This window comes from Roseovarius aestuarii (assembly GCF_019966515.1).
GTDB classification, from domain to species: Bacteria; Pseudomonadota; Alphaproteobacteria; order Rhodobacterales; family Rhodobacteraceae; genus Roseovarius; species Roseovarius aestuarii.
Window position 1 is genome coordinate 167,285 of the sequence record NZ_JAIMIB010000002.1, and the last position, 55,446, is coordinate 222,730.

Here is a 55,446-nt window from a genome sequence, read left to right on the forward strand (position 1 = left end):
CGTTGGGCAGGCGCGCACCCTGACCCTTGAGCAATTGCGAAATGGTGGATCGGTCCACGCCGACACGGCGTGCAAGCGCGCTCTGGTTGACGTTGCGTTCGCGCATCGCGTCACCCAGTCGGACGCGAAACAGATCTGCACGCAGGCGTTTGTCGGTTTTTTCTATCATATGGTGATTATTATCACCAATGCAGAAGAATGTTAACCAGAAACGGAATCCCCTGCTGTCAGTTTCTGTCGTAACAAAAATGTGAAGGGAACTATTGGGGAAATTATGGAAACGAAGCGGCGCACCCTGGTGAAGGCGGTGGTCTGGAACCTGATGGGACTGGCCACGATGAGCCTTGTCGGCCTTGCCATGACCGGATCGGCAGCGGTGGGCGGCGCGATTGCCGTGATCAACACGCTGATCGGGCTGAGTTGCTATTTCATCTACGAACGGGTCTGGACGCATGTTCGCTGGGGGCGGTTTCATGACTGAGACACGCAAAGCTGTTGAATGGCCCACCCTGGCGCTGCTGGCTTGCTGCTATGGCGGCTGGGGGCTGTCGCTTTTCTGGCTGTCGGCGCTCTGGCTGCCGATGGGCGTCGCGGCCGCAACCGTTCTGATCGCCCTGCATTCGTCGCTGACGCACGAGATGATCCATGGTCATCCGTTCCGCATATCGGCCCTGAATGAGGTGGTCGGTTTTCCCTGTCTTGGACTGTTCATCCCGTTTCGCCGCTTCAAGGATCTGCACCTGGCGCATCACCGGGACGAAATGTTGACCGATCCTTATGACGACCCGGAAAGCAATTATCTTGATCCGGCGGTATGGGATCATCAGCCGCGCTGGCGGCAGCGGCTTTTGATGTTCAATAACACGCTCATGGGACGCATGCTTGTTGGTCCGGCGATTGGCCTGCATGCGTTTTGGCGTGGGGATCTGGCGGCGTTGCGCGCGGGGCATCGTGCAGTGACGATCGCGTGGTTGCTGCAGGTGCCGTCGGTAGCTTTCGTGCTTTTCGTTGTCTGGCTGTCTCCAATGCCGCTTTGGGCTTATCTCGTGGCGGCTTATTTCGGCTACAGCATCATCAAGATACGTACCTATCTCGAACACCGCGCCCATGATCAGGCGGGTGGGCGCACGGCGATCGTCGAGGACAGCGGGTTGTTGGCCTTTCTTTTTCTCAACAATAACCTGCATGTGGTGCATCATATGCATCCCAGGGTCGCCTGGTACGATCTGCCTGCTCTCTACCGTGCCAATCGGGCTACATATCTTGAGCGTAATGACAGCTATGTCTACCGCTCTTACGGTCAGATATTCCGGCAACATTTCTGGCGCGCCAAGGATCCCGTGCCGCATCCTCTCTGGCCTCGGCAATAATTCCCGTGCATGACGGGCCGTATGGAGGCCTGGATTATCCTTTCCGTCGCAGCCGCCGCGTTCCAGACGCTGCGTTTCATGCTGCAAAAACATCTGAGCATGGGCGCACTCAGCACCGGCGGTGCAACCTTTGCGCGCTTTGCCTATTCCATGCCCTTCGTGGTGACGCTGGCGCTTGGATATCTGGCCTATAGCGGCGTGGCATGGCCGCATCTCGGCGGCGCGTTCTGGATCTATGCGTTCAGCGGAGGTCTGGCGCAGATTCTGGCGACCTGGTGCGTTGTGGCGCTGTTCGCGCAACGGAATTTCGCGGTGGGCATTACCTTCAAGAAAACCGAAGTGATTCAGACAGCGTTGATTGGCCTGATCGTGCTGGGGGACCGGATCAGCCTGACCGGGCTGGTGGCGATCGTGATCGGGTTGGTTGGTGTGCTGATCCTGTCGGACAACCGGATTGCAGGGCAGGGGGCGCGGCTATTCAATAGGGCGGCGGGGCTGGGGCTTGCCTCTGGCGCGCTCTTTGCCATCTCGGCGGTGGGCTATCGCGGGGCCACGCTTGAGATTGCCAGCGACGATCCGTTCCTGCGCGCAGTCGTGTCGCTGGCCATCGTGACAACAAGCCAGGCCTTTGGCATGGCGGCCTGGCTGGCCTGGCGCGAAAAAGGCGAGATTTCCCGTGTCATCGCTGCACGCCGCACCGCCGTATGGATGGGGATCACCGGGATGGGTGGCAGCCTGTGCTGGTTCACCGCCTTCACGCTGCAAAACGCGGCCTATGTCTTTGCCGTGGGCCAGATCGAGGTGATTTTCTCACTCATGGCCTCGGTCCTGTTTTTCCGCGAGAGAGTGGCGGTGCGCGAGTTACTGGGTATCGGGTTGTTGAGCGCCAGTATTCTGGGGCTCGTCCTGTTGGTGTGACGCGGCGAATGGTTTGTGGGTCTGATTGCGCAGCTTATATTTTGGCAGGTATCAGCGTTGACCCTACTCATCTGACCGTGGCGCATAGCCGCGCAGACGGATAAAAAGGCTTGCCTCGTCATCATTGCGGAAAAACGGCACCGAAGCGGGAGGGGTCGGATCATGGGCGCGGGCGGCGATTTCGGCTAGAACCACTTCGGTAATGAAAGGCAGGTCATATTCGTGGCGCGCCTTGTCCAACGGCACCCACTGCAAATGCGACAGCTCATCACTGGCGGCAGAGAAATCATCAGGATCGCCGACAAGGTCTGACGCATCAATCAGGAAAAACCGCGCATCAAACCGGCGCGGGCGTCCGGGCGGCGTAATGGCGCGAAACACAAATTGCAGCGCCTGGGCCGAGGGCACATGGCCGCGGTCGGCAAAGCCCTGCCAGTCCTCGGGCACCGGGCCGGACCACGCGCCGGGTGTGCCCAGGATCAGCCCGGTCTCCTCCCACAACTCACGAATGGCGGCAGCGGCAAGGGCATGGCGCAGATCCTGCGCGCTGTCTTCCAGCAGGCGTTCGGCACAGAGATCGGGTAGCGGCTGCGCCAGCGGCACATCCGCATCGGCCGCATCAACAGCACCACCGGGAAAGACAAATTTCGAAGGCATGAATGCCGCGGTCGCCCCGCGCTGCCCCATCAACACATGCGGATCGGTTATGCGATCCCGCAGGGCGATGACGGTCGCCGCGTTGCGGATGGCGGTTTTGTCGATGGTCATGCAGGCCCTTTCAGTTCGCGAAAGGGTCAGGCCTTGTTCCCGAACCCGTGCATCAGCCGGGCCCATTGAAACGCCACGATCGCCCCTTTCAGTCGGGGCAGAAGGTATAGCGACAAACCGACCGCGCCAATAGATAATACGGTGGCAAAAATCAAAGGCTCGGGCCGGAACGCGGTAAAGCCGATATGGATGAACGGTGCCATGATGTGACCGACGATCAGGATGGTCAGGTAAGCCGGGCCGTCATCGGCGCGGTGATGCGACAGATCCTCGCGACAGACCGTGCAGGTATCGCGCACCTTCAGATAGCTTTTCAGGATCGGCCCGCTGCCGCAGTTTGGGCATTTGCGGCGAAATCCCTTCCAGACCGCAGGCCAAAGCGCGCGCTCCTCGTGTTTTATCACATCGTCCATACTGTTACCTTTGATTCCCGTCGCGCCCCATATGGGATAGCTGATACCTACTATAAAGTGGTGAAGCGCGCCTTGCGTCGCGATGTCGCAAAAGGGCCGGATGACGCCACGGAAGCAAATAATTTTAAGGATTGGCGACGGAATTTCCCCGGTGCCGCGTGTAAGCTCTGTGATCCGGCGGCAAGATCGGATCGGGGCAGTTAACGCAAGTTGCAAATATGGAGAAACCCGAATGAAGAATATGGTTCTGATCACCTCGCTTGGCCTGGCAATCGCAGCAGGCGGCGCGGTTGCGTCCAATGGCAAGATGGGCGGCAAGCATCATCGTCCGCATCACAGCTTCGAAGAGCTTGATGCCAATGGCGACGGCAAGTTGATGCAGGAGGAACTGGCGACGCATATGCAGGCCCGGTTCGAGGGCGCGGATGCGGATGGTGATGGTGCGCTGTCGCAGGACGAGCTGCTGGCGCGCGTGACCGAAAGAATGACCCGGCGGGCCGAGAAATACGTGGCGCATATGATTGAGCGCCATGATGCGGATAATGATGGCGCGCTGAGCATGGCCGAGCTCAAATCCCGGAATAAGGGCGATATGTTCGCCCGGATGGACGCGGACGAGGACGGGGTTGTCACCCGCGAGGAATTCGAGGCCCGGCGGTCGGGCCACAAATCCCATAGGCATGGTGGTCATGGGCATAAGCATGACAATCGCGAACAGGCCGACTAAAGCGTGCTGAAGACGGTGGACGCTGATCGCGTCCGCCGTCTTGGTCCGACACGGGCAGGGGATATGCCACTGGATACGATGGGCGATGAAAGCGACGAGGCGTTGCTGATGCGATATGCGACGGGGGATCAGGCGGCAGCACAGGCGCTGACGCTGCGCCTCACGCCGCGGGTCTACGCACATGCCTGTCGGATGCTTGGCATTCCGGCCGAGGCCGAGGACGTGACGCAAGAGGCGCTGCTGCGCTTGTGGCGGATGGCGCCGGACTGGCGGCAGGGTGAGGCGCGGGTCACGACCTGGCTCTACCGGGTTGTCGCCAATCTCTGCACTGATCGCTTACGGCGGGCGCGGGGGGTCGCGTTGGATGCCGTGCCCGAGCCCGAAGACGAGGCGGCCAGTGCCGCCGACCGGATGCTGGAGAAATCGCGCGCCGCTGCATTGCAAGCCGCGTTGAACCTTCTGCCTGAGCGCCAGCGGCAGGCCGTGATCCTGCGCCATATCGAGGGTCTCTCAAACCCCGAGATTGCCGAGATCATGGAGACCAGCGCCGACGCTGTCGAGAGCCTGACGGCGCGGGGCAAACGGGCATTGAGTGCCGAGCTTTCCGGCAGGCGAGAAGAACTGGGGTTTTCAGATGATTGAAAAGAAGATGGATGACAATGAGTTAGAATCTGTTTTTGATGCGGCCAAAGAAACCGCTTCGTTGCCTTCTTCCGATTTGATGTCGCAGGTTATGCGCGATGCGATGGCGGTGCAGGCAGGGTTTGCCGTGCCGCCGGTCGAGGCGCGACCCCGGGGCATCTGGCAGGAATTATTCCGCGTATTGGGCGGCTGGCCCACAATGGCGGGGCTGGCGACCGCGGCAGTTGCGGGGGTCTGGATTGGTGCCTTTCCACCCGGTTTCCTACCCGATCTGCAAGCAGCATATCTGGGCGCGGATGACGCGGCCTATCTGATCGACACTGCCGCGGATGGTGGTTTTGATCTTGTCGAGGAGGCGATCTGATGGCAGCGGAAAGCAATGACAAAGGTGCGGGCGCGAAACGGTGGGTTCGGGTGCTGCTTGTTGTATCGCTGGCCCTTAACCTGCTGTTTATCGGCAGCATTGCCGGGGCCATGCTCACCCATTCAAAGTGGCGATCGCATCATCCACCGCGATTGGACATGGCCGCGGGGCCATTGACGCAAGCGCTCAGCCGTGAAGACCGGCGCGCCATCGGGCGCGAGATGCGCAAGGCCTACCGGTCAGCAGGTGCGAACCGCGCTGATCTTCAGGCCGGTTTCGAGGCATTGATTGCAGATCTGAAGCAGGAGCCCTTCGATTCGGAGGCTGTTGCGAAACATCTGGAACGTCACCGTGGGGTCTTTGATGAACGGCTTGCCCTGGGGCAGACTCTGCTGCTTGAAAGGTTGACGCAAATGCAACCCGACGAGCGCGCCGACTATGCCGCGCGCCTGCTTGATGCATTGCAACAGCGGAAACACTGGAAAGGTCACCGCGACTAATCAGCGGTCAGGCAGCTGTCCTGTTGCTCAAGGTGACCATGTTGCGGCCATCTGCCTTGGACCCGTAAAGCGCGCGATCCGCGTGATCCAGCAGGTTTTCTACAGTGGTGATCTGGTCGTGTGAGCCTTGCTGGGCCATCGCGACGCCGACGCTCATTGTGACATTGATCGGTGCGTTCTGGCCCGGCACATTGATCGGTGCCTGCTGTATGATCTGGCACAGCCTGCTGGCTGTCTGGAGCGCCTCTGCGCGGCTTGTATCCGGGGTAACGATCAGGAACTCTTCGCCTCCGATCCGGGCGACGAGATCTTCGTCGCGCAGATTGGCACGCAGGGTTTCGGCAACTCGCGACAACACCGCGTCGCCAGCGGCATGACCATAGCTGTCATTGACCTGTTTGAAATGATCAAGATCGGCGAGCATCACGGAAAAGCTTCGGCCTTCACGGCGTGAGGTCCGCAGCAGTCGCTCGACAAATGACAACGCGTATCGGCGATTATAAAGGCCGGTCAACGGATCAATGACGGCCGCCTGTAATCCGATATGCAATTGGTCGCGCATAAGATCGGCACTCTGCTTGTGGTCCAGTTGCATGGTGACACGCAGCGCCAGTTCCTGCGGGTCGACCGCTCCGCAGATCACGTCATTTGCCCCCATATCCAGAACCGTTGCGGCCAGATTGCGGGCTTCGCTGGGTAACAGCGCGATGATCGGACAATTGCGGGTGCGCGGCGCCGCGCGCAGTTCCGCCATCATGCGCAGCCCTTCGTCGCAGGCGGCTGCGTCAAACTTCAGCATAAAGATATCCGGGCCAGCGGTGTTGTCTGGTCTGCCCCCGGCGCTTTCATAGGGCATGGTCAGAAATTCGTGCCTTGCATCGGCAGAGAATGCCGACCGCAGCCGAGTTGCGTCGATTTTGTCGCGGGCGACAATGGCGATCCTGCCGGGCCGGACAAAGCTTTGCTGCGCTTCGGCAAAACCCAGAGCGCAGGCAGTGCCGGAATTAATATTCAGATCCTGGTCCATATGACGTTGCCGCAGCAGGCTTCGCAGCCGTGCCAGCAGCAGTGATTCATCGACAGGCTTGGCCATGACCTCACTGGCGCCGGCCCGCAACGCTGCGACCCGCGCTTCGGGTGTATTCTGCGTAAGAACAAGGACCACGGGGACGGGATCAATTTCCTCCGAGCCGCGTAGGGCACGTATAAATTCGCTGCTGCCGATATCTGACAGATCGGTGCTTGCCAGAATGAGATCGGGTTGATGTTTCGTGGCCAGCTTCAACGCTTCGCCGCCGGTTCCGGCTTGGAATACCTCATAAAAAGCCGCCGAAAGCTTGACCTTCAGTACGATGCGATTTGTCGCGAGCTCATCGACGATCAGAATTTTACCTGACATAGGGAATGTTGCCTTTCAGACTTGCCCCTTCCGTAGGGCGAATATCCATGTCAGAAGTTAAAAAAACCTTTCCGGAAATTAAGACCAATGAGCCATACGCAGGAATTCGCTGAAACCCTCGCATTGCAGTGTTTTGCCTGGCTTGCGGGACATGAGGAATTGCTGCCGATCTTCATGGGGGCATCGGGTGTGACCGAGGATGATTTGCGACAAGGGGCCGGAGATCCTGTTTTTCTTGGCTCTGTGCTGGATTTCGTGATGATGGACGATTCGTGGGTGATCGACTTCTGCGCGGCGCATGGCGTGGAAAATGATGCGCTGATGCGGGCCAGAATGGTCTTGCCCGGAGGTGAGCAGGTGAACTGGACGTAAACAAAAGGAAAACATATTGGCAACAAAGGTTGACGGCCTCCTCTTTGACAAGGACGGCACATTGTTCGATTTCCACGCGACTTGGAGCGTCTGGGCCGCCAGCATCATCGATGAGCTTGCCGCCGGTGACGCGGACAAGATCGCGCGTTTGGCGGCGGCGCTGGACTATGATCTCGACAAGCAGGAATTCGCCCCCACCAGTGTCGTGATTGCCGAGCCTACCCGGAAACTCGCCGAATCCATCGTGGTGGTTCTGGGCGAGGGATCGGTGTCCGAGATCGAGCATTTCCTGATGATGACCGCCTCGGAAGTACCGCAGACACAATCGCTGCCGCTGGCGCCCTTCCTGACGGATCTGGCATCCCGTGGTTTGGCGCTTGGCGTGATGACGAATGACAATGAATTCGCTGCGCGCGCTCATCTGAAATCTGTCGGAGTCGAAGATCATTTCAACTTCATCGCCGGGTTTGATTCTGGCTTCGGCGCGAAACCCGAACCGGGCCCGTTGCTGGCCTTTGCGAAGGCCACGGGCCTTGCGGCAGATCGCGTGGCAATGGTGGGCGACAGCACCCATGATCTGATTGCGGGCAGGGCGGCTGGCATGCAGACCATCGGTGTTCTGACCGGGCTGGCGCTCAGCGACGAACTGGCGCCTTACGCCGATATCATCCTGCCGGATATCGGCCATATCCCGGCCTGGCTGACCCGGTGACGTCTCATCCACGCTTCGGGATATGGCTGGCGTTTTTCGGAACGCTGGTACTGACCTTTGATGCCATGCTGATGCGTCTGTCAGAAATGAGCGGGTTGCAGATGACGGCCTGGCGGGGCCTCTGCATGGGGTCGGTCCTGATCATGCTCTGGCTTGTGCAAAGCCGGCACCACCGCTGCGACCTGCGCCATATTGCTACAAGGGCGGGGTTGCTGATCATCGTCTGCCAGTTTTTCAACTCATTGCTGTTTTGTCTGGCGATTGCCATCGCGCCGGTCGCTATTGTATTGTTGGGGCTGGCGGCGGTGCCGGTTTTTGCCGCGATTTTTGCCTGGGCGATCATGGGCGAGCGTACCCCCGCAGTCACATGGATTGCCATCGTGCTGGTGATCGGCGGTATCGGCGTCGCTGTTTCCGGCAAGGCCGACGGGGCAGTGGATTTTGACCTTGCCACCTTGAGCGGGGCCATTCTGGGCCTCGGGGTTGCGGTTGTGCTGGCGCTTAACTTCGTGACGCTGCGCGCCCGCCCGAAACTGCCCATTGCGCTGCTGATCGGCTGCGGTGCGCTGTGTTCCGGGGGCATGTCCACCCTGATCATCGGTCCGGACGCAATGAGGGAGGGCGTGATCCCGCCGATGGTCATGACAGGCGCGGTGGTATTGCCGGTATCATTCTATGCGCTCTCGCTGGCGTCGCGTTACACACTCGCCTCGAATGTCAGTCTGTTGATGCTGCTGGAAACAGTGCTGGGGCCGTTTTGGGTCTGGCTCGTAATCGGCGAAGCGCCGACCGCGCGTATGCTGGTTGGTGGGGCGATCGTGATTGCCAGTCTTGCGGGTTACCTGATCCTGACCGGCCGTCGCGGTGCCGCATCGATCTAAGAACCACCAAATTACAAAAGCGACAATTGGCGTCGCAAAGCGGCATACATGCCATTAAGGACGGGTGTTTCGTAAAGGGGCAGGTCAAGCGGAGGGCGTATGATGGCACGCGAAACAACACGCAGAAAGCGCAGCGGTGGACGCGCAGGCAGTGCTGAGAGGCGTGGCAGCGCTGCTATCGAGCAGATGCCCTGGTCCCCGCCGATCAACACGGATCGCCCGACTGAGCCGCTGGACGAGGCCGGTGTTCAGGCCATTCACGATGGCGCGATGCGTATCCTCGAAGAGATTGGGATTGAATTCCTGAACGAAGAGGCCATCAAGATTCTGCGCAGCTCGGGCGGCTGCACTATTGATGGCGAAAACGTTCGAATGGGTCGTGATTTCGTGATGGAGATGGTGGCCAAGGCTCCAAGCCAATGGGCCATCACGCCGCGCAACCCAGAGCGGCAGATCACCATCGGCGGGCGCCATCTGAACTTCGGCAACGTGTCCTCACCGCCTAGCTACTGGGATATGGAGATCGGCAAGAAGGTCACCGGTACACGAGAAATGTGCCAGAACTTGTTGAAGTTAAGTCAGTATTTCAACTGTATCCATTTTGTCGGTGGCTATCCTGTCGAGCCACAGGATGTCCATGCCAGCATTCGTCACCTGGACGTGCTTTATGACAAACTGACGCTCACCGACAAGGTGGCCCATGCCTATTGCCTGGGCAAGGAGCGGGTTGAGGACGTGATGGAGATGGTGCGCATCGCAGGCGGGCATACGGATGAAGAGTTCGAGGCCGGTCCCAAGATGTACACCAACATCAACTCGACCTCGCCCTTGAAGCATGACTACCCGATGCTCGACGGTTGGATGCGGCTGGCGCGGCGAAACCAAGGTCTTGTCGTTACACCCTTTACGCTGGCTGGTGCGATGGCTCCGGTCACCATGTCGGGCGCGGTGGCGCAGTCGCTGGCTGAGGGGCTGGTAGCGGTCGTTCTGGCCCAGATCATCCGTCCGGGCGCCTGTTGTGCGATCGGAACGTTTACTTCGAACGTGGATATGAAATCTGGCGCGCCGGCCTTCGGGACGCCGGAATATATGCGTGCCACCCAGATGACCGGGCAATTGGCGCGGTTCTATGATTTGCCGATGCGCGCCAGCGGCGTATGTGCCGCTAACGTGCCGGATGGACAATCCATGTGGGAGACCTCGAATAGCCTGTGGTCTGCCGTGCAGGCAGGCGCGCATATGGTCTACCACGCCGCCGGGTGGCTTGAAGGCGGGCTGATCGCCTCCCCCGAGAAATTCGTGATGGACTGCGAAATATTGCAGCAAATCCAGCGTTATATGGACCCGATGCTGACGGCAACCGGGCCGGACGAGATTGCGGTGGACGCTGTAAAAGAGGTGGGCGATCAGGGCCATTTCTTTGGCATTCAACATACTCAGGACCGTTATACCACGGCGTTCTATCAACCCTATCTCTCTGACTGGCGCAATTTCGAGGCCTGGGAAGCGGCGGGCGGCATCTGGACCGCACAGCGCGCGCATCAGACCTATAAGGACATTATTTCGAGCTACGAGGCGCCGCCTATGGACGAGACGATCTGTGAAGAACTGGCGGCCTTTGTCGCGCGTCGCAAATCCGAGGGCGGGGCGCCGACAGATTTCTGAAACAGGCCGGTTTTCGTGTGATCATGGAAGAATCGGGTTAACAGGCTGAATCATCAGGGAATTTCATAGCTGGTTTAAGTATGGCTTATGTATGGCTTTGGGCTGTACGCCGGGCCGGTCTGGCCTGACGCCGCCGTTTACCCACCAAGCGCTGAGCCGCGCATTGCCGGACCGCGGGCGGGCGATCCAACAATAGTGGAAAGCGCTTTATCCCTGCCAAACCCGAATGACCTCGATACGTCGTACAAACCCCTCCAAAACGCCGGCCCTTGCGGGCGGTCCGGCAATGCGCGGCGGCCTGCGGCCTTGATTCCGCGCGAGGCGCAACCCCAAACGTCCGCTCAAGGCCAAGATGGCCCGTGCCCTGTGGTCAAAACCACCCGCTGCTGTCATGATCCAAACGGTTGGAATGGGGGCGGGACAAGCTCAAATTTGAGCGACGAAAGCCGATATCCCTGAAATTGGTCATATTCTCTATCCAATTTTTTCTGTACTTATCGCGTTTGGCGACCTAGAAAATAATTTCGGGGTGGTGCTTACACCAAAAAAACTGCGGTTTCTGCGAATTGCCCGAAGGGTTCCCGAGCCCGACAAAGGCGATAGCTTCGTTTGTTGGCGGATGTTGTCCATGGCTCGCGTGAATCGCTGAAAAGCTAATGGGAGGAAACATGATAAAATCACTGAATCGCAGGAGGTTTCTGCGCGGCACGGCGCTTGTGGGTGCCGGTGCTCTGGCGGCCCCGGCAGTCCACGCGGCCGAGGGTGTGACACTGAAGATGCAGGCAGCCTGGGGCGGCGGTATTTTCCTTGAAAACGCACAATCCTATGTGAACCGCGTCAACGAGATGTCGGGCGGCGCCCTGACGATCGACCTGTTGCCGGTCAACTCGGTCGTCAAGACCAGCCAGATGCAGGATGCGGTGCATCGCGGCGTTCTGGACGCGGCCCACTACGTGCCCGCCTACTGGTATTCGAAATCGAAAGCGGCCTCGCTTTTCGGCACCGGCCCCTGTTTTGGCTGGTCCAGCCAGGAAGTGCTGGGCTGGGTCCATTACGGTGGCGGTCAGGAGTTGTTTGACGAGCTGATGGCCAGCCTTGGCCTGAACGTCGTGTCGTTCTTCAACTCACCCATGCCGGCGCAGCCGATGGGCTGGTTCAAGGAAGAAATCAAGGATGCCAGCCAGATGTCGGGCCTCAAGTACCGGACCGTTGGTCTGGCCGCCGACGTTCTGCTGGAAATGGGAATGTCGGTCGTGCAGCTTCCGGGCGGTGAAATTCAGCCCGCGATGAAATCTGGCCTGATCGACGCGGCCGAGTTCAACAACCCGACCTCGGACCGTGACTTTGGCATGCAGGACGTGTCCAAGCACTATCACCTGGCCTCGTTCCACCAGAGCCAGGAGTTCTTTGAATGCACGTTCAACAAGGACAAGTATAACGCATTGGCGCCGGAACTTCAGGCGATCCTGAAATATGCGTCCGAGGCCGAGAACTCGAACTTCTACTGGCACAATACCAAGCGCTACGCCGACGATCTGGTGACTTTGCGCGACGAACAGGGCGTCAATGTCTACCGGACGCCGGACAGCGTGATGGCCGAACAACTCAAGGCCTGGGATATCGTGGTCGACCGGATTTCGGGCGAGGACGAGTTCTTTGCCAAGGTTGTCGACAGCCAGAAGGCTTATGCCAAGAACGTCATGAACTACCTGAACCTGAACCAGCCGGATTACAAACTGGCTTACAAGCACTACTTTGGCTGATCAGGTTTGAAGTGTTAGGTTTAACCGGGGATCGCAATGCGCGGACCCCGGTTTACTGTCGCGTGTTCCTGGGGAGGGGGCCAAGGTGGTCAAATTCATCCATGCTATCGAGGGGCTTAGCCAATGGGTCGGGAAGGCCTTTGGCTGGTGTATCCTGATCCTGACCCTGTCTGTCAGTTATGAGGTTTTTGTCCGATATGTCCTGAACGCCCCTACGGTCTGGGCCTTTGACATGATGGTGCAGATGTATGGCGCGCTCTTCCTGATGGCTGGGCCCTATGCCTTGGCGCAGGACGCGCATGTGCGTGGCGATGTGCTGTATCGCTTGTTTCCGGTGCGCTGGCAGGCGCGGGTGGACTTCGTTCTCTACATCCTCTTCTTCTTCCCCGGCATGATGGCGCTCTTTTGGTATGGCTGGGAGATTGCGTCGGATAGCTGGCGCTACAAAGAGGTCAGCTGGAACAGCCCGGCGCGCATCCAGATCTATTTCTTCAAGACGCTGATCCCCGTCGCGGGCTTCCTGCTGATGCTGCAGGGCGTGGCCGAAATGATGCGCTGCTGGTTGGCGATGCGCTCGGGTCGGTGGCTGGAGCGGCTGGATGACGTGCGTGAAACCGAAGACATGCTGATGCATATGGAGGCCAGCCAGATACCCGGCCTCACCCCCGGCAATGACAAGTAAGTCGGCTCTGCCCGAACCCAGACAAGAATGAGGCTCTGCCGATGACCGACCCCCAAATAGCAATCATGATGCTGAGCCTCTTCATCGTATTGGTGTTGCTCGGCTTTCCGATCGCCTTCACCCTGCTCGCGATGGGCGTGGGCTTTGGCTATTACGCCTATTATCAGGGCCTGCCCGACAGCTTCGCGGGCATCTTTGATAACAACATCTTTTATCTGCTGAACCAGAACACCTATTCGGTGATGGAGAACGATACGCTGGTGGCGATCCCGCTCTTCCTGTTCATGGGCTATGTGGTCGAGCGCGCCAATATCGTCGACCGGCTGTTTTTCTCACTCTACATGGCGGCACGCAACCTGCCCGGATCGCTGGCCATCGCGGCGCTGCTGACCTGCGCGGTCTTCTCGACCGCATCGGGCATCGTCGGCGCTGTGGTCACGCTGATGGGGTTGCTGGCCTATCCCGCCATGGCCAATGCCAATTATGACAAGAGCTTTGCCTCGGGCGTGATCTGCGCGGGCGGCACATTGGGCATTCTCATTCCGCCCTCGATCATGCTGATCGTCTATGCCGCGATTGCCGAATTGTCCCCGCTGCGCCTTTACGCGGCGGCGGTCTTTCCGGGGCTGCTGCTGGCCGGTCTCTATATCGTTTACGTGATGATCCGCGCGATGCTGAACCCTTCGATTGCGCCCAAACCGCGTCAGGAAGACATCCCGCCGCCCTCTAAAATCTACCTTGATCTGCTGATCAGTTTCGTACCGCTGACAATTCTGATCATGCTCGTGCTGGGGTCAATTCTCGGCGGTCTGGCCACCCCGGCCGAAGCGGCCGCGATGGGGGCCTTGGGCGGGCTGGTGTTGGCGGCGATCTATCGTTCGCTCACCTGGCAGAAGGTCAAGGAAAGCGTGTTCCTGACCGCCAAGGCCACTGCGATGGTTTGCTGGCTGTTCGTCGGTTCATGGACTTTCGCATCGGTCTTCAGCTTTCTGGGCGGGCATGATGTGATCGAACACTGGTTCCTGGCGATGAACCTGGAACCCTGGCAATTCCTGATCTTGGCGCAGCTGATCATCTTCCTGCTGGGCTGGCCGCTTGAGTGGTCGGAAATCCTGATCATCTTCGTCCCGATCTTCCTGCCGATGCTCGATACCTTCGGCGTTAACCCTTATTTCTTTGCCATGCTGGTGGCACTGAACCTGCAGACCTCGTTCCTGACGCCGCCGATGGCGATGTCGGCCTATTATCTCAAGGGCGTGCTCAAGAACAAAATCGAACTGATGGAGATCTTCCGCGGCCTGATGCCGTATCTTGGCATTGTGATTTTCTGCATGGTGCTCATGTACCAGTTCCCCGGTATTGCGCTCTGGTTCCCTGATTATCTGTTTGGTGAGTATATCCCCTGATGAAAGGTGAACTGTACAAGCTAAGCGCGGTCGATGCGGCGCAAGCCATCCGCGACGGGCGTCTGTCGTCCGAGGCGTTGGTACAGTCCTGCCTTGATCAGATCGCCGCAACGAACGGGGTGATAAAGGCGTGGGCCTGTCTTGATCCTGAACTGGCGCTGGTGCAGGCGCGCGAAATGGACCGTATTCGCAGATCTGGTAAGGCCACGGGGGCCCTGCATGGCGTGCCAGTTGGTCTAAAGGACATTATCGACACTCGATTCATGCCGACCGAATGCGGCTCAGAGATTTTTGCGGGCCGTGTACCGGAGGGTGATGCCTCGATCGTCAACCGGTTGCGAGAGGCGGGGGCGGTGATCATGGGCAAGCTCTCGACCGCCGAGTTCGCCTATCTGCATCCGACCGACACGACCAACCCGCATAATGCGGCGCATACGCCGGGCGGGTCGTCCAGCGGGTCGGCGGCGGCGGTGGCGGCGCATCACGTGCCGCTTGCCGTGGGCACACAGACCGGCGGTTCGATAATCCGGCCCGCCTCGTTCTGCGGCACTTACGGGGCCAAGCCCACCCGCGGACTAATCCCGCGCACCGGTCTGTTTCGCACCTCGGCCACGCTGGATCAGGTCGGTGGTTTCGCTAACACGCTCGAAGATCTGGCGCTGTTGATTGACGTGTTGGGGTGTTATGACCCAGCGGATTCCGACAGTTTTGCCCGCCCGCGACCTTCGCTGTTGGATGGCGCGCGCGCGCAAGCACCGGTCGAGCCGGATATCGCGTGGTTCGATCTGCCCTTCCATGACCGGCTGAGCCCGGATGCTGCGGCAGGTCTGGAGGTGGTGATCGAGGCGCTTGGCCCCCGGGTCGAACGGTTTCCCACAGCCCCCCAGCTTGCTGAATTGGTGAGTGTGCACAAGACGATCTACGATTACGAGATTGCCCGGCAGATGACCCCGATCGCTACCGAACATGGCGACCGGATCAGCAGCGAGATGCGCGAGGCGATCACCCGGGGGTACGCGATCAGCGACGATCAGTATCAGGATGCGCTTGGGGTCAAGGCCTCGGCCAACGCGTTTTTCACCGACCATTTCAACGATTTTGATGCTATCATGGCCCCCTCGGCCAGTGGCGAGGCGCTGCCTTTGTCGGCTGGAAATACCGGTGACGCGGTTTATTGCACGATCTGGACGCTGGCGGGTCTGCCGTGCCTGACCTTACCGATGCTTGTGGGCGAGGCCGGGCTTCCGATAGGCGTGCAACTGATCGGCGCTGTCGAGGAAGACGATCGTCTGACGCGCACCGCCGCCTGGGTTCAGCGCGCGCTGGCTGATGACGCAGAATAAGAAAGGAACGCCCATGTCCCGCATGACCACGATCATTGTCGCCCTCATTGGCACCGGCCTGATGATGACCTTTGTCATCGGTCTGTCGCATTCGATCTCGACCGGGTTTGCCGGGCTCAAGGGCGGTTTGCCCTTCATGATAATCGCGATCTTCGTGATTGCCCTTGCGCTTTACGATTTCTGGGAAGAAGCGGTCAGGAAAGACGACTAGATGGCGCGCAAGGTTCTCTGGATTCCGCGTCGCCTGTCAGACGCAACGCTGGAACGCGCGCAAGCCGATTACGAGTGCATCATCAACTGGGAAGATGGCCTGAGCAGCGCCGATGAGATCGTCGCGATGAGTGCTGAGGTGGATGCGATTATCCCCTGTCATTCCGAGCTTTTTACCGCAGAGGTCGCAGCGCGTCTTGATCCGCGTCTCAAGATCATCGCCAACCATTCGGTCGGTGTGGATCATTGCGACCTGCCGGCACTGAAGGCGCGCGGCATTGCGGTGACCAATACGCCTGACGTGCTATCCGATGCCACTGCCGAGATTGCGATGCTGCTGATGCTGGGCGCTGCGCGCCGCGCGGTCGAAGGCGACAGGCTGGTGCGAACCGGCGCATGGAATGTCTGGTCGCCCAGTTTCATGGTCGGCAAACAGGTGTCCGGCGCGCGGCTTGGCATCATAGGCATGGGCCGTGTAGGCCGGGCCTTCGCCGAAAAGGCGCGTGGTTTCGGGATGGAGATCCATTACTACAACCGCACCCGGCTTGATCCTGAACTGGAGCAGGGCGCGACCTTCTGCGACATGATCGAAAGCCTGCTGGCGGTGTCCGATTTCCTGTCGCTGCATTGCCCGGCCACGCCGGACACCACCGGGCTAATGAATGCCGAGCGTTTCGCGATGCTGCCGGACGGGGCGGTTCTGGTGAATACGGCGCGCGGGGCGCTTGTAGACGAGGCAGCTTTGCTGGTCGCGCTTTCCAGCGGTAAACTGTCTGCCGCCGGTCTGGATTGCTTTGTCACCGAACCCGGTGGCAACCCTGATTTTGCGGCACATGAGAATGTTTTTATGCTGCCCCATATCGGCAGCGCCACGGTGCAGACCCGCGATGCGATGGGGTTCCGCGCGCTTGATAATCTGGATGCGTTTTTCCGGGGCGATGCACCCAAAGACCTGCTGTAACGGCGCTATGCCACCGGCTTTCCGGCCAACCAGACCTGACGGATGGCGCGGTCGTCGCCCATCATGATGGTGGGAAAAACCGCTTCCCACAGGTCGCTGGCCTGAGCGTGACGTTGCGCAATTGCGGGGGTAGAGGCCAGATCAATCGCGATCACATCTGCTTCGGCACCGGGGGTGACGTTGCCGATAATGCCGCCCATATGCAGGGTTTCCGCCGAACCAACCGTGGCCAGCCACAAAAGCTGTGCGGGATGCAGGGCGGTCCCGGTCAGTTGCCCGATCTCGTAGGCCGCGGCCATGGTGCGCAGCATCGAAAAGCTGGACCCGCCGCCGGTATCGGTGGCAAGACCCACGCGCTGGCCTTCGGCGATACGCGCGGCAGTATTAAAAAGGCCCGAGCCGATGAAAGTGTTCGAGGTGGGGCAATGAATGAGTGCCCCGCCCACCTCGCGCAGGCGGTCGCGCTCACGCTCCTCAAGATAGATCGCATGACCATATAGCCCGCGTGCGCCCAAAAGGCCGTGAGTTTCGTAGGTATCAAGATAATCCCGCGCTTCCGGATAGAGCGATTTAACCCAGTCGATCTCGTCGGTCTGCTCGCTCAGATGGGTCTGCATCAGGCAGTCGGGATGCTCGGCCCACAGCGCGCCCATCGCCTCAAGCTGTTCTGGCGTTGATGTTGGCGAAAACCGCGGTGTGATCACATAAGAGAGGCGATCTACGCCGTGCCACTTTTCCAAAAGCGCTTTGCTGTCATCATAGCCCGATTGCGCCGTGTCGCGCAGCCCTTCGGGGGCATTGCGATCCATGCAAGTCTTGCCCGCGAAAACCCGCTGATTGCGGGTCTGGGCAGCGGCGAAGAAGGCATCGACACTTGTCGCATGGATGGTGCAATAGCTGCAGACCGAGGTGGTGCCATTTGATAACGTCAGATCAAGGTATCTACCTGCAATATCAGCAGCATATGTTGCTTCTTTAAACCGCATCTCCTCGGGAAACGTGTAACTGTTCAGCCAGTCGATCAGGCGTTTGCCCCAACTGGCGATCATCGCTGTCTGCGGATAGTGCACATGGGCATCGACGAACCCCGCCATGATCAGCGCGTCGCCCTGGCCCTGCACCTGCGCGCTCGGTGCGATTGCCTGCATCTCGGTCAGCGTGCCCGTCGCGGTGATGCGCCCGCACTGCATCAACACCGCTTCGGATAACCGGGCGGAGCCTGTCGGGTCGCCTTGAAACGGCGAGCCGGTGAAAGTAAGGACCTGCCCGGTCAGGATGGTATCTGGGTGGTTCATGGTGCCACGTGTTCCTGGTTGATTGCCGCCCGACAGGATACGCGCCGCTCATCCTCAGGTAAATCTGCCTATTTTCATTGTTTTCCCGAAGCTGCTTCTTTAATCCTCAAGGCAATCGCGAAGAGGAGGGGGCGCATGGCCGACGAACTTGACCAACACGACCCCGAAAAGAACCGCCCCGAGGACAATCACGAAGACACGCGCGAGGACGACCGCGAAGAAGACGTCTATCTGCTGAATCCTCAGGCGGTGGCGCGGATCATTCAGGCGGTTGATCTTGGCGATCAGCAATTGCTCTGGGACGAGATGGAGCCGCTGCACGCGGCCGATATCGCCGATCTTCTGGAGCAGATCAGCGCCTTTGACCGCCGTCGGCTGGTGGAACTTTACGGCGAGGAGTTCGACGGCGATCTGCTGACCGAGCTTGATGACTCGATCCGTGAGGAAGTGATCGGCATCCTGCATCCCGAGGTGCTGGCCGAAGCGGTGCGCGAGCTGGACTCCGACGATGTGGTCGATCTGGTCGAGGATCTGGAGGATGAGCAGCAAAACGCTATCCTCGAAGTGCTGGAAGACAGCGACCGGGTGGCGGTACGGCAATCGCTGACCTATCCGGAATACTCTGCTGGCCGGTTGATGCAGCGCGAGGTGGTGATGGCGCCCGAGCACTGGAATGTCGGCGAAGCCATTGATTACATGCGCAATCAGGACGATCTGCCGGAACAATTCTATCACATCATCCTGGTCGATCCCAAGCTGCGTCCGGTGGGCAATGTGATGCTGGGCAAGATCATGGCCTCGCCCCGGGTGGTGATGCTGACCTCGCTGGTGGAGGAGACATTCCATACCATCCCCGTCACACAGGACGAGGAAGACGTAGCCTATGCCTTCAACCAGTATCACCTGATCTCGGCCCCGGTGGTCGATGAAAACGAACGGCTGGTCGGTGTCATTACCATAGATGACGCGATGGTCGTGCTGGACGAAGAGCATGAGGAAGACATTCTGCGTCTGGCCGGGGTAGGCGAAAGCAGCCTGAGCGACAAGGTGATCGACACCACCAAGCGGCGCTTTCCCTGGTTGGCTGTCAATCTGGTCACCGCGATCCTCGCCTCGCTGGTGATTGCGCAGTTCGAGGCGGCGATTGCCCAGATCGTGGCCCTGGCGGTGCTGATGCCGATCGTGGCGTCGATGGGTGGTAACGCAGGTACACAAAGCCTGACCGTGGCTGTGCGCGCCATTGCCACCAAGGACCTGACCTCCAGCAACGTCTGGCGGGTCATCCGCCGCGAATGCATTGTTGGGCTGATCAATGGGCTGATCTTTGCGCTGGTAATGGGGGTCGTAGGCATCCTGTGGTTCGGTGGGCCCGAACTGGGCTATGTGATCGCTGCCGCGATGGTGATCAATCTGGTTGTGGCCGGCTTTGCAGGCACTGTCATTCCGGTGCTTCTGGACCGGGCGGGGATTGACCCGGCGCTGGCCTCGGGCGCGTTTGTCACGACGGTCACGGATGTGGTCGGATTTTTCGCCTTTCTGGGGCTGGCAGCGGTGGTACTTATATGAGCGATTTGCAGGCGATCAAGAATGCGGCGCGCAAGGCGGCCTTCGCCCGGCGCAAAAAGGCGCATGAGGCGGGTGGTGCGGGGCGCGCGGGGCTGCTATCGGGCGTGTTGGCGGGGTATCGCGGCGTGCCCCTGTCGGGCTTTATGCCGATCCGGACCGAGATCAGCCCGCTGCCGGTGATGGAAGAAGCAGCCGCACACGGCCTTGTCGGCGTGCCGGTAATCGAAGCCGCGGGCCTGCCGCTGAAATTCTCCCGCTGGGAGCCGGGCTGCGTGCTGAAAGACGGCCCCTTCGGCGCGATGATCCCCGAGGTGGATGATTTCTTTGAGCCGGAGATTCTGATCGTGCCTTTGGTCGCTTTTGACCGCAATGGCGGGCGGTTGGGTTACGGCGGCGGTTTCTATGATCGCACGATCGAGCTTTTGCGCTCGAAACGGCCGACTTTGGCGATCGGCTTTGCTTATGCGGCGCAGGAGGCGGAAAACCTGCCGCTGGAGCCCACGGATCAGCCGCTGGACATGATGGTGACTGAAAACGAGGTGATCACCTTTTAGAGGCAGCAAGGGCCATACAGATGGAGGGCGGTAATGGCAGAACTGGAAGACCGTATCGCGCAGGGGCGGGGTGACGTTCCGGCCGATCTGGTGCTGCGCGGGGGCCTTGTGTTCGATCTGGTCACCGGTGACCTGCTGGAAGGCGATGTAGCAATCTGCGGTGATACGATTGTCGGGATCGGCGAGCGCTACGAGGGCGGGGAGGTGATCGACGTCACCGGCCTCACGCTGGTGCCCGGCTTCATCGACACGCATCTGCATATCGAAAGCTCGCTGGTGACGCCGTTTGAGTTTGATCGGTGCGTCACGCCACGTGGGGTGACGACGGCGATCTGTGATCCGCATGAGATTGCCAATGTGATCGGCCCTGATGGAATCCGGTATTTCCAAAAAGCAAGCGAGCTGACGGTGATGGATATCCGGGTGCAGCTATCTTCCTGCGTGCCTTCGACCGATATGGAAACGTCCGGAGCCGCGATCACCGCTGAGGACCTGAAACCGTTGATGGAACATCCCTCGGGCATCGGGCTTGCGGAGTTCATGAATTATCCCGGCGTGATCCATCGCGACCCCGGGGCGATGGCCAAGCTGCGGCTTTATGAAAGCGGTCATGTGGATGGTCATTGCCCACAGCTTTCGGGGCGTGATCTGAACGCCTATATCGCTGCTGGAATCCGCACCGAGCATGAGGCGACGACCGCCGAAGAGGCGCTCGAGAAGCTGCAGAAGGGGATGCGTGTGCTGATCCGGGAGGGGTCGGTCAGCAAAGACCTGGTTGCGTTGCAGCCTCTGCTGACCGAGCGGACCTCGGCCTATATGTGTCTGTGCACTGACGATAGGAATCCGCTGGACATCGCCGAGCATGGCCATCTGGATTACATGATCCGTACGCTGATCGCGCTCGGGACGCCTGCGTTGGCGGCCTATCGAGCGGCCTCGCTGTCGGCGGCGGAGGCGTTCGGGCTGAAGGATCGCGGCCAGATTGCCCCAGGCAAACGCGCGGATATCGTGGCGGTGCGGTCGCTGGAGGATTGTGATGCGCAGATGGTTTTCTGCGCGGGCCGACGGGTGAGCGATGCGGCTTTTGCTCAGCGCGAGACTGTATCGCCGGTTGGACGGCGCTCGGTCAACGCGCCGACGGTCGCGGCGCGCGATTTCCGGAGCGCCGGGAACCGGGAGGCAACGGATGTGATCGGCATCCTTGAGGGCAAGATCATCACTGAGCATCTGCACGAGGACATCGCCATCGTGGACGGCGACAAGCGCCCCGATCCGGCGCGCGATCTGGCGCGGATCGCGGTGATCGAGCGCCACGGCCGCAACGGCAATATCGCGACCGGCTTCGTGCGTGGCTTTGGCTTACAGGCTGGGGCCATCGCCTCGACCGTGTGCCATGACCACCATAACATCGCCTGTGTCGGGGTTGATTATGACGACATGGCGCTGGCGGCGAACCGGCTGGGCGAGATCGAAGGCGGGTTTGTGGTGACCAGAGGCGGTGAAGTGCTGGCGGAGCTGGCGCTGCCGGTGGCCGGGCTGATGAGCCTTGAACCATTCGAGACGGTGCGCGACCGGCTGGATGTCTTGCGCGACGCGGCGCGGGGTCTGGGGGTGGTGCTGGAAGAGCCGTTCCTGCAACTGGCCTTTCTGGCGCTTCCGGTCATCCCGGCGCTCAAGATCACCGATCGCGGGCTGGTGGATGTGGAAAAGTTCGAGATCATCGGTTAACGCTTCTGGCATTGGGCGGACATTGCACTCTTGAAATACTGCGCCGCGCGATTGCCAGACCGCGGGTGGCGACCAGACCTTTGTGGAACGCGCTTTATCCCAGCCAAATCATTGAAAGCTAAGAATGTTACGAAACCTCTCAAAGTCGCCAGCCCTTGTGGGTGGTCTGGCGACCGCGCGGCGGCCCTCGGCCTTGATTCCGCGCGAGGTGCGATCTCTCAATGGCGGCTCAGGGCCAAGCTCGGTAAATTGAACTCCGCCCGAAACCACTCAGAAAAAAGGCACGCCTTGGTACAGGCGTGCCTTTAAGAACGGGTTTGGCCCTAACAACTACATCTTGCACTCATCCACATAGACGTTGGCGTGATCTTCCAGGGCCGTGCCGATGATCTTGTTGGTGAAAACGTCGCCTTCCTTGATAACCTCGCGCACATAGATGGTCTGCACCGGGTGATGATTGGCGGCGAATTTGAAATCGCCCCGGGTCGAGGCGAAATCGGCCTCCATCAACGCCGCGCGGAAGGCATCGGCGTCGCTGACATCCGCCTTGCCTATCGCGCTGATCAGCAGGTTGGCCGTGTCATAGCCCTGAGAGGCATAGAGCGAGGGCAGGCGGCCATATTCGGTCTGAAACGCCTCGACAAAGGCGGCGTTGGCCGGGTTGTCGATATCCTTGTTCCACTGGCTGGTGTTTTTCACCCCGATCGCCGCGTCGCCAACCGCCTGCAGGATGCCCTGATCAAAGCTGAAGGCTGGGCCGACGACCGGCAGGTCGAGCCCGCTGTCGGATAGCTGTTTGAGAAAGGAAATCCCCATGCCGCCGGGCAGGAAGAAGAAGATACTGTCGGCGTCACTTGCCCGGATCTGCGCGATCTCGCTGGCATAATCCTTCTGGCCAAGCTTGGTGAAGATCTCACCGGCCAACTCGCCCTCGTAAAGCCGCTTGTAGCCGGTCAGCGCATCCACGCCCGCCGGATAGTTGGGCGCAAGGATGAAGCTCTTCTTGAACCCTGCCGAGTTGGCATAACCGCCCGCGGCCTCGTGCAGGTTGTCATTCTGCCAGGCGACGTTGAAATAGTTCGGGTGGCAGCCCTTTCCCGCCAGCGCCGACGGCCCGGCATTGGGTGACAGGTAGAACTTACCTTGCGCGGTGGTTGCGGGCACCACGGCCATGGCGAGGTTCGACCAGATGATGCCGGTCAGCACGTCCACTTTCTCGGATTGGATCATCTTGTCGGCCAGTTGCACCGCGATCTCGGGCTTGCGCTGATCATCCTCGACGACAATCTCCAGATTATCATTCCCGGCCATCTTGGCTGCCAGCAGGAACCCGTCGCGCACGTCGATACCAAGGCCCGCGCCACCGCCCGAAAGCGTGGTGATCATGCCCACCTTGACCTTGCCATCTGCGGCTAGCGCACCGGTGCCAAGCGCACCCATGCAGGCGGCAGCGATCAGTGATTTCAATTTCATATTCCGTCTCCCTTGTTAGTCTTAGAACGCCTTGAAGGTCAGCGTCGTTTCTGTCCGCTCGATCCCGTCAATATCGAGCAGTTTTTCGTTGATGAAATGGCCCACATCCTCGGTCTCGGGGATGTAGAGCTTGAGCAGCAGGTCAAACGGGCCCGAGGTCGAATGCAGTTCCGAATGAATCTCGCGCAGGGCGATCTGTTCGGCGACAGCGTAGGACGTGCCCGGCCTGCAGCGGATATTGACGAAAACGCAGCGCATGAAGCGGCCTCCCCTATGATCTTGAAGGCATTAAAGACGAAAACGGACGCGGAAGGGAACGGCGAATATCATTTTTCATTGTTTTTCGATCACCAGGATCTCGCAATAGAACTGAGGTTCGGTTGTCGGCATCATTTGAAACGCCTCGCCACGGCTGACCAGCGACAACTGCCCCGCCTCTTCAAGCCGGGCAAAGATGTCCGCATATCCGAATTCCACCCAGGCCTCGGTGGCGGCGGCAAAGATGATCTTGCCGCCGGGACGCAAAATACGGACAAACTCGTTCAGACTGGCACAGGGCATTTGCGAGGTGGTGCCACAGGTCACGACCGCATCGAAAGAGTCGCCGTCAAAGTTGGTCCTCTTGCTCAGATCGCATTGGTGAACCTCATCATAGATCCCCTTGCCGCGTGCGATTTCGAGCATCTGTGCCGAGTAGTCAACCGCCACCAGATGCCGAAATCCTTCATCCTTCATCGCCTGTCCGACAAGGCCGGTCCCTGCGCCTGCGTCCATGACCCGTGCCGATTTATCCAGATGTTCTACGGCAACCTTCACGGTTTCCCGGGGCGCAAGATAATCCTCTATGTTGCCGACGTCGGCATCGTATTGCGCGGCCCACAGATCATATCTGCGGCGCAATTCCTCATTATCCGGTGCGCGAATAACCCAGGATACCCGGTCCTGTTGATTGTCGGGTAATTCATTCGTCGTCATACCAGCCCCCCGTCATGGTTCGCATCATGCGCACCCTATCTGACGGTGGACGATCTGACCATGCGGATACCGTCAGACCGTCAGGTGCCGCGCCCGCGAGCCGCGTTCGATGGCAGCAGCGTGCAGCCGGTCGACATTGAGTTCATAGCGGATTTCCTCAAGAATCCGCAGCTCGCTTTCTTCCAGCATGCCATCGGCGGCGGCGACATCGCAGGCCAGGGCATAGGCCGTTTCAAACAGGCGTTCCGGCAGGTTGTCGCGCACCAGGCCAAACAGCGCTTCGAGCCCGTCTTCAACGCTGAAAAGGTCAAATACGGTTTGCGCGATCAGCCGCATCCGGTCTGAATCGTAGCCTGCGAAGACCGGCAGGTTATTCACCGCGTTTTCGATCTTGACCAGTTCGGAGGTGCGGATGTTTTCATCCGAGGCCGAAACCGCGATCATCACCGCCACAAGGCAGTCCTGAGGCGTCAGTGGATGCGGGATTTGTTCGGTCATGGGGCTTCCTTTTCAAAGCGGTGTTGCAGTGCAGAATATTGACTGTCTGCCCGGTGAGCAATAGGAAGCGCTTTACGCTGGGGCGCGACGAATGCGCCCGGAAAACCGGAGTACCCCCGATGTCTGATCTGCGCGACGCTGCACTGCAATCGAAAGCATGGCCTTTTGAAGAAGCGCGCCGCGTGCTCAAGCGCTATCACAAGGCGCCGCCGGAAAAAGGGTATGTGCTGTTTGAGACCGGCTATGGCCCCTCGGGCCTGCCGCATATCGGCACCTTTGGCGAAGTGGCACGCACCACCATGATCAAGCGCGCCTTCGAAGAGATCAGCGATATTCCGACCAAGCTCATCTGCTTTTCGGATGACCTCGACGGGATGCGCAAGGTGCCCGGCAATGTGCCCGACCCCGCGCAGCTTGAACCTTATCTGCAAATGCCCCTGACCTCCGTTCCCGACCCCTTTGGCACGCATGCTAGTTTTGGTGATCATAACAACGCCATGCTCCGGCGGTTTCTGGATACGTTCGGTTTCGAGTACGAGTTCTATTCAGCCCGCGAATTCTATCACACAGGGCAGTTTGACGAGATCCTGAAACGTGCGGTGGAACGCTATGACGAGATCATGGCGATTATGCTCAAAAGCCTGCGCGACGAACGTGCGGCAACCTATTCCATCTTCCTGCCGCTGCATCCGGATACCGGCCGCGTGCTTTATGTGCCGCTCAAGAAAGTTTGCCCCGAGACCTATACGATCACCTTCGATGACGAGGACGGCAAGGAATGGACCGTGCCAGTGACCGGCGGCAATGTGAAGCTGCAATGGAAGCCTGATTTCGGCGCGCGATGGGCGGCGCTTGGCGTTGATTTTGAAATGTATGGCAAGGAGCACGCCACCAACGAGAAGATCTATGACGCCATCTGCCGCGCGCTTGGCGGGCGGGCACCGGAACACTTCTCATATGAGCTGTTTCTGGATGAAAACGGTCAGAAAATCTCAAAATCCTCGGGCAATGGGGTCAGCATCGACGAATGGCTGACCTATGCCTCGACGGAAAGCCTGTCCTATTTCATGTATCAGAAGCCCAAAACCGCCAAGCGGATGCATTTCGACGTGATCCCCAAAGCCGTCGACGAATATCATCAGCAATTGCGGGCCTACGCGACGCAGGACGCCAAGGGCCGTCTCAACAACCCGGTCTGGCACATCCACGGGGGCGACGTGCCCGAAAGCCACATGGTGGTGCCGTTCTCGATGCTTCTGAACCTCGCGTCGGTTTCAGGGGCCGAGGACAAGGATCAGCTCTGGGGCTTCATCCGGCGCTATGCGCCCGAGGCGAGCGCCGAGACCAACCCCGACATGGATCAGGCCGCCGGTTTTGCGCTGCGCTACTACAATGACTTCGTGAAACCCGCCAAGACCTACCGGTTGCCCACCGATCTGGAACGCGAAGCGCTGGAAGATCTGCGGGCGCAGCTTGCGGCCTGGCAGGGTGGTCTGGATGCCGAGGAACTGCAAAGCATTGTCTTCGCTTGCGGGCGCGAGCGGTTTGACCCGCTGCGTGACTGGTTCAAGGCGCTCTACGAGGTCTTGCTGGGCGCCAGTCAGGGGCCGCGCTTTGGCGGATTTATCGCACTCTACGGTGTTGAGGAAACCATCGGGTTGATTGATGATGCTTTGGCGGGCAAGCTGGCGTGACATGACCGGATCCGGCGATGTCGGATGATCAGCGCAATCCGGCCAAGATCAAAATTTAACAAACAATCAACAAAAACGTGCGACAGGTCCGCACATAGCAGCGTGGCAGGAAAGATTGCAGATTGCTGTTGATTGGCAGGAGTGGAGTAAAGAAATGCAGAAACATTCGAAAGTGGCCTTGGGCCTTGGCATAGCCTCACTTCTGGCGGTGTCGGGCTGTATTGATCCGGCTGATTACGAAACGACACCCGTAGAGGTTCAAACGGCCAAGGGTGTCGTGACCTGCCAGCTTTACCGAGAGAAACAGGTGGTCTGGGATGAAGCGATTTCGATCCCGCCGGGCATGACCATCCGCGAAGGTGACCAGATTTGCGTGAACGAAGGGATTCGCAGACTCAAGAAGTAGTGGCGGCCGGATTTGGCGGCGTATGATCCGACAAAAAGCCATCACACCTTGCGCCAGATCAAAGCTCTCTGAACCGGTTTGTAGAAAGCTTTGGCCAGGAGGGCGGTCATGAAGCCATTTACATTACTCGTTCCAGCGTTGGCGATTGCTGCCTGCGCCAGCGCCGTGTCGATGCCGGAAGCCCCGGAAGGCCGGGCACTGTTTGCCGAGAATTGCGTGCAATGCCATGGCGTATCGGGCCGGGGGAACGGACCGTGGGCCGGGGCGCTGTCTCCTCCGCCCGCGGACCTGACGCGGCTAGCCGAGGGTGGCGCTTTCCCTAAAGCGCGGGTGCTGTCGGTTATTGACGGATATGACCGCTCCGACCTGCCGGGCAAGGAGATGCCGGAATTCGGCCTGCTTCTAAGGGGGGATACGGTACCGGTCGATGTGGGTGATGGGGTGTTGACACCAACGCCGCGCCCGCTGGCGGCTCTACTGGCCTATCTGGAGAGCATTCAGCGCTGAATGCCGCGCCGCAACTCGACGATTGACTTTCCCAGCCGGAATGGGGCGGCAAAGCTGACCAGACAAAGCGCGATGATCTGCAGAACCAGGATATGAGAATTGGCCTGCAGAAATTCCCATTCTTCTTTCAGCTTTCCGACCTGGGCGATCAGGTCGGTATAGCTTTGTGCAATGATCTGAAAATTGGCGGCAACGCCGGGCCGGGTGCTGCGCAGGGCGTTCATCGCAGGGATTGTGGCATCGTCCAGTGGCGGGAAACTCAGGAACTCGCTGGTGTCGAAACTATCGGCCTTTTCGACCATGGCATGCATATTTTCCCCCTGGCCGGTGCCCTTGACAATGAAATGCAACCCCCTGAGCGGGGCGACCTCGTCGGTCACCGCGATAAAGAGCGGCAGCGCGGCATTTTCGGCGGTGGAGGCCGATAGGAAATCGACCTTGTCGCAGAGCGTCGCGATATCGGTGTTTTCTGGTGCTTCGCAATAGGTCAGGCGAAAGCGGGCGGCGTCCTGATCGAAGGAGGCAGTGGCGGCAAAGGCAATATCAATCTGTCGGTCGATGCGACTGCTGTCGGCCTTATAGATGCCTGCCAGAACCGCGACCAATGCGCCAAATCCACCCAGTACGACCCAGATCAGATCGGCCATCAGCCAGGCGCGATGACCGGCGGGTTTTCGGAAGATCAGCGCGGTACCCACCAGCCCCGCAAGAAAGAACGCCATCAGCAACAGAAATTGGTTGTCGGCAATGAACGTCATCCGGCACCCCCTGCGGGCTGGCTGCAGATACCCTTGGTTTTAACGCCATCCCACGGCAGATGAACCTTGTCGGGAATGGTCAATTCCCGCAGCGGGAAAGCGCCTTTGAGCAAGGTTTCCAACCGCTTGGTACGCGGCGCATCAGGATCGAGCGCGGCGCAGCACACATATTCCTCGACGATACCGGCTTGTTGTTCATATCCGTAGTCAAGAAATCGCGTTTTTGTGTCGAGATCGAAAAGATACGGGTCCGCGCTTACCTGGTGTTCGTTCGCTGCGCGCAGCGGCGTATAACCGGTTGTCTTGCGGTTCTGCCATTGCCAGACATGGGTGATCTCGTGAGCGAATAGCATCGCGGTCAGCAGGTTCAGTTTATCCGGATAATCCTGCAGGTAATCGTCAAGATACCAGTCGCGGGCGTAGAAAACCTTGTTGTGGATCACCATTGCCACCGGACCGACGGTCACCATCTCGGTTGGCGGCTCGGGCAGGATCAACTCGCGACAGGCCAGACGCGGACGTTTGGGGCGCTGATAGGTAACCCCACCTACCGGAGAGCCGTGAATGGCGCGGATACGCGACGTATCAATTGTCGGGCCATGTAGTTGCCGCGCAAAGGTTTTTTCGGCTGGCGTCAGCGGGCGACCACAGGCCGCAAGGATCAGGAGCAGGAGAATTAACGCGCGCATATCGGGCACGTTAACAAGAGATCCATCCCCGCGCGAGTAGAATGTTCGTGACCTCGCTGACACCGCCGTGCCCGGTTTGACAGCATGGTTGGTCAGCCTTTTCGCACGGCGATTTCCTGTAGAAGTTCCGCCGTGTGCTGCCCGCGCTTTGGCGGTGTACGAATGGGGCCTGCCTTGCCGTCAAATCGCGGCGCCGGGGCCGGTTGCAACATGTCGTTCACGTATTGCCAGACCGATCTTTCGGCCATGTGCGGTTCTTGTACGGCCTCTTCGGGTGACAGGACCGGGGCGACACACGCATCCGAGCCCGCGAACAGATCACGCCAATGCGCGACGGGTTCTGCCGCCAGGATCGCGGCCAGTTTCTGGGTCTGCGTGGGCCATTGGGATCGGTCGAACTGTGCGGCGAAGGCCGGATCATTGTCGAGCGTCATCAGCCGCAAAAACTCCGCGTAGAATTTAGGCTCAAGACACTGAACGCTCAGAAACCTGCCATCGGCGCACGTATAACAGCGCGACCAGTGCGGTCCGTCAAGCAGGCTCTGCCCGCGCGCCATGCTCAGGTTGTCGGTTGGGCGCATTGCCATCAACAGCGCCATCATATGTGCCGAACCATCGACAATGGCCGCATCAACGACGGTGCCCTTCCCAGTACGACTGGCCTGTAGCAACCCGGCCAGAATCCCCGCCACAAGATAAAGCGCGCCGCCGCCGATATCCCCGACCAGGGTGGCCGGCGCCAGCGGTGGCGTTTCGGGAAGAGAGGCGTACCAATAGGCACCCGAGGTGGCGATGTAATTATAGTCATGCCCTGCGGTCTGCGCGCGCGGACCAGCCTGACCCCAGCCGGTCATGCGGCCATAGACCAGCTTGCGGTTGTCGGCTTGGCAAACCTCGGGGCCCAGCCCAAGCCGCTCCATCACGCCGGGCCTCAACCCTTCGACCAGCGCGTCGGCGGTACTGATCAGTGCACGGGCGTTTTGCTGATCGGCGCTGTCTTTGAGGTCGAGCACGATGGATTTCTTGCCACGATCCAGAAGGCTGGCATCGCCGGTAATCTCTGGCGCAGGGCCGGGGCGGTGAACGGTGATCACCTCGGCCCCCAGATCGGCCAGCATCATGGTTGCAAATGGCGCCGGGCCCAGCCCCTCAAACTCGATTATGCGTATGCCCTGCAACATCCGGGTCCCTCCGTGCCGTCTCCGAAGACTAGAACGTGTATACGCCCGGTGAAAGAGGGGTCAGTAGCCGCGGCCGCCTTGCCGATGCGGCGCCCCACGCAGTTTCTTCTGCCGCTCGCGCAGGAACACGAATAGACCCGAACCCAGCACCAGCAGGATGCCGAGACTGACGACAGCGTCGGGCAGTTCCCCCCACAAGGACCAGCCCCAGAAGACCGCCAGCGGTAAGCCCAGATATTCGAAGGGCGCAATCGTGGCGGCATCCGCCTGACGATAGGCTTGTGCCAGCGCATAGCCAACGATTGCCGTGTTCAAACCCAGGCCCAGAAAGAGGTAAAGGTCGCTGCCTTCGGGCCAGACCCAGGCACGCAGCAGAAAAACCAGGCTTTCGCTCTCCAGCGCTTCGGCATAGCGCCCGTCGCCCGCCACGACCCAGAACCCCAAGCTGACGACGATGAAGAGGGCCTGCAGGTAGGTCGACAGCACCGAGGCCTTTGTCGTCGTGCCCAGCTTCCGGGTCAGAACCTGGGTGATGGCATAGGCGAAGGCCGCCACGATTGGCAGAAGGTAGATCAGCAACGAGACTTCGCGTGTCTCGCCGCTTTGCCAGGGGCGGGTCATGATCAGCACACCGATGAAACCGACAACCACCGCACCAAGCCGCAAGGGCCCGACTTTCTCGCCCAGGACGGGTATGCTGAGAAGCGTGATAAGCAGCGGGCCGATAAAGAAAATCGCGGTGGCTTCGGCCAGTGTCAGGACCGCCAGCGCGGTAAAGAAGGTCAGGTTTGCAATCACCAGCGTGGCACAACGCAACAGGTGTAGCCCGGGTGTTTTCGTCAGCAGGATGCGCCAGCCGCCTTCGAGTTGCACCAGCATCAGGCTGAAGATGATGCCGATCACCGAGCGGGTAAAAACCATCTGATGCAACGGATAGCCACCGGACAAGAGTTTGATCAGCATGTCGTTGACGGAAATAGCAACGGTCCCGATCAGGATAAATCCAATACCAACTGCCGGGTTCTGAAGTCTGATCTCTGCCGTCATCGGGGTGCCCTTTCCAGCGCGCCCTAACACTTTTGTCTAAGGTGGTCACGCCGGTTTGCGACTTCTCAGCCGATTGGTGGCACGTTAGGATGAAGCGGCAATCAGCCAGGGGGCATTATCATGAAAATGAGTGACGAACGCGACATCAAGGTTGATCGGTCCACAGTCTGGGCTGCGCTCCTGAGTCCGGAAATGCTGAAGGAATGCGTGCCCGGCGCGCAGGAGGTCACCGGCACCCCCGAAGACGGTTTCGAGGCCGTCGTGGTGCAAAAGGTCGGTCCCGTCAAAGCCACCTTCAAAGGCACGGTGACGCTGTCGAATATGGTCGAGGGCGAAAGCCTGACCTTGACCGGCGAAGGCAAGGGTGGTGCTGCCGGTTTCGCCAAGGGTGGCGCGGATGTGCGGCTGGAAGATAGCGATACGGGCACCCGCCTGATCTATGATGTCGAGGCCAAGGTAGGTGGAAAACTGGCGCAGCTGGGCAGCCGCATCGTCGACGGGTTTGCCAAGAAGATGGCGGACCAGTTTTTCGCTCGCTTCGAAGCCGTGTTGGAGGGCCCGACCGAGAACGATGAGGCGCCGGAGATAGAAAAGAAAGGCTGGCTCAAGCGCCTGATCAGCTAGGGGCAGGGCATATCGGGATATTTGAGTCGTCCGATGTCTGCATTGAGCCCAATGCAGACCTCGGGGCTAATCCAACTGGTCCCAAAGGTGCGGCTGAAGATCAATCACATTCTTCTGACACCCTTCTTCCCAAGGGAAGAGCCCTTGTTGTGCACCGGGCCACACCAATTGATATACTTCCGGCTCACCTTTATTACCGGAATCACGCCATAGCCAATCAGCCGCTGTAGTATATTTGGTGTGTAAATCTCGTCGAATAGCTTTACGACTGATACACTGAAAACCTTCGAGCAGATCATCCCACTGCATGCCGTCTTCTGGCCTTCGACCAGATTCCATTTGGTGGTAAACCTCTCCAAGCATGTGATGCATCAAATCTTTTTGTAAGCCAAAGACGATAAATTCTGGCGCATCTAGAGACTTTGTGAATCCCACCGAATATCCGAAATCTGGATCTTCCCCATCAGCGTCGAAGACAAATCTAAACAGCCAGCCATACTGTTCAACAGTCGATAGAATATCGCGCTCTTGGTCCGAATACTTTTTTAAACTCGTAAACAGTTTTCTAATTCGTCGCATCTCATACCGATTGGTGTTTTTTCCAATACGCACCTAAATTGATTAGAGCCTCTTGGGCAACGTATATTTGCGACTCCAGCACTGGATGTCCGCTTCGTCCGCATAGCTGACTTTTGCACTGCGATAATTGCCATAGATTCTCTCTGCGGTCCGCCGTTAAGGCAACAACATTCGTTTACCGGAAATCTTCAATTTCGGAACTTCTATGTGCACACATGCAGATGTTCCTCTGCTTCAATCCGGCATTTTCACGGGTTCGTGAATGACATAGGGTCACTCGGATCAAGTGAAGGATGTCGCTATGCCCATTGTCGAAGTCAACGACCTGCGCAAGATCTACAAAGGGGGGTTCGAGGCGCTCAAAGGGGTTTCGCTGACCATAGAAGAGGGCGAGATACTGGCGCTTCTCGGGCCCAATGGGGCGGGGAAAACCACCCTTATTTCAACCCTTTGTGGCATCACGACACCCAGTTCCGGGTCAGCCAGTGTGGGGGGATTCGATATTCAGACCGGGTTTCGCGGGGCGCGGCAGTTAATTGGTCTCGTACCGCAGGAGGTGGCGCTGGAGCCGTTCGAGAAGGTGCTGAACACAGTGCGGTTCTCGCGCGGGCTTTTTGGTAAGAAGCGTGATGATGCGCTGATCGAACGCATCCTGCGTCAGCTCTCGCTCTGGGATAAAAGAGACAGCCGGATCATGGAGCTTTCCGGCGGGATGAAGCGTCGGGTTCTGATCGCCAAGGCGCTCTGCCATGAACCTCGCGTGCTGTTTCTGGATGAACCGACTGCCGGTGTGGATGTCGAGCTGCGCAAGGACATGTGGAAGATCGTCGAGGGGCTTAAGGCGGACGGTGTGACCATCATCCTGACTACCCACTATATCGAGGAAGCCGAGGCGATTGCCGACCGGGTTGGCGTGATCTCGAAGGGGGAGTTGCTGCTGGTCGAGGAAAAGAACGCGCTGATGACGCGGATGGGCAAGAAGACCCTGCGTGTTGATCTGCTGGAAACGGTCGACGCGGTGCCACAATCTCTGTCGGACTATGATCTGGAGCTGAGCGAAGATGGTGCCAGCCTGACCTATCACTACGATACACGCGGCGAAGGCACCGGTATTACGCGGCTTTTGCAGGCACTGGCGAAAGAAGGGCTGAGCCTGCGCGACATTCAGACCACACAAAGCTCTCTGGAAGAGATTTTCGTGGATCTGGTGCAGGAGGACGCGGCATGAACTTCCCTGCAATCAAGGCGATCTATATCTATGAAATGAAGCGATTTTTCCGCACCTTGATGGAAAGCTTCCTGTCGCCGGTGATATCGACCTCGCTGTATTTTGTGGTCTTTGGGGCGGCGATCGGCAGTCGGATCGATCAGGTCGATGGCGTTACCTATGGCGCGTTCATCGTGCCGGGGCTGATCATGTTGTCGGTCATGACACAATCGATCAGCAATGCGTCCTTCGGCATCTATTTCCCGAAATTTATCGGCACGATTTTCGAGCTGCTCTCGGCCCCGGTAAATTTCCTTGAGATTGTGATGGGCTATGTCGGTGCGGCGGCCACCAAATCGCTGTTTATCGGCGTGGTGATCCTGATCACGGCGGAATTCTTTGTCGATTTGGATATTCAGCACCCGGTGGCGATGATGGCCTTTCTGGTGCTCACCTGCCTGTCCTTTTCGCTCTTTGGGTTCATCATTGGTATCTGGGCGAAGAACTTCCAGCAATTGCAGCTGATCCCGCTTCTGGTGATCACGCCGCTGGTTTTCCTTGGCGGCTCTTTCTATTCGATCTCGATGCTGCCGCCGGTCTGGCAGACGATCACGCTTTTCAACCCTGTGGTCTATCTGATCTCTGGGTTTCGCTGGTCTTTCTTCGGCACAGCAGATGTGGCCATCGGGTTCAGTTTGCTGGCAATCGCGGTTTTCACTGCGATTTGCCTCGCGATCATCTGGTTCATTTTCAAGACCGGGTATCGCATCAAATCGTGACGCCGCGTTGGCGCGCCGTGACTTATTTGCCCTTGGCGCATAACTTTTTTGGAATCTATGCCTTTGGGTACCCCCGGTTACCTTGTTTGTCGGCCATGGGCATTCTACATCGGGCTTCATGAAACGCTGGATCCCATTTGTAAAATCCGACCCGACCGTTGCTGTGATCCGCCTCGCTGGATCGATCGGCGCAGGTAGTCGTGCGCAGCTAAACGACGAGGCGATGGCCCCGATCATCGAAAAGGCCTTTAAGCGCGGCAAGCCCGCGGCCGTGGCGTTGGTGATCAATTCACCTGGTGGCTCGCCGGTCCAATCGGCGCTGATCGCGGCCCGTATCCGCCGCCTGGCCGAGGAAAAGGCCATTCCGGTACATGCCTTTGTCGAGGATGTCGCGGCCTCCGGTGGGTATTGGCTGGCGACGGCAGCGGATGACATCTGGGTTGACCCGGCCTCCGTTGTCGGGTCGATCGGCGTTATCGCCGCAGGCTTCGGCGCCCCGGTCTTTCTGGCACGACAGGGGCTTGAGCGGCGCGTGCATACCTCGGTCAAATCGAAAAGCATGCTGGATCCGTTTCAGCCTGAAAAAGCCGAAGACGTCGCGCGGCTCAAGACCATTCTTGAGCAGATGCACACCACCTTCACCGACCATGTGTCGGCACGCCGCGGTGATCGCCTGACCGACAAGGAGGATCTGTTTACCGGCGAGTTCTGGTTGGGCCGGCGCGCTGTCGAACTGGGGCTGGTTGACGGTATCGGCCATGTGGTGCCCAAGCTGAAAGAGCTTTATGGAGACAAGGTGCGGTTTGCCAATTACGGCCGCAAACGCGGTTTGTTGCAGCGGTTTGGCGCAACCATGGCGCAGGATGCGATCGCGGCGGTTGAAGAACGCGCCGATTTCGCGCGGTTCGGGCTCTGACGTGATCGTTAAGATCGTCATACTCTTTCTTGTTGCGATGGGCGTGCTGGCGATGTTCGGCAAGCTGCGCTTTCCCGGTCAACAGCGGCTGAATTCGGCCAAATGCCCGAAATGCGGACGGTTTCGCATAGGCAAGGGGCCTTGTAGCTGCGGTAAAGGGCAGGGCAAATGATCCCGTGGATGCTTGCTGGTCTGGGCCTTGTGATCCTGCTGCTGGCGGGCGACGCACTGGTAAAAGGTGCGGTCAATCTCAGCCTGCGGGTCGGCATTCCGGCGCTGATCGTCAGCCTGACGATTGTGGCCTTTGGTACATCTGCGCCTGAGCTACTGATTTCGATCAACGCGGTAACCGAAAACAAGCCCGGTCTGGCGCTAGGTAATGTGATCGGTTCAAACACTGCGAATGTGCTTCTGGTTCTTGGCGTGCCAGCTTTGCTGGCCACGCTGCATACCAGCGGCTGTAAATGCCGTAAAACCTATATGCTCATGATGGGGGCGACGCTTCTGTTCATCGGGTTGGCGTTCACCGGCGAATTTACCTTCATTTCAGGGTTGATCCTGCTGGCGGCGTTAAGCCTAGTGCTGGCCGATGCCTTCCGGGACGCGAACCTGCACCGTAAAGAAATCGCGAAGATGGCGCTGGCCGATGCGGAAGAGGGCGAAGAGGTCGAGGGCGCTGATCCGGACATGCCGTGGTGGCAGATCGCCGTTTTTCTGATCCTTGGCCTGATCGGGCTGCCCCTGGGGGCGGAACTGCTTGTCGATAATGCCTCGATCATCGCGCGGCGCTACGGGGTCAGCGATGCGGTCATCGGGCTGACACTGGTGGCGATCGGTACTTCGTTGCCGGAGCTGGCCACAACCGTGATGGCCGCCTTGCGCAAACAGGCTGATGTGGCCCTGGGCAACGTCATCGGCTCGAACATGTTCAACCTGTTGGCCATTATCGGCATCACGGCGCTGGTGGGGCGCATTCCGGTCGACCCTCAATTTCTGCAATTCGATCTCTGGGTGATGCTGGCGGCATCACTGATGCTGATCCCCTTCGTGATCTTCAAACAGGATATTGGCCGCAAATGGGGGATCGCCTTGACCGGGCTGTATCTGGTCTATCTTGCCATTGTACTGATCTGAACGGAGGCGGGCGATGACACGGGCATTGGTAACCGGCGCGGGCAAAAGACTGGGCCGCGCAATGGCTTTGGAACTTGCGCGCCGGGGATACGACGTGGCAGTGCATTATGCGTCGTCGGAAACCGACGCGCACGAGGTCGTGGCCGAGATCACCTCTCTGGGTCGGAATGCTGTAGCGTTGGGGGCGGACATGCTGGATGAAAGTCTGGTCGCTGCATTGGTGCCCCGGGCGACAGAGGCGCTTGGCGGACCGCTGACCACGCTGATCAATAATGCCTCGATCTTTGAGTATGACACGCTGGCGTCTGCGACGCGCACCAGCTGGGACCGGCACCTTGAGAGCAACCTGCGTGCACCCTTCGTGCTGATGCAGGCGATGGCGGCAGATGTGCCTGACCCGGTGCCGGACGCGGCAGGCGAGCCCGTCGCGCAGGGCCTTGTCGTTAATATGATCGATCAGCGCGTCCGCAAACTGACACCCGAATTCATGAGCTACACGCTGGCCAAAGCCGGTTTGTGGACGCTTACCCAGACAGCTGCGCAGGCGCTGGCGCCAAAGATCCGCGTCAACGCTATCGGCCCCGGTCCGACCTTGCAGGGGCATCGGCAGAGCGACGGGCATTTCCGGCGTCAGCGGCAGGCGACAATCCTGCAGCGCGGGGCAAACGAAAGCGATGTGATTGCGGCGTTGGCGTACTTTCTGGAGGCGCCTTCGGTGACCGGACAACTCATTTGCACTGATGGTGGCCAGCATCTGGGCTGGCAGACGCCAGACGTTCTGGGGGTCGAGTGATCGGTTCCCATAACCCCAAGTTTTGCACTTGTTACATTGGCGATAAAGATTTGTTGCAAAACTTTTAATGTTTTCAGTATTTTGGCGATGCAGTATATATTTTTCGTTTAAAAACAGTGCCCTGCAAGAGTGCCTAAAAAATAGGCAAATCAGCGAAGTGGGCAAAAAACAACGATATTTTGCCGATCACGGAAAGTTATCTGCAGACTTATCCACATGAAGCGTGGAAAGGTTTCCTCTTGCCTCTCAAACGATATGGTTGCAGCAGGTCAGAGAATCATACCCAAAAGACTATGGCAGACATCGCACAGGAAAAATCGCCGAAAACCGGCCATGACGTGATCCAGTCCTATCTCAGGACATTGGATGCGTCTCCGGGTGTTTATCGCATGCTCGATGCGCAGGCGCGGGTGCTTTATGTCGGCAAGGCGCGCAACCTGAAAGCCCGGGTTTCCAGCTATGCGCGGCCCACCGGACACACGCCCCGGATCGCCCGCATGATCTCGCAAACTGCGTCGATGATGTTTCTGACCACCAGAACGGAAACCGAGGCGCTGCTGCTGGAGCAGAACCTGATCAAGCAGCTGAAACCGCATTTCAACGTACTTCTACGCGACGATAAAAGCTTTCCGAATATCCTGGTCACCAAATCGCACGACTTCCCGATGATCAAAAAGCATCGCGGCGCGAAAAAGGAAAAGGGCGCCTATTACGGGCCGTTTGCCGGGGCAGGGGCGGTGAACCGGACACTGGCGCAGTTGCAGCGGGTCTTCCTGCTGCGTAATTGCAGCGACGCGATGTTCGAAAGCCGAACGCGACCCTGCTTGCAATACCAGATCAAACGCTGCACCGCGCCCTGCGTCGGCCATATCTCGAAAGCCGACTATGCCGTGACGGTTGCAGATGCGGAACGCTACCTGTCGGGCAGGTCGACCGAAATTCAGGCCAAGCTGGCCGCGCAGATGGCCGAGGCGTCAGAGTCGTTGGAATTCGAGAAGGCTGCGGCCCTGCGCGACCGGATCAAGGCGCTGACGCAGGTACAGACCAATCAGGGGATTAATCCGCGTACGGTTGAGGAAGCCGATATCGTGGCGCTGCATCTTGAGAATGGCCAGGCCTGCGTGCAGGTGTTTTTTATTCGAGCGGGACAGAATTGGGGCAATCGGGACTTCTACCCGCGTGTGGGTGCAGATGTCGAAGAGGCCGAAGTGCTCGAAGCGTTCCTGGGCCAGTTTTACGACACCAAGGAACCACCCCGGCAAGTGATCCTGTCGCACCCGATCGAAAATACCGATCTGATGCAGGAGGCGCTGAGCGGTAAGCTAGGGCGCAAGGTTCAGGTTATCGTGCCGCAGCGGGGCGAAAAGGCCGAGCTGGTCGATGGCGCTACGCGCAACGCCCGTGAAAGCCTTGGCCGCAAGATGGCCGAGACCGCGACGCAGGCGAAGCTGCTGAAGGGATTGGCCGAAGCGTTTGATCTGGACAAACCGCCTGCCCGGGTCGAGGTGTATGACAACAGTCATATCCAGGGTACCAATGCAGTCGGCGCGATGATCGTAGCCGGGCCGGAAGGCCTGATGAAGAACAGCTATCGCAAGTTTAACATCCGCGGCGACGATCTGACACCGGGCGATGATTTCGGCATGATGAAAGAAGTGCTAACAAGACGTTTCAAACGCTTGCTCAAAGAGGACCCCGGACGCGATCAGGGGCTCTGGCCCGACCTGTTGCTGATTGACGGGGGCGCCGGACAAGTCAGCGCGGTGGCCAGCATCATGCGCGAGATGGATGTCGAGGATATCCCGATGGTCGGGGTCGCCAAGGGTGTGGATCGCGATCATGGCAAAGAGGAGTTTCATCGCATCGGTCAACGGCCGATGGCGTTGCAGCGCAATGACCCGGTTCTCTATTTCATTCAGCGGCTCAGGGATGAGGCACACCGGTTTGCCATTGGCACTCACCGGGCGAAACGGGCGAAATCGGCCATCGCCAGCCCGCTTGACGAAGTGCCGGGCGTCGGGGCGGCGCGAAAACGAGCATTGTTGGCGCATTTCGGGTCGGCCAAGGCGGTCAGTCGGGCCAATCTGTCGGACCTCAAGGCGGTCGATGGTGTTTCCGAGGCATTGGCGCAGAAACTCTATGATTTTTTTCATGAAAAGGGCTGAGATCGCAGTGCTTTCCCTTGGGCAAAGATGCAGGTAGAACCAATTCATGACCTTTACGATCCCAAATATCCTGACGGTTTTCCGGCTGCTTGCGGCGCCGGGAGTGGCCGTGATGTTTCTATATTTTACAAGGCCTTATGCGGATTGGTTCGCGTTGCTTCTGTTCGTCATGGCGGCGATCACCGATTGGTTCGACGGCCACCTGGCGCGTAGCTGGAAGCAGGAAACCAAGCTTGGCACGATGCTTGATCCGATCGCTGACAAGGCGATGGTGGTGATCGCTCTGATGGTGATTGTGGGCTATTCCAGCTACTCACCCTGGCTGGTGTTGCCGACGACCGTAATCCTGTTCCGCGAGGTGTTCGTCTCGGGCCTCAGGGAATATCTGGGCGATACGGCGGGCACCCTGAAGGTGACGAAGCTGGCCAAGTGGAAGACCACCGCGCAAATGGTTGCGATTGCGGTGCTTTTTTCCCAGGGCGTGTTCGAACATTATTTCGGTATGTCGGTTTTCGGTATGGATGAAACCATGGTAATCGACATTCTGGAAGGCCGGGAAAAGGATGTTCTGGGCTTGAACTGGAAGCTGGCGGGCATGGAATGGGCTGGGTTTATTGGGTTGTGGCTGTTGTGGATCGCTGCGGGGCTGACGCTGGTTACCGGGTTTGACTACTTCCAGAAATCAATACCTTATCTCAAGGAGCATTCCTGATGGATGTGCTGTATTTTGCCTGGGTGCGTGAGCGGATCGGGGTGCCGAAGGAAAAGATCGACACCGTGCCAGCCACGGTGATGGCGCTTGTCGACGAATTACGGAGCCGGGAGGCGCGGTATGAGGCGGCCTTCGCCGATCTGAGCGCGCTGCGGGTGGCGGTGGATCAGGAGCTGAGCGACTTTGATGCGCCACTTGATGGCGCTCGCGAAGTTGCTTTTTTTCCTCCGATGACAGGGGGTTAGCCCATGGATATCCGGGTGCAGGAGGACCCGTTTGACCTTGGTGTGGAGACCAGCGCTTTTGCCGCTCGACAAAAAGGCATGGGCGCCATCGTGACCTTTACCGGCGTCGTGCGGGATCTGGATGAGGGTGTCCTGCACGCGATGGAGATCGAGCATTACCCCGGCATGACCGAAAAAGCCCTTCAAAAGATCGCGGAAGAGGCCACAAGCCGTTGGAAACTTGGCGATATCATGATCATTCATCGCCACGGTATACTAAAGGCGCAAGAGATGATCATGATGGTCGCCACGTCTTCGCGCCATCGGGTTGATGCCTTTCAGGCGGCTGAATTTCTGATGGATTTCCTCAAGTCGCGCGCGCCGTTCTGGAAAAAGGAAGCCAGCGGGACAGCTGCCGATTGGGTGGCCGCGCGGGATGAGGATGAGGACGCGCTGAAACGCTGGTAGTTACGTACGTCCCGTACATTCCGTACGTGCAAAGCGTACGTAAACCGTGATCATGACCGGTCAGGAGTGGCGTTGCGGCTATGCCCTTTCCGCCGCGCCTTCATTCAAGGTCAGCATGAGCTTCATTGAATTCGTCTGATAGCGCGATGTTCTGGTGGCGTGGGCGTATGTCCCGTAGATTTCGGTAGAAATGACGTGAGGTTCTGGTTGATCGTTCCGCTCGCGCGCCGGATGCTGCCATGAAATTGTTTGACGGGACGAGGCAGGAATGAGCGACGTGGTGCAGGCCTATATCAACAATTTGCAACCCAAGGCGGCGGGGCAGATCAGGGGTACGGCAAAGCTGGTGATCACCGGCGAGGGTAGCGTGATGCTGGACGAGGCCGGCGCCCGGCCCGGGGAAGGCCAGGCCGATGTGGTGCTGATCGCCAGCGATGCGGTGTTCCGCGATATCCTGTCGGGTGATCTGAACCCGGTGATGGCCTACATGTCAGGCAAGCTGAAGGTCGAGGGCAACGCTCAGCGGGCGCTGAAAGTGAGCGGTATTCTGACCGGGTAAAGGCAGTATAAATTCTTCCGTTTTGGGTAGGTAGGCGAGGTGGCCAATTTTACGGAGGTCTGGTTCGAGCCCATTGTGATAAATGCTGCAACCTCAATGAATGGCAGTAATGGGTTTTCCAGTTCCGTCATCTCTCTTCGTTTAAAGGATTCCGAAGATCGCGACATTCAACGACGCTGCATAGGGTCCGTTCTGTTGCTTGGCAGGTTTCTATTTCCAGAAGTTATGCTGGAATAAAGACTATAAATTTTCTAAATTCACATGCCGATGATACCGTTCGTCAAGACCTACGGTATTGGGGCTAGAAATGAACCGACACGACTTTCGACAAAATTTCAGGGCATCCGGTCCGGTCGTTCTTCCGGTTATCCATGTGCTTGACGTAGAACAGGCGCAAAGGAACATCCGGGCCGCTATCGACGGAGAGTGCCCCGGCGTTTTTCTGATCAACCACGATTTCGAAAAAGACAAGCTGGTCCCGATCATCAGGGAAATGCGTCAGACGTTTCCGGATTACTGGATCGGCGTGAATTTCCTGGCCGTGACGGGCAAGTTCGCCTTCCCAATTCTGGGCCAGCTACAGGCCGAGGGTGTTCAGGTTGACGGCTACTGGGCCGACGATGCGCGGATAGATGAACGCAGATCCGAGGATGATCAGCTTGAGGCGGAAGAGATCGCCGATATCCGCAATGAGAGCGGTTGGACCGGGCTGTATATCGGTGGCACTGCGTTCAAGAAACAGCGCGAGGTAGAACCTTCCCATTATGCCATAAGCGCCCGTATTGCCACACGCTACATGGATGTCGTGGTGACGTCTGGCGTGGCGACCGGCCATGCCGCAGATGTGGGCAAAATAGAAATCTTTCGCGAAAATTGCGGTGATGCGGCTCTTGGCCTTGCCTCGGGCATCACACCCGAAAACGCAGCGCAATATGCTGATGCGGTTGATCTTTTCATGGTTGCAACAGGGATCAATTTCGAAGGGGATTTCTACAATATCGACCTCGATCGCCTGAAACACCTCATGAGCCTGACACAGAGACAAGGGAGCACATCAAATGACGCATGACAAAGGACCCAGAGACGACCGTTGGTACTTCTCGCTCATGGCGCCCAACACCAAGGGCGATAAATTCGCGTGGCTGGATCCAACCTCCATCTACATCAACGGCAAGGCCTATCACGATCTGCTGGATGATCTGTGTGCCGATCTGGATACGGACGAGATTGATGTTGTGGCGGGCCTTGATGCTATGGGCTTTGTACTGGCGGCGGGTATTGCCGCACGGATCGGCCGCGGGTTTCTGCCCATTCGCAAGGCCGGTAAGCTCTGCGTCGACACGGACAGTTCCACCATGACCAACTATTCCGGCAAGACGCAGAATATGGAAATGCGCCTGCCTGCTTTCGCGCCAGGCACCCGGGTGTTGCTGGTGGATCAATGGGTGGAAACCGGTGGCACGATGCAAGGTGCCGTTCAACTGGTCGAGCAGCAAAAAGGCGTTGTCGCGGGCATGGTTGCCGTGGTCATTGAAGATAATGACGCCACGGCCGAATATCGTAGGAGATACAAATGCGTCACGGCCATTCAGCCGGGCACCGAGTGGCAGCGACAGGCCAACGCGCAGTATCTTGAAAGCTTCAAGACCTACAAACCCGAGATGGCATTCCCGGTGTAACAGCCCGGGACTGTCCCCAGACACGCACTTCTGAAAACTTAACTGAAAAGGGACTCGACAGATGAAAATTGTCTGTGGAAACAGCAACCGTCCGCTTGCAGAGGCAATTGCCGCGTATATGAAAGTACCGCTGGCGGAGTGCAATGTGCGCCGCTTTGCCGATGAAGAAGTGTTCGTCCAGATACAGGAAAACGTGCGCGGCGACGATGTTTATGTCATTCAATCGACCTCGTATCCCGCCAACGACAACCTGATGGAATTGCTGGTGTTGATTGACGCCCTGCGCCGGGCGTCGGCGGGGCAGATCACCGCTGTGATCCCCTATTTCGGCTACGCGCGGCAGGATCGCAAACCGGCGCCGCGCACCCCGATTTCGGCCAAGCTGGTGGCGAATATCATCACCCATGCGGGCGCTGACCGGGTGCTGACAATGGATTTGCACGCGGGTCAGATTCAGGGATTTTTTGATATTCCGACCGACAATCTCTTTGCCGTGCCCGAAATCGCCCGGGATATCGAACAGCAAAACAGCCGTGACAATGTCATGGTCGTGTCGCCCGATGTGGGCGGTGTGGTGCGTGCGCGTGGTTTGGCCAAACGTATTTCCAGCCCGCTGGCCATTGTCGACAAAAGGCGTGACAAGCCCGGATCCTCGGAAGTGATGAACATCATCGGTGATGTGAGCGGAAAATCCTGTGTGCTGGTCGATGATATCATCGATTCAGGCGGAACCCTGTGCAATGCCGCGACCGCCCTGTTGGAAAACGGTGCTGCCGATGTATCCGCCTACATCACGCATGGTGTCCTGTCCGGCCAAGCGGTAGAGCGGATCGACGCTTCAGACCTGTCCTCACTGGTGATCACAGATACGATTTGTGCCACCGAGGCTGTCAAGGCATCCTCGACCATCCGCACCATTTCCATCGCACCGATGTTTGCAAAAGCCATCACGCGCATCGCCAACGGAGAATCCGTCAGCGTCCTGTTCGAATAGCCTGTCGACGCAAGAATTGCATTCACAGTTTTAATGATTGCTTGTTTATCATTTTGGATGTTAATGTATCTGGCATGCGTGTGGTCAACCTTTCAACCGAGCTTCTGCGAACATTCGTAACAGTTATCGAGGTGGAGAGTTTCACCCGCGCCGCGGAGATCCTGGGGCGGACGCAACCCGCGATCAGCCTGCAGGTGAAGCGGCTGGAGCAGATGGTCGGCTACGATCTGATCATGCGGAAGGGCAAGGACATCTCCCTGACGGAGCGCGGTGAGGCCCTGGCGACCCATGCGCGGCAAATCCTGCGCCTGAACGATCTCGCAGTGGCGCAGTTCGAACATCAGAAACAATCTGCCAAATTGCGCGTCGGCTTGCCGGTGGACTATGCGGTCAACACGCTTCAAGCCTGTCTGACCGATGTGGTGCGGCAATATTCCGATGTCCAGATCGAGATACGCTGTGATTTGTCCAAGCATCTTCTTTCAGCCCTGCGCAGCAATGAAATCGACATAGCCGTGGCGCTCTTTGACGGCGACGATCAGCAATTCCTGTTCCGTAACTGGAAAGAACAGCCCATTTGGGTCGGGGCCACGGATTTCGAAATCCCTGAACAGTCCGATATCCCGCTTGTGGTCCACCCCTATGGCTGCGTCTATCGGGACCGTATGGCCACCGCCCTGAAACTGGCCGGGCAGAACTGGCGCATCGCCTATTCCAGCCCTGGCATCGGCGGTGTTCAACATGCGGTACGCGACGGGTTGGGCCTGTCTTGCCTGACGGGCCCCACGGTCCTGAGTGGCATGCGCAGGTTTTCCGAAAAAGACGGGCTTCCCGCATTGCCCCCCTTGCATATTGGCCTTTTTGCGCGGCAGGCGCAGCTAGGCGCGGGCGGTTACGCCGCAATCGATGCCATTGTGGCAACGCTTGAATCGCAATCCGCAGACATCAATGCAGGATAAGCATCCGTAATGCGATCATATTAACGATAAATTTCCTTTTGAGACTCCACTGGAATATCCTTCGATAAAATCTGCTGCAAAATACAAATCTTGAAAGCGGCGCCGCGCCAAAGAAGACGTCGCAGGGTAACTTGGAGGAAATATAGATGAAGCCGAAGCACATGAAATCCAGTCCGCTGACACCGACACGCCGCGATCTGCTGCGGATCGGGGGCGGCATTGCCCTGTCGGCACCGTTCGTTGGCCGGGCCTGGGCCTCGACCACGGAAATCAACATGTTGGCCTGGTATGGTCATGGTGAGTCGGACATGGTCGGTGCATTCGAAGAAGCGAACAACGTCAAGTTCGTTCCCAAGTATTACGCAGGCGGCGACAATATGCTGGCCCTGATCGCACAATCTCCTCCGGGAACCTACGACATCATCCTGTCGGATGCCGAATTCGTGCAGCAGCTCAACGCCGCCGAGTACATCGAAGAACTGAACCCGGCTGACTATCCTTTTGATGATATGCTGCACGAGGACTTCACCAAGTTCCCCGGCCACTGGGCCGATGACAAGCTTTATTCCATGATGGTCCGTGGTGGTCACCTGGGCGTGTCCTATAACACCACGGCCGCATCGGCGGAAGAAGCGGCAAGCTATGACGTGTTCTGGAAAGAGAGCATGCAAGGCAAAGTCGGACATTTCGACTGGCACCTGCCCAGTCTGGGCATGATGAGCCTCAAGAATGGCAATGGCGCCGGGCTTTGGGATCTGGATGAAGCGGCCTGGGCAGCTGTTCAGGACACAACGCTGTCTCTGCGACCCCAAGTCGGTGGTTTCTTTGACTATGGTGGTACATTCAACGGCCTGAAGAATGGTGAAATGCTGGCCATGTGCGGTATCGGCGACTGGATCACCGGTGTGCTTGAACGTGACGGCGCGCCGGTTGCCTCGACCATCCCGAACGAAGGCGGCATTCAGTTCACCGAAAGCTATTCTATCGGCAAAGACAGCGACAAGGCCGATATCTGTACCAGTTTCATCCAGTATATGCTGTCGCCTGAAGGTCAGGTGAAATCGGCGCAGATGGTGGCTTATCCAGGCTTCTGCATCACCAAGGCGGGGCGTGCGGCCCTGATTGAGCAGGATCCGAAAGAGGCCAAGCGCAGCCATCAGATGGAGGGCATGGCGAACGATCCCATTGCCCTGATCAATGACGGCCGGATTCACTATCGTGATCTACCGCAGCAGCAGTCGCTGGAGGACTGGAACGACTTCTGGTCCGAATACAAGAACGCCTGATCGGCCAATACCGACCATAAAACCAGAGAGCGACCTGAGCTGGGCCGTTCCACCAAGGAAAAAAGGCCACACGTCCCTTGAAGCGCAAGTTTGATCTCTATGCCATGACATGGCGGCTGCCGATCATCTTCTGGCAGTTCCTGTTCTTTGTCGGGCCGCTTCTGTTCATGGTGGCGATCTCGTTCTTCGTGGTGAAGAACTACCGCATGACCGAAGCCTTAGAGATGGTGAACTGGCAGAAGATGCTGTCGCGCAACTATTTCTGGGACAGCTATTGGTACACTATTTTCATCGCAGGCGTCAGTACCACGGTGGCGATGGTCCTTGCTTTTCCGGCGTCCTTTGCGCTGGCGTTTCGCGCCTCTGACAATCTGCGCCGCTGGGCGATTTTCCTGCTGATCATCCCGTTTTTCACCTCCTATCTGGTGCGCACATTCTCCTGGTACGTGATTTTGGCCGAAAGCGGCGTGGTCAATGCGATGTTGGGACAGATCGGGCTTGGGCCGTTCAAGATGCTCAACACCCATTTCGGTACGGTTGTCGGATATCTGACTCTGACCTTGCCCCTTGTCATGATCCTGCAGACCGTCACCATGGCGAACGTCGACAAGACGCTGATTGAGGCCGCGCGCAACCTAGGATGCAAACCGCTCGCCACCATCTGGCGCGTGGTGCTGCCCCTGTCAAAAACCGGACTGATCATTGCCGCCCTCTTTTGCTTCATCCTGTCCTTCGGGGATTTCGTGGCACCGTTCTATTTGGGCGGTTCACAAGAGCCGACGTTGCCGATCCTGATCCTTGACACCACCAAATCAGGCCAGCAATGGCCGCGGGCCGCTGTCGTTGCAATCATGATGATGGGCACCCTCTTTGCGATCGCCTTCGCCGCGATCGCTCTGGCCTACAGAAAAGGGGGTGCGCGATGAACCAGAACCGCCTCCTGAACATCATCCTGGCGCTCTATGTGCTGTGCATCTTCGTATTCATCTTCGCGCCGATCCTCTTTTCGCTGGTCTTCTCCTTCAACTCGCAACGCTTCCCCACGATCCCATTGGGCCATTTCACGACCGAATGGTACGCCAAGATCTTTGCCGACCCCGATGTCTGGCTGGCGGCGCGCAATTCGCTGATTGTCTCGGTAAGCACCGCCCTGCTGGCGACATTTCTGGGATTTTGCACCGCATATTCGGATTTCCGGTATAACTTCCGCTTCAAAGGACCCTATCTGGCACTGATCCTGCTGCCCCCGACCATTCCACTGATCATCATGGCACTGGCGATGCTGGCCTGGCTGTCGCGGCTTGGGCTGTCGGGGCAACTTTGGTCGATCATCCTTGCCCATTCGGTGCTGACCGCCCCGTTTGCCATGGCGATCATCCGTCTCAGGCTCAATCAGATGGACCCTGACCTTGAGGCCGCTGCCTGGAACCTTGGCAGCAGCGAATGGCAAGCCATGCGCCACATCATCATTCCGTTCTCTGCCCCGGCAATCGTGTCCAGCCTTTGCCTGACGGCGGCCGTGTCCTTCGATGAATTTTCAATCTCGTGGTTTGTATCAGGGCTGAACAAGACCGTACCCGTAGTCATTCTTGAGATCGTGCAGGGCAACATTGATCCGCAGGTCAATGCCATCGGGACATTCGTATTCCTTACCTCCATGACGCTGGTGATCCTCGCTCAGGTGTTTTTCATCAGCCGCCAAGTGAAGAGCCATTCGTGATATGACAGAGCCCCTCGTTACCTTTCGCAATGTAAAAAAAGCACTTCGGCAGATTCGTGGCTGTCCGGGATATGGACCTGGATATTCATGCCGGAGAGTTCCTGGCAATCATGGGGTCGTCGGGCTGCGGTAAGACCACTACTTTGCGGATGCTTGCGGGTCTGGACGCGCCCACATCGGGCGAGATCCGCATCGGTGGCGAATTGATGAACGACGTCAAACCGCATGAGCGCGACACACCGTTGGTGTGGCAGTCGCTGGCCCTGTTTCCTTTTCTCAGCGCGCGTGAGAACGTCGAATTTGGTCTGAAAATGCGCGGTGTGGGCAAGGACGAGCGCAAGCGTCGGGCACTGGAGTGGCTGGATCGGATGGAGATCGGCGAATTTGCCGAACGCAACGTTGCCACGCTATCGGGCGGTCAGAAACAGCGCGTGGCCCTGGCGCGGTCGCTGGTGATGGAACCCAAGATGTTGCTGCTGGACGAACCCCTGTCGGCGCTTGATGCCAATCTGGTGATCCGCATGCAGGCCGTGCTGACGCGCCTGCAAAAAGAGCTGGGCATTACATTCGTCTATGTCACCCACTCGCAATCCGAAGCCTTCGCCATGGCCGACCGCGTAGTGATCATGAGCCAGGGCGAAATCGCCCAGGTCGGCTCCCCCAAGGATATCTACCGCGCACCGGCCAACCGGTTCGTGGCCGAATTCGTCGGCCGCAACAACATTCTGGCGGGCAGGGTGACATCGCAAACCGACGAATACGTGTGTGTCAGCACGCCCTCGGGGGATTTCACCGCGGCGGCCCCCGCTGACCCGCGCGCTACGGGAAGCCCCCTGACATTCGCGGTCTCCGCCGACCTCGTTTCGGTTTCCGCTGAGAAGCCGGACAGTGCCAATACAGTGCATTGCACGCTGATCTCGGAAGAGTTCATCGGCTCGGTCGTCACGCTCTTCCTCGAAAGCGTAGATGGCCATGAGTTCAAGGTGCAGATGCAGGAACGCGACCTGATCGAGCTTGACCTGTGCAGCGGCAGTCAGATCTGGTTGAGCTGGCTGCCCGAGAACGCGCATGTGCTGGAGGGTGAGTGAACGATGATCCGCAACCCGATCCCCTGGCCCAATGGCGCCAAATGCGCGGTTGCAATCAGCTTCGACATGGACGCCGACAGCCTGATCCATGTGGCGCAGCCTAATGACAGCCATCGCCGCCTATACCCCACATCCATGGGGCGGTATGGACCGAATGTCGCCCTCCCTCGTATTCTGGACACCTACCGTCGGTTTGGCCTCAAACAATCCTTCTTCATTCCGGGATGGTGTCTGGAGAAATACCCCGACACCGCCGAGGCGATCCTGAAAGACGGACATGAAATCGGTCATCACGGCTATCTGCACGAAGACCCTATCATGACCTATGGTACCCAACGCGAATGGTTTGAACGCGCGCTGGACGCTCACAAACGCATTTGCGGAAAACCGCCCCAAGGGTATCGTGCCCCTGTGTATAACATCACAGATGAAGTGATTGATCTGATGCAGGAAAACGGGTTTCGTTATGACAGCTCGATGATGGCTGACGACGTTCCTTATGTGATCGAGACCTCTAAGGGGCAGCTCTACGAGATGCCGGTGCATTGGGGAACCGATGACTGGCCCCCCTTCGCGCATTTTGAGGAAATCGGCTATAAGATGCCGGTCAGATCACCCTCCGCCGCGCTTTCCGGATTCTGGGAAGAGTTCGAAGCGCAATACGAGGCCGGTGGATTCTTCATGCTGATCGTCCATCCCTTTCTGACCGGGAGGCTTGCGCGGTGGCGGCTGGTTGAAAAATGGATCGAAGAAACGCTGAAAACGCGCAAGGTCTGGTTTTCAACGCTTGCTGGTATTGCAGATCATATGGATGCATTACAGAAATCTGATGTCTGGTCGCCTTCGGTTGAAAAGCTCCCGTATTTCAACGCACCACCGTTAGGACCACAAAATTTCTGAGTACTTACTAGAAGCGAAACCATCGGGCGGCGGCGCATGAAAAGCCCTTAGATTAACGTGCGTCAATGCAGTCAGTTCCTAAAAAATATCAGTTTGGAACCAAAGCCAGTGTTGTTGGCGCTATTAGGTTGGCCACCTCAATTGGAACTTATCAGCATCGCCAATATCACTGCAATTTATCTGAGGGTCCCAATAAATCTTTAATGCGTTTAATCTTTTACTGTAGGCGCAAGCGGGGCATAACAGCCATTAGAGCATCTGCAGCTAACGGCGGTTTTGTCCGCAACGCGGGCTTTTGCATATTTGTTAATGAACTTTCCTCGTGTCAGATATCACAGCCGTGGTGCGCGCTTCGCCGTGACTATTTGACCCGATGCCAATCTGCGATGTTCCACAGCTCGCTGTCCCAGATGTTCAGAACAACGCCACCCAGAGCGTTGGAATGGGCCGAGACGCGGCCACGGTCGACGAGCGGCAGGATCGCGTATTCCTGCATCAGCATGTCGTTCATCGACTTGGCGATGCGGGCACGGTCCTCAAGATCCGCCGTGCTGGAAAATTCGGCGATCATCGCGTCATAGTCCTCGGAACAGAACCGGCCCATATTGTTGCCCTGCCACTGGTTCTCCGGGCTGGGGGCCTGATCGCAGGCCCAGTTGGCCATATAGCTTTCGGGGTCGGTGCCGTCGAAATTATTGGCGTACATTTCGACATCGGCAAAGAATTTCTGGAACGTATCGGGACTGCCCGGATCACCGCCGAAAAAGACGCTTGCGTCGATATTGCGCAGCTCGGTTTCGACGCCGATCTCGCTCCACCATTGTTTGATCAGCGCCTGAAAATCCTGCCGCACCGCATTGGTTGAGGTCTGGTAGAGCAGGCTGAGGCGTTTGCCATCCTTGACGCGCACGCCATCTGCCCCGGCAATCCAGCCAGCGTCTTCCAGAAGCGCCTTGGCGCCTTCGATATCCTGGGTCTTGCAGGCGTCATTGGCGGTCGAGGCGTAGATTTCGGGCGCGGGCAGGACGTTGCAGGTTGGCCGGCCCGCATCGCCATAGCCGATTTCGGTCAGCAATACGCGATCGATGGCCATCGACAGGGCCTGCCGCACCGCCTTGTCGGTCAGGATGGGATGCGGATGGGCGCTGGTGCCGCGCTCGTCGCCAAGCGCCGGGTCGGGATCGGTGAAATTGATCATGATCCGTTCAACCAGCGTGCCAAAGGTCGACACGATCTGCCCCTTGCCGGCGGCCTGCATGTTGGCCAGCACATCAGGGGCAAGCTGCAGGTTCCACGCATAGTCGAATTCACCGGTTTCCAGCACCGCGCGGCCTGCCGCCGTGGCATCGCCGCCGCCCTTGAGCACCGCGGTCTGGAAGGCGGGTTTGTCGGGGTCGCGGTAGTTTTCATTGGCTTCGAACTGGATCACGTCATTGGGACGGAAATCGGTGACCACAAAGGGTCCGGTGCCGATCGGGTTGAAATTCGCCTCGGTGCATTCGGGCGCTTTCGGGCCGAGGCAATCGGCAAACTGTGCTTTCTGGATAATCGGGGCCTGTCCACCCACGAACGGGCCATAGGGGAACGGTTTTGCCACGCCGAAGGTCACCACCACGGTGCGGTCATCCGGCGTGTCGACGGCTGTCACGTCATTGTACTTTTCACGCTGCGCACATCCACCACCATCGGCGCTGCAATATTCCCAGGTGAATTTCACATCCTCTGACGTGACGGGGCTGCCATCCGACCATTTAAGCCCTTCTTTCAAGGTCCAGGTAATGGTTTTCAGGTCCTCGCTGACGCCGCCATTGCCAACGGTCGGTACTTCTTCGGCCAACCAGGGTTGAAGATTTCCGCCTTCGTCATATCGCGCCAGTGGTTCGATCACCAGACTGGCGGCTTCCAGATCCTTGGTGCCGCCCGACAGGTAGGGGTTCATGATCGACGGGGCCTGCCAATACAGGATATTGACCTGGCCGTCTGCGCCGCGCTCGGCTTGCGCAGTCGACGCCAGGGCGATGATCGCGGCGGCGGCGCTTTGGGTTGCATTCACTCGCATAGCATTCTCCCCATAGATAGCAGGCACGGGCTGTCCTTCCCGACCTGGATCGTGGTGTGGTCCTCATCATAGTAACATTAAACCGGGCTACTAATAAGAATATGTGCGAAAGAGGGCGTGGTGGTCCCTGTTTTTCGTTTGTTCAGCCCCATCACAGACCGGTTTGGGTGAAAAATCAAGCTTTCCCTTACACCCCTCTCGCTATGGTGGTGCAGGGCGTTTGACGCTTGCAGCGGCGGCCTGTAGCGTTGCCTCAGTTCTTTGGATGAAAAAGGCCCGTCCCGACCATGCTGGCGCAACCCATTGCCCGGATCGAAAATCTGCGGGTCGAATTTCAAACCCGCGACGGCGCGGTGACCGGGGTCGAGGATATCTCGTTCGACGTCAATCCGGGCGAGACAGTCTGTATCGTTGGCGAATCCGGATCCGGCAAATCGGTGACGTCATTGTCGCTGATGCGGCTGGTGGAGTTTGGCGGTGGGCAGGTGGCCGCTGGGCGACTTCTCTTTGATCGCGAGGCGGATGGCAGCGTTGATCTGGCGCAGACGGATCAAAAGCAGATGCGCCACATTCGCGGCAACGAGATTGGCATGATCTTTCAGGAACCGATGACGGCGCTTAACCCGGTGTTTACCGTCGGGCGGCAACTGACCGAGGGGGTGCGTTTGCACCTGGGTCTTGGCCGTGAGGCGGCGCGGGACCGCGCCCTCGAGCTTTTGCGCGAGGTGCGCATTCCCGAACCGGAACGCAGGCTGAGACAATATCCGCACGAGCTGTCCGGTGGCATGCGCCAGCGGGTGGTGATTGCCATGGCGCTGGCCTGCCGTCCGCGCCTTCTGATCGCGGATGAGCCGACGACGGCGCTGGATGTGACCATTCAGGCGGAAATCCTGGCGCTGATTGATCGGCTTAAACGCGAGACCGGTACGGCGGTGGTGTTCATCACCCATGACATGGCCGTGGTGGCGCAGATGGCCGATCGGGTGGTGGTGATGTATCGCGGCCAAAAGGTGGAAGAGGGGCCGGTAGCCGAGATCTTCGAGAGCCCGCGGCATGACTACACCAAGGCGCTGCTGGCGGCGGTGCCCCGGCTGGGCGAAATGCGTGGCAAACCCGCGCCCGAGCCGATGCGGCTTGTGGGGCAGGAGACGCAGGCCGCGCCGGTGGCGGGCAGTGACGCGGTGCTGCTGGAGGTTGAGGGGCTGACCACGCGCTTTCCGGTCACCGGCGGGTTCCTGCGTCGCACTATCGCCAATGTGCATGCGGTCGAGGACGTGTCCTTCATCCTGAACAAGGGCCGCACCCTGTCGCTGGTGGGCGAAAGCGGTTGCGGCAAATCCAGTGCCGGGCGGTCGATCCTGCGGCTGATCGAGCCGATGGCCGGGCGTATCGCACTGGACGGGGTGGATATCATGGCGCTGCAGGGGCCGAAGCTCCGGCAGGCACGGGCGGATATGCAGATGGTGTTCCAGGATCCGTTCGCCAGTCTGAACCCGCAGATGTGCCTGGCTGATCAGGTCGCCGAACCGATGCGCAATTTCAATGTGCCCGCTGATGAACGCCGGAACCGCGTGGCGCTCCTGTTTGACCGGGTCGGGCTGCCGCAAAGCTTTCTGCGTCGCTACCCGCATGAACTCAGCGGTGGACAGCGCCAGCGGGTGGCGATTGCCCGGGCGCTCGCGCTGAATCCCAAGCTGATCGTCGCGGACGAGGCGGTGAGCGCACTGGATGTCAGTGTGCAGGCGCAGGTGTTGAACCTGATGATGGAGCTTCAGGCCGAGCTGGGGCTGTCCTACCTGTTCATCAGCCACGACATGGCGGTCGTCGAGCGGGTCAGCCACGACGTGGCGGTGATGTATCTGGGCCGGATTGTTGAAAAAGGCCCGCGCGCGGCGGTGTTCGAAAACCCGCAACACCCCTATACCCAGGCGCTGATGAAGGCGGTGCCCATCGCCGACCCCAGGCAGCGGAAACTGGAAAAAGACCTGCATTTCAAACCCATTCCGTCACCGATTCATTCGGTTGACTACGCGCCGGGTCGGTCTGAATATGCTGAAATCGACCCGGGCCATTTCGTTTTGACAAGTGAGAGCGGATATTGAACGGCTTTCCGATTTCCGAAGAAAATCCTGTTGAACATAATGCGCCGCTGCCCGGGCACGCCGATGCTGCCATCGTTGGCGGCGGCATCATCGGGGTCATGACCGCCTATTTTCTGGCCCGTAAAGGCCAGAAGGTCGTTTTACTGGAAAAGGGCCGGATCGCGGGGGAACAATCCTCGCGCAACTGGGGCTGGGTGCGGCAAACGGGCCGGGACGCGGCGGAATTGCCGATCATGGTCGAGGCCAACCGCCTCTGGCCGGAATTGCAGCGCGAGATCAATGAGGACCTGGGACTGGTGCAATCCGGTCTGACCTATCTGGGGGTCACGCCCAAGGACATGGCCGGGTTCGAGGAATTTTTGCCGCTGGCGCGCGCGAATGGCGTGGACAGCCGGATTCTGAGCGGCGAAGAGGTGGCGCAAATGCTGCCCGGCGCATCGCGCGGCTATCTGGGGGCGCTGCACACGCCGTCGGACTATCGGGCCGAGCCTTGGGTCGCCGTGCCCCGTCTGGCGCGGGCGGCAGTGCGCGCCGGGGCTATTTTGATCGAAGATTGCGCCGTGCGTGGGCTGGATGTTGCAGCCGGGCGCATCGCTGGCGTCGTCACCGAAAAAGGCCGCATCGCCGCCGAACAGGTGATGATCGCCGGGGGCGCCTGGTCATCAATGCTGCTGCGGCGGCACGGGGTGACAATCCCGCAGCTTTCGGTCAAATCCAGCGTTTTGGCGACGATGCCGGTGGAGAATGTTTATGAGGGTGGCGCGGCGGATCACACACTTGCCTTCCGGCGCCGTCATGATGGCGGTTATACGCTGGCGCCTGAAGGGTTTCATGAATTCTATATCGGGCCGGATGCGCTGCGCGGGGCGCTGAAATTCCTGCGTCCGCTGATGAACGACCCGTTCAGCCGCCATTATCTGCCTGCCGCACCGAAAGGATTTCCCGATGCATGGGGCACGTCGCGCAACTGGTCGCTCGATCTTGCCTCGCCGTTCGAGGCGATGCGGGTACTCAATCCAAAACCCCATGCCG

Annotated in this window: 61 protein-coding genes (2 of these 61 only partly in view); 46 read left to right on the plus strand and 15 right to left on the minus strand. The window is 58.7% G+C overall.

Features of this window, described 5'->3' with window-relative positions:
- Positions 1–169, minus strand: the 5' portion of a protein-coding gene (locus LC334_RS03950) for a helix-turn-helix domain-containing protein (protein WP_085798945.1). It extends 689 nt beyond the left edge of the window; only the first 169 of its 858 coding nucleotides appear in the window; it begins with the start codon at positions 167–169; its stop codon lies off the left edge, out of view.
- 105 nt (positions 170–274) lie between these two features.
- Between LC334_RS03950 and LC334_RS03955 the strand changes: the two genes are divergently transcribed.
- Genes LC334_RS03955 through LC334_RS03965 form a run of 3 tightly spaced genes read left to right on the plus strand, consistent with a single transcriptional unit; the run spans position 275 to position 2,288 of the window.
- Positions 275–481 carry a DUF2061 domain-containing protein gene (locus LC334_RS03955; protein ID WP_085798946.1) on the plus strand — a complete coding sequence of 69 codons (207 nt, stop codon included), beginning with the start codon at positions 275–277 and terminating at the stop codon, positions 479–481.
- Complete coding sequence (locus LC334_RS03960) at positions 474–1,370, plus strand: fatty acid desaturase (protein ID WP_085799165.1); 897 nt, start codon at positions 474–476, stop codon at positions 1,368–1,370. The genes LC334_RS03955 and LC334_RS03960 overlap by 8 nt, the downstream gene beginning before the upstream one ends.
- A 21-nt stretch (positions 1,371–1,391) precedes the next feature.
- Positions 1,392–2,288, plus strand: a complete 897-nt coding sequence (locus LC334_RS03965) for a DMT family transporter (protein WP_085798947.1) — start codon at positions 1,392–1,394, stop codon at positions 2,286–2,288.
- A gap of 63 nt (positions 2,289–2,351) precedes the next feature.
- Here the strand turns inward: LC334_RS03965 and LC334_RS03970 are convergent, their stop codons facing one another.
- Both LC334_RS03970 and LC334_RS03975 read right to left on the minus strand, forming a co-directional pair.
- Positions 2,352–3,056: an NUDIX hydrolase gene (locus LC334_RS03970; RefSeq protein ID WP_085798948.1), complete on the minus strand. Its 705-nt coding sequence runs from the start codon at positions 3,054–3,056 to the stop codon at positions 2,352–2,354.
- A 26-nt stretch (positions 3,057–3,082) separates the two neighbouring features.
- Complete coding sequence (locus LC334_RS03975) at positions 3,083–3,469, minus strand: DUF983 domain-containing protein (RefSeq protein WP_085798949.1); 387 nt, start codon at positions 3,467–3,469, stop codon at positions 3,083–3,085.
- A 232-nt stretch (positions 3,470–3,701) separates the two neighbouring features.
- Between LC334_RS03975 and LC334_RS03980 the strand changes: the two genes are divergently transcribed.
- The 4 genes from LC334_RS03980 to LC334_RS03995 all read left to right on the plus strand — a co-directional run bounded on the left by LC334_RS03980 (position 3,702) and on the right by LC334_RS03995 (position 5,702).
- Positions 3,702–4,196 (plus strand): EF-hand domain-containing protein, encoded by a 495-nt coding sequence (locus LC334_RS03980; RefSeq protein WP_085798950.1) that lies wholly within the window; start codon positions 3,702–3,704, stop codon positions 4,194–4,196.
- 63 nt (positions 4,197–4,259) lie between these two features.
- Positions 4,260–4,838 (plus strand): RNA polymerase sigma factor, encoded by a 579-nt coding sequence (locus LC334_RS03985; RefSeq protein WP_085799166.1) that lies wholly within the window; start codon positions 4,260–4,262, stop codon positions 4,836–4,838.
- Positions 4,831–5,202, plus strand: a complete 372-nt coding sequence (locus LC334_RS03990; RefSeq protein ID WP_085798951.1) for a hypothetical protein — start codon at positions 4,831–4,833, stop codon at positions 5,200–5,202. Before LC334_RS03985 ends, LC334_RS03990 begins: the two co-directional genes overlap by 8 nt.
- Positions 5,202–5,702 (plus strand): periplasmic heavy metal sensor, encoded by a 501-nt coding sequence (locus LC334_RS03995; protein ID WP_085798952.1) that lies wholly within the window; start codon positions 5,202–5,204, stop codon positions 5,700–5,702. Before LC334_RS03990 ends, LC334_RS03995 begins: the two co-directional genes overlap by 1 nt.
- Positions 5,703–5,709: 7 nt before the next feature.
- Here LC334_RS03995 and LC334_RS04000 read toward each other — a convergent pair whose 3' ends face one another.
- Complete coding sequence (locus LC334_RS04000) at positions 5,710–7,101, minus strand: diguanylate cyclase (RefSeq protein WP_085798953.1); 1,392 nt, start codon at positions 7,099–7,101, stop codon at positions 5,710–5,712.
- A gap of 87 nt (positions 7,102–7,188) precedes the next feature.
- Here LC334_RS04000 and LC334_RS04005 point away from each other — a divergent pair, with 87 nt between their 5' ends.
- From LC334_RS04005 to LC334_RS04050, 10 genes are all read left to right on the plus strand, one after another.
- Positions 7,189–7,473 (plus strand): DUF3572 domain-containing protein, encoded by a 285-nt coding sequence (locus tag LC334_RS04005; RefSeq protein ID WP_085798954.1) that lies wholly within the window; start codon positions 7,189–7,191, stop codon positions 7,471–7,473.
- Positions 7,474–7,489: 16 nt separating this feature from the next.
- On the plus strand, positions 7,490–8,185 hold the full coding sequence (locus LC334_RS04010) for an HAD family hydrolase (protein WP_085798955.1): 696 nt from the start codon (positions 7,490–7,492) through the stop codon (positions 8,183–8,185).
- Positions 8,182–9,066, plus strand: a complete 885-nt coding sequence (locus LC334_RS04015; protein ID WP_085798956.1) for a DMT family transporter — start codon at positions 8,182–8,184, stop codon at positions 9,064–9,066. Before LC334_RS04010 ends, LC334_RS04015 begins: the two co-directional genes overlap by 4 nt.
- Before the next feature lie 102 nt (positions 9,067–9,168).
- Entirely contained in the window at positions 9,169–10,731 is a 1,563-nt protein-coding gene (locus tag LC334_RS04020; RefSeq protein ID WP_176237615.1) for a trimethylamine methyltransferase family protein, read from the plus strand.
- Between the two features lie 668 nt (positions 10,732–11,399).
- A complete protein-coding gene (locus LC334_RS04025; protein ID WP_085799167.1) occupies positions 11,400–12,494 on the plus strand; it encodes a TRAP transporter substrate-binding protein in 1,095 nt (364 codons plus the stop codon).
- A gap of 85 nt (positions 12,495–12,579) precedes the next feature.
- Entirely contained in the window at positions 12,580–13,176 is a 597-nt protein-coding gene (locus LC334_RS04030) for a TRAP transporter small permease subunit (RefSeq protein WP_085798958.1), read from the plus strand.
- 41 nt (positions 13,177–13,217) lie between these two features.
- Positions 13,218–14,582 carry a TRAP transporter large permease gene (locus tag LC334_RS04035; protein ID WP_085798959.1) on the plus strand — a complete coding sequence of 455 codons (1,365 nt, stop codon included), beginning with the start codon at positions 13,218–13,220 and terminating at the stop codon, positions 14,580–14,582.
- Positions 14,582–15,925, plus strand: coding sequence for an amidase (locus LC334_RS04040; RefSeq protein WP_085798960.1), 1,344 nt, complete (start codon positions 14,582–14,584; stop codon positions 15,923–15,925). Before LC334_RS04035 ends, LC334_RS04040 begins: the two co-directional genes overlap by 1 nt.
- 13 nt (positions 15,926–15,938) lie before the next feature.
- Positions 15,939–16,136 (plus strand): hypothetical protein, encoded by a 198-nt coding sequence (locus LC334_RS04045; RefSeq protein ID WP_085798961.1) that lies wholly within the window; start codon positions 15,939–15,941, stop codon positions 16,134–16,136.
- Positions 16,137–17,096 carry a 2-hydroxyacid dehydrogenase gene (locus LC334_RS04050; RefSeq protein WP_085798962.1) on the plus strand — a complete coding sequence of 320 codons (960 nt, stop codon included), beginning with the start codon at positions 16,137–16,139 and terminating at the stop codon, positions 17,094–17,096.
- A gap of 5 nt (positions 17,097–17,101) precedes the next feature.
- Here LC334_RS04050 and guaD read toward each other — a convergent pair whose 3' ends face one another.
- Positions 17,102–18,391 carry a guanine deaminase gene (gene guaD / locus LC334_RS04055; RefSeq protein WP_085798963.1) on the minus strand — a complete coding sequence of 430 codons (1,290 nt, stop codon included), beginning with the start codon at positions 18,389–18,391 and terminating at the stop codon, positions 17,102–17,104.
- 135 nt (positions 18,392–18,526) lie between these two features.
- Here guaD and mgtE point away from each other — a divergent pair, with 135 nt between their 5' ends.
- From mgtE to ade, 3 genes are read left to right on the plus strand one after another with little or no spacing between them, the layout of a single operon-like run.
- The gene (gene mgtE / locus LC334_RS04060) at positions 18,527–19,957 is read left to right on the plus strand and encodes a magnesium transporter (RefSeq protein WP_085798964.1); all 1,431 of its coding nucleotides are present in this window, start codon (positions 18,527–18,529) and stop codon (positions 19,955–19,957) included.
- Positions 19,954–20,511, plus strand: coding sequence for a 5-formyltetrahydrofolate cyclo-ligase (locus tag LC334_RS04065; protein ID WP_085798965.1), 558 nt, complete (start codon positions 19,954–19,956; stop codon positions 20,509–20,511). Before mgtE ends, LC334_RS04065 begins: the two co-directional genes overlap by 4 nt.
- A 33-nt stretch (positions 20,512–20,544) precedes the next feature.
- Positions 20,545–22,239 (plus strand): adenine deaminase, encoded by a 1,695-nt coding sequence (ade, locus tag LC334_RS04070; protein ID WP_085798966.1) that lies wholly within the window; start codon positions 20,545–20,547, stop codon positions 22,237–22,239.
- Positions 22,240–22,569: 330 nt separating this feature from the next.
- On the opposite strand, the gene LC334_RS04075 is transcribed toward ade, so the two are convergent.
- The 4 genes from LC334_RS04075 to LC334_RS04090 form a co-directional block, all read right to left on the minus strand.
- Positions 22,570–23,712: an ABC transporter substrate-binding protein gene (locus LC334_RS04075; protein ID WP_085798967.1), complete on the minus strand. Its 1,143-nt coding sequence runs from the start codon at positions 23,710–23,712 to the stop codon at positions 22,570–22,572.
- 21 nt (positions 23,713–23,733) lie between these two features.
- Positions 23,734–23,970, minus strand: a complete 237-nt coding sequence (locus LC334_RS04080; protein WP_085798968.1) for an Lrp/AsnC family transcriptional regulator — start codon at positions 23,968–23,970, stop codon at positions 23,734–23,736.
- A 75-nt stretch (positions 23,971–24,045) separates the two neighbouring features.
- Positions 24,046–24,687, minus strand: a complete 642-nt coding sequence (locus LC334_RS04085) for a class I SAM-dependent DNA methyltransferase (protein ID WP_085798969.1) — start codon at positions 24,685–24,687, stop codon at positions 24,046–24,048.
- Positions 24,688–24,759: 72 nt separating this feature from the next.
- A complete protein-coding gene (locus LC334_RS04090) occupies positions 24,760–25,185 on the minus strand; it encodes a tellurite resistance TerB family protein (RefSeq protein WP_085798970.1) in 426 nt (141 codons plus the stop codon).
- 119 nt (positions 25,186–25,304) lie between these two features.
- On the opposite strand from LC334_RS04090, the gene LC334_RS04095 reads away from it, so the two are divergent.
- From LC334_RS04095 to LC334_RS04105, 3 genes are all read left to right on the plus strand, one after another.
- Entirely contained in the window at positions 25,305–26,879 is a 1,575-nt protein-coding gene (locus LC334_RS04095; protein WP_085798971.1) for a lysine--tRNA ligase, read from the plus strand.
- 154 nt (positions 26,880–27,033) lie between these two features.
- A complete protein-coding gene (locus LC334_RS04100; protein WP_085798972.1) occupies positions 27,034–27,285 on the plus strand; it encodes a hypothetical protein in 252 nt (83 codons plus the stop codon).
- Positions 27,286–27,393: 108 nt separating this feature from the next.
- Entirely contained in the window at positions 27,394–27,792 is a 399-nt protein-coding gene (locus LC334_RS04105; protein WP_085798973.1) for a c-type cytochrome, read from the plus strand.
- Here LC334_RS04105 and LC334_RS04110 read toward each other — a convergent pair.
- The 4 genes from LC334_RS04110 to LC334_RS04125 form a co-directional block, all read right to left on the minus strand.
- Complete coding sequence (locus tag LC334_RS04110) at positions 27,783–28,550, minus strand: hypothetical protein (protein WP_085798974.1); 768 nt, start codon at positions 28,548–28,550, stop codon at positions 27,783–27,785. The genes LC334_RS04105 and LC334_RS04110 overlap by 10 nt on opposite strands.
- Positions 28,547–29,239, minus strand: coding sequence for a hypothetical protein (locus tag LC334_RS04115; protein ID WP_085798975.1), 693 nt, complete (start codon positions 29,237–29,239; stop codon positions 28,547–28,549). The genes LC334_RS04110 and LC334_RS04115 overlap by 4 nt, the downstream gene beginning before the upstream one ends.
- 92 nt (positions 29,240–29,331) lie before the next feature.
- A complete protein-coding gene (locus LC334_RS04120; RefSeq protein ID WP_085798976.1) occupies positions 29,332–30,420 on the minus strand; it encodes a CaiB/BaiF CoA transferase family protein in 1,089 nt (362 codons plus the stop codon).
- Positions 30,421–30,480: 60 nt separating this feature from the next.
- Positions 30,481–31,467, minus strand: a complete 987-nt coding sequence (locus tag LC334_RS04125) for a DMT family transporter (protein ID WP_085798977.1) — start codon at positions 31,465–31,467, stop codon at positions 30,481–30,483.
- A 120-nt stretch (positions 31,468–31,587) separates the two neighbouring features.
- Here LC334_RS04125 and LC334_RS04130 point away from each other — a divergent pair, with 120 nt between their 5' ends.
- Positions 31,588–32,091, plus strand: a complete 504-nt coding sequence (locus tag LC334_RS04130; RefSeq protein ID WP_085798978.1) for a CoxG family protein — start codon at positions 31,588–31,590, stop codon at positions 32,089–32,091.
- A gap of 66 nt (positions 32,092–32,157) precedes the next feature.
- Here LC334_RS04130 and LC334_RS04135 read toward each other — a convergent pair whose 3' ends face one another.
- A complete protein-coding gene (locus LC334_RS04135) occupies positions 32,158–32,703 on the minus strand; it encodes a DUF4262 domain-containing protein (protein WP_139836292.1) in 546 nt (181 codons plus the stop codon).
- A gap of 268 nt (positions 32,704–32,971) precedes the next feature.
- On the opposite strand from LC334_RS04135, the gene LC334_RS04140 reads away from it, so the two are divergent.
- The 20 genes from LC334_RS04140 to LC334_RS04235 all read left to right on the plus strand — a co-directional run bounded on the left by LC334_RS04140 (position 32,972) and on the right by LC334_RS04235 (position 50,253).
- On the plus strand, positions 32,972–33,898 hold the full coding sequence (locus tag LC334_RS04140; RefSeq protein ID WP_085798980.1) for an ABC transporter ATP-binding protein: 927 nt from the start codon (positions 32,972–32,974) through the stop codon (positions 33,896–33,898).
- The gene (locus tag LC334_RS04145; RefSeq protein ID WP_085798981.1) at positions 33,895–34,656 is read left to right on the plus strand and encodes an ABC transporter permease; all 762 of its coding nucleotides are present in this window, start codon (positions 33,895–33,897) and stop codon (positions 34,654–34,656) included. Before LC334_RS04140 ends, LC334_RS04145 begins: the two co-directional genes overlap by 4 nt.
- Before the next feature lie 118 nt (positions 34,657–34,774).
- On the plus strand, positions 34,775–35,572 hold the full coding sequence (locus tag LC334_RS04150; protein ID WP_085798982.1) for a S49 family peptidase: 798 nt from the start codon (positions 34,775–34,777) through the stop codon (positions 35,570–35,572).
- A 1-nt stretch (position 35,573) separates the two neighbouring features.
- Positions 35,574–35,744, plus strand: coding sequence for a hypothetical protein (locus LC334_RS04155; RefSeq protein WP_176237616.1), 171 nt, complete (start codon positions 35,574–35,576; stop codon positions 35,742–35,744).
- Positions 35,741–36,706, plus strand: a complete 966-nt coding sequence (locus LC334_RS04160; protein WP_085798984.1) for a calcium/sodium antiporter — start codon at positions 35,741–35,743, stop codon at positions 36,704–36,706. Before LC334_RS04155 ends, LC334_RS04160 begins: the two co-directional genes overlap by 4 nt.
- A 13-nt stretch (positions 36,707–36,719) precedes the next feature.
- The gene (locus tag LC334_RS04165) at positions 36,720–37,499 is read left to right on the plus strand and encodes an SDR family oxidoreductase (RefSeq protein ID WP_085798985.1); all 780 of its coding nucleotides are present in this window, start codon (positions 36,720–36,722) and stop codon (positions 37,497–37,499) included.
- Between the two features lie 293 nt (positions 37,500–37,792).
- Positions 37,793–39,664, plus strand: coding sequence for an excinuclease ABC subunit UvrC (uvrC, locus tag LC334_RS04170; RefSeq protein WP_085798986.1), 1,872 nt, complete (start codon positions 37,793–37,795; stop codon positions 39,662–39,664).
- 46 nt (positions 39,665–39,710) lie between these two features.
- Positions 39,711–40,376, plus strand: coding sequence for a CDP-diacylglycerol--glycerol-3-phosphate 3-phosphatidyltransferase (gene pgsA / locus LC334_RS04175; RefSeq protein WP_085798987.1), 666 nt, complete (start codon positions 39,711–39,713; stop codon positions 40,374–40,376).
- On the plus strand, positions 40,376–40,621 hold the full coding sequence (moaD, locus tag LC334_RS04180) for a molybdopterin converting factor subunit 1 (protein WP_085798988.1): 246 nt from the start codon (positions 40,376–40,378) through the stop codon (positions 40,619–40,621). Before pgsA ends, moaD begins: the two co-directional genes overlap by 1 nt.
- A gap of 3 nt (positions 40,622–40,624) precedes the next feature.
- On the plus strand, positions 40,625–41,068 hold the full coding sequence (locus LC334_RS04185; RefSeq protein WP_085798989.1) for a molybdenum cofactor biosynthesis protein MoaE: 444 nt from the start codon (positions 40,625–40,627) through the stop codon (positions 41,066–41,068).
- A gap of 268 nt (positions 41,069–41,336) precedes the next feature.
- On the plus strand, positions 41,337–41,627 hold the full coding sequence (locus tag LC334_RS04190) for an SCP2 sterol-binding domain-containing protein (RefSeq protein ID WP_085798990.1): 291 nt from the start codon (positions 41,337–41,339) through the stop codon (positions 41,625–41,627).
- A gap of 307 nt (positions 41,628–41,934) precedes the next feature.
- Positions 41,935–42,696: a BtpA/SgcQ family protein gene (locus tag LC334_RS04195; RefSeq protein WP_085798991.1), complete on the plus strand. Its 762-nt coding sequence runs from the start codon at positions 41,935–41,937 to the stop codon at positions 42,694–42,696.
- Positions 42,686–43,306 carry a phosphoribosyltransferase family protein gene (locus LC334_RS04200; RefSeq protein WP_085798992.1) on the plus strand — a complete coding sequence of 207 codons (621 nt, stop codon included), beginning with the start codon at positions 42,686–42,688 and terminating at the stop codon, positions 43,304–43,306. Before LC334_RS04195 ends, LC334_RS04200 begins: the two co-directional genes overlap by 11 nt.
- A gap of 61 nt (positions 43,307–43,367) precedes the next feature.
- Positions 43,368–44,300, plus strand: coding sequence for a ribose-phosphate pyrophosphokinase (locus LC334_RS04205; protein WP_085798993.1), 933 nt, complete (start codon positions 43,368–43,370; stop codon positions 44,298–44,300).
- 74 nt (positions 44,301–44,374) lie between these two features.
- Positions 44,375–45,259: a LysR family transcriptional regulator gene (locus tag LC334_RS04210; RefSeq protein ID WP_085798994.1), complete on the plus strand. Its 885-nt coding sequence runs from the start codon at positions 44,375–44,377 to the stop codon at positions 45,257–45,259.
- A gap of 146 nt (positions 45,260–45,405) precedes the next feature.
- Entirely contained in the window at positions 45,406–46,545 is a 1,140-nt protein-coding gene (locus LC334_RS04215; protein ID WP_085798995.1) for an extracellular solute-binding protein, read from the plus strand.
- A gap of 104 nt (positions 46,546–46,649) precedes the next feature.
- On the plus strand, positions 46,650–47,471 hold the full coding sequence (locus tag LC334_RS04220; protein ID WP_085799168.1) for an ABC transporter permease: 822 nt from the start codon (positions 46,650–46,652) through the stop codon (positions 47,469–47,471).
- Entirely contained in the window at positions 47,468–48,265 is a 798-nt protein-coding gene (locus tag LC334_RS04225; protein WP_085798996.1) for an ABC transporter permease, read from the plus strand. Before LC334_RS04220 ends, LC334_RS04225 begins: the two co-directional genes overlap by 4 nt.
- Before the next feature lie 71 nt (positions 48,266–48,336).
- Positions 48,337–49,353, plus strand: a complete 1,017-nt coding sequence (locus LC334_RS04230; protein WP_085798997.1) for an ABC transporter ATP-binding protein — start codon at positions 48,337–48,339, stop codon at positions 49,351–49,353.
- A 3-nt stretch (positions 49,354–49,356) separates the two neighbouring features.
- A complete protein-coding gene (locus LC334_RS04235; RefSeq protein WP_085798998.1) occupies positions 49,357–50,253 on the plus strand; it encodes a polysaccharide deacetylase family protein in 897 nt (298 codons plus the stop codon).
- 361 nt (positions 50,254–50,614) lie between these two features.
- Here the strand turns inward: LC334_RS04235 and LC334_RS04240 are convergent, their stop codons facing one another.
- Complete coding sequence (locus LC334_RS04240; protein WP_085798999.1) at positions 50,615–52,312, minus strand: peptide ABC transporter substrate-binding protein; 1,698 nt, start codon at positions 52,310–52,312, stop codon at positions 50,615–50,617.
- Between the two features lie 287 nt (positions 52,313–52,599).
- On the opposite strand from LC334_RS04240, the gene LC334_RS04245 reads away from it, so the two are divergent.
- Entirely contained in the window at positions 52,600–54,414 is a 1,815-nt protein-coding gene (locus tag LC334_RS04245; protein WP_085799000.1) for an ABC transporter ATP-binding protein, read from the plus strand.
- A protein-coding gene (locus LC334_RS04250) for an NAD(P)/FAD-dependent oxidoreductase (protein ID WP_139836293.1) crosses the window boundary here: on the plus strand, positions 54,411–55,446 show its 5' portion. It continues 311 nt past the right edge of the window; only the first 1,036 of its 1,347 coding nucleotides appear in the window; its start codon is at positions 54,411–54,413; its stop codon lies off the right edge, out of view. Before LC334_RS04245 ends, LC334_RS04250 begins: the two co-directional genes overlap by 4 nt.

Bases quoted from the DNA above. Each gene is read 5' to 3' on its own strand.
- LC334_RS04025 (WP_085799167.1), top strand. From the start codon at position 11,400: ATGATAAAATCACTGAATCGCAGGAGGTTTCTGCGCGGCACGGCGCTT.
- LC334_RS04125 (WP_085798977.1), bottom strand. From the start codon at position 31,467: ATGACGGCAGAGATCAGACTTCAGAACCCGGCAGTTGGTATTGGATTT.
- LC334_RS04105 (WP_085798973.1), top strand. From the start codon at position 27,394: ATGAAGCCATTTACATTACTCGTTCCAGCGTTGGCGATTGCTGCCTGC.
- LC334_RS04225 (WP_085798996.1), top strand. From the start codon at position 47,468: ATGAACCAGAACCGCCTCCTGAACATCATCCTGGCGCTCTATGTGCTG.
- uvrC (WP_085798986.1), top strand. From the start codon at position 37,793: ATGGCAGACATCGCACAGGAAAAATCGCCGAAAACCGGCCATGACGTG.
- LC334_RS04145 (WP_085798981.1), top strand. From the start codon at position 33,895: ATGAACTTCCCTGCAATCAAGGCGATCTATATCTATGAAATGAAGCGA.
- LC334_RS04190 (WP_085798990.1), top strand. From the start codon at position 41,337: ATGAGCGACGTGGTGCAGGCCTATATCAACAATTTGCAACCCAAGGCG.
- LC334_RS04215 (WP_085798995.1), top strand. From the start codon at position 45,406: ATGAAGCCGAAGCACATGAAATCCAGTCCGCTGACACCGACACGCCGC.
- LC334_RS04080 (WP_085798968.1), bottom strand. From the start codon at position 23,970: ATGCGCTGCGTTTTCGTCAATATCCGCTGCAGGCCGGGCACGTCCTAC.
- LC334_RS03980 (WP_085798950.1), top strand. From the start codon at position 3,702: ATGAAGAATATGGTTCTGATCACCTCGCTTGGCCTGGCAATCGCAGCA.
- LC334_RS04110 (WP_085798974.1), bottom strand. From the start codon at position 28,550: ATGACGTTCATTGCCGACAACCAATTTCTGTTGCTGATGGCGTTCTTT.
- LC334_RS04140 (WP_085798980.1), top strand. From the start codon at position 32,972: ATGCCCATTGTCGAAGTCAACGACCTGCGCAAGATCTACAAAGGGGGG.
- LC334_RS04235 (WP_085798998.1), top strand. From the start codon at position 49,357: ATGATCCGCAACCCGATCCCCTGGCCCAATGGCGCCAAATGCGCGGTT.
- LC334_RS04160 (WP_085798984.1), top strand. From the start codon at position 35,741: ATGATCCCGTGGATGCTTGCTGGTCTGGGCCTTGTGATCCTGCTGCTG.
- LC334_RS04090 (WP_085798970.1), bottom strand. From the start codon at position 25,185: ATGACCGAACAAATCCCGCATCCACTGACGCCTCAGGACTGCCTTGTG.
- moaD (WP_085798988.1), top strand. From the start codon at position 40,376: ATGGATGTGCTGTATTTTGCCTGGGTGCGTGAGCGGATCGGGGTGCCG.
- LC334_RS04035 (WP_085798959.1), top strand. From the start codon at position 13,218: ATGACCGACCCCCAAATAGCAATCATGATGCTGAGCCTCTTCATCGTA.
- LC334_RS04065 (WP_085798965.1), top strand. From the start codon at position 19,954: ATGAGCGATTTGCAGGCGATCAAGAATGCGGCGCGCAAGGCGGCCTTC.
- LC334_RS03955 (WP_085798946.1), top strand. From the start codon at position 275: ATGGAAACGAAGCGGCGCACCCTGGTGAAGGCGGTGGTCTGGAACCTG.
- LC334_RS04005 (WP_085798954.1), top strand. From the start codon at position 7,189: ATGAGCCATACGCAGGAATTCGCTGAAACCCTCGCATTGCAGTGTTTT.
- guaD (WP_085798963.1), bottom strand. From the start codon at position 18,391: ATGAACCACCCAGATACCATCCTGACCGGGCAGGTCCTTACTTTCACC.
- LC334_RS04165 (WP_085798985.1), top strand. From the start codon at position 36,720: ATGACACGGGCATTGGTAACCGGCGCGGGCAAAAGACTGGGCCGCGCA.
- LC334_RS04020 (WP_176237615.1), top strand. From the start codon at position 9,169: ATGGCACGCGAAACAACACGCAGAAAGCGCAGCGGTGGACGCGCAGGC.
- LC334_RS04200 (WP_085798992.1), top strand. From the start codon at position 42,686: ATGACGCATGACAAAGGACCCAGAGACGACCGTTGGTACTTCTCGCTC.
- pgsA (WP_085798987.1), top strand. From the start codon at position 39,711: ATGACCTTTACGATCCCAAATATCCTGACGGTTTTCCGGCTGCTTGCG.
- LC334_RS04120 (WP_085798976.1), bottom strand. From the start codon at position 30,420: ATGTTGCAGGGCATACGCATAATCGAGTTTGAGGGGCTGGGCCCGGCG.
- LC334_RS04130 (WP_085798978.1), top strand. From the start codon at position 31,588: ATGAAAATGAGTGACGAACGCGACATCAAGGTTGATCGGTCCACAGTC.
- LC334_RS04100 (WP_085798972.1), top strand. From the start codon at position 27,034: ATGCAGAAACATTCGAAAGTGGCCTTGGGCCTTGGCATAGCCTCACTT.
- LC334_RS04220 (WP_085799168.1), top strand. From the start codon at position 46,650: ATGACATGGCGGCTGCCGATCATCTTCTGGCAGTTCCTGTTCTTTGTC.
- LC334_RS04095 (WP_085798971.1), top strand. From the start codon at position 25,305: ATGTCTGATCTGCGCGACGCTGCACTGCAATCGAAAGCATGGCCTTTT.
- LC334_RS04195 (WP_085798991.1), top strand. From the start codon at position 41,935: ATGAACCGACACGACTTTCGACAAAATTTCAGGGCATCCGGTCCGGTC.
- LC334_RS03990 (WP_085798951.1), top strand. From the start codon at position 4,831: ATGATTGAAAAGAAGATGGATGACAATGAGTTAGAATCTGTTTTTGAT.
- LC334_RS04205 (WP_085798993.1), top strand. From the start codon at position 43,368: ATGAAAATTGTCTGTGGAAACAGCAACCGTCCGCTTGCAGAGGCAATT.
- LC334_RS03995 (WP_085798952.1), top strand. From the start codon at position 5,202: ATGGCAGCGGAAAGCAATGACAAAGGTGCGGGCGCGAAACGGTGGGTT.
- LC334_RS04230 (WP_085798997.1), top strand. From the start codon at position 48,337: ATGGACCTGGATATTCATGCCGGAGAGTTCCTGGCAATCATGGGGTCG.
- LC334_RS03985 (WP_085799166.1), top strand. From the start codon at position 4,260: ATGCCACTGGATACGATGGGCGATGAAAGCGACGAGGCGTTGCTGATG.
- mgtE (WP_085798964.1), top strand. From the start codon at position 18,527: ATGGCCGACGAACTTGACCAACACGACCCCGAAAAGAACCGCCCCGAG.
- LC334_RS04045 (WP_085798961.1), top strand. From the start codon at position 15,939: ATGTCCCGCATGACCACGATCATTGTCGCCCTCATTGGCACCGGCCTG.
- LC334_RS04185 (WP_085798989.1), top strand. From the start codon at position 40,625: ATGGATATCCGGGTGCAGGAGGACCCGTTTGACCTTGGTGTGGAGACC.
- LC334_RS04050 (WP_085798962.1), top strand. From the start codon at position 16,137: ATGGCGCGCAAGGTTCTCTGGATTCCGCGTCGCCTGTCAGACGCAACG.
- LC334_RS04040 (WP_085798960.1), top strand. From the start codon at position 14,582: ATGAAAGGTGAACTGTACAAGCTAAGCGCGGTCGATGCGGCGCAAGCC.
- LC334_RS04115 (WP_085798975.1), bottom strand. From the start codon at position 29,239: ATGCGCGCGTTAATTCTCCTGCTCCTGATCCTTGCGGCCTGTGGTCGC.
- ade (WP_085798966.1), top strand. From the start codon at position 20,545: ATGGCAGAACTGGAAGACCGTATCGCGCAGGGGCGGGGTGACGTTCCG.
- LC334_RS03965 (WP_085798947.1), top strand. From the start codon at position 1,392: ATGGAGGCCTGGATTATCCTTTCCGTCGCAGCCGCCGCGTTCCAGACG.
- LC334_RS04245 (WP_085799000.1), top strand. From the start codon at position 52,600: ATGCTGGCGCAACCCATTGCCCGGATCGAAAATCTGCGGGTCGAATTT.
- LC334_RS04240 (WP_085798999.1), bottom strand. From the start codon at position 52,312: ATGCGAGTGAATGCAACCCAAAGCGCCGCCGCCGCGATCATCGCCCTG.
- LC334_RS04075 (WP_085798967.1), bottom strand. From the start codon at position 23,712: ATGAAATTGAAATCACTGATCGCTGCCGCCTGCATGGGTGCGCTTGGC.
- LC334_RS04210 (WP_085798994.1), top strand. From the start codon at position 44,375: ATGCGTGTGGTCAACCTTTCAACCGAGCTTCTGCGAACATTCGTAACA.
- LC334_RS03975 (WP_085798949.1), bottom strand. From the start codon at position 3,469: ATGGACGATGTGATAAAACACGAGGAGCGCGCGCTTTGGCCTGCGGTC.
- LC334_RS03960 (WP_085799165.1), top strand. From the start codon at position 474: ATGACTGAGACACGCAAAGCTGTTGAATGGCCCACCCTGGCGCTGCTG.
- LC334_RS04085 (WP_085798969.1), bottom strand. From the start codon at position 24,687: ATGACGACGAATGAATTACCCGACAATCAACAGGACCGGGTATCCTGG.
- LC334_RS03970 (WP_085798948.1), bottom strand. From the start codon at position 3,056: ATGACCATCGACAAAACCGCCATCCGCAACGCGGCGACCGTCATCGCC.
- LC334_RS04150 (WP_085798982.1), top strand. From the start codon at position 34,775: ATGAAACGCTGGATCCCATTTGTAAAATCCGACCCGACCGTTGCTGTG.
- LC334_RS04000 (WP_085798953.1), bottom strand. From the start codon at position 7,101: ATGTCAGGTAAAATTCTGATCGTCGATGAGCTCGCGACAAATCGCATC.